General features: G+C 62.4%; 46 protein-coding genes and 1 pseudogene. 26 read left to right on the top strand and 21 right to left on the bottom strand.

The window, feature by feature from the left end:
- Positions 1-169: 169 nt before the first annotated feature.
- On the bottom strand, positions 170-814 hold the full coding sequence (gene ccmA / locus C5L10_RS31950) for a heme ABC exporter ATP-binding protein CcmA (RefSeq protein ID WP_105432980.1): 645 nt from the start codon (positions 812-814) through the stop codon (positions 170-172).
- A gap of 271 nt (positions 815-1,085) precedes the next feature.
- Here ccmA and acnA point away from each other — a divergent pair, with 271 nt between their 5' ends.
- The 4 genes from acnA to C5L10_RS31930 all read left to right on the top strand — a co-directional run bounded on the left by acnA (position 1,086) and on the right by C5L10_RS31930 (position 6,260).
- Positions 1,086-3,779 carry an aconitate hydratase AcnA gene (gene acnA / locus C5L10_RS31945; RefSeq protein WP_105432972.1) on the top strand — a complete coding sequence of 898 codons (2,694 nt, stop codon included), beginning with the start codon at positions 1,086-1,088 and terminating at the stop codon, positions 3,777-3,779.
- 115 nt (positions 3,780-3,894) lie between these two features.
- On the top strand, positions 3,895-4,632 hold the full coding sequence (locus C5L10_RS31940; RefSeq protein WP_205837115.1) for a sulfite exporter TauE/SafE family protein: 738 nt from the start codon (positions 3,895-3,897) through the stop codon (positions 4,630-4,632).
- A gap of 195 nt (positions 4,633-4,827) precedes the next feature.
- Positions 4,828-5,577: a thioredoxin family protein gene (locus C5L10_RS31935; protein WP_046665112.1), complete on the top strand. Its 750-nt coding sequence runs from the start codon at positions 4,828-4,830 to the stop codon at positions 5,575-5,577.
- 293 nt (positions 5,578-5,870) lie between these two features.
- Positions 5,871-6,260, top strand: a complete 390-nt coding sequence (locus tag C5L10_RS31930) for a DUF2794 domain-containing protein (protein ID WP_046631850.1) — start codon at positions 5,871-5,873, stop codon at positions 6,258-6,260.
- A 9-nt stretch (positions 6,261-6,269) separates the two neighbouring features.
- On the opposite strand, the gene C5L10_RS31925 is transcribed toward C5L10_RS31930, so the two are convergent.
- From C5L10_RS31925 to C5L10_RS31910, 4 genes are all read right to left on the bottom strand, one after another.
- Complete coding sequence (locus C5L10_RS31925; protein ID WP_105432971.1) at positions 6,270-6,827, bottom strand: GNAT family N-acetyltransferase; 558 nt, start codon at positions 6,825-6,827, stop codon at positions 6,270-6,272.
- 109 nt (positions 6,828-6,936) lie between these two features.
- Positions 6,937-7,719: a Bax inhibitor-1/YccA family protein gene (locus tag C5L10_RS31920; protein ID WP_046605219.1), complete on the bottom strand. Its 783-nt coding sequence runs from the start codon at positions 7,717-7,719 to the stop codon at positions 6,937-6,939.
- Positions 7,720-7,953: 234 nt separating this feature from the next.
- Positions 7,954-10,497 (bottom strand): ABC transporter permease, encoded by a 2,544-nt coding sequence (locus C5L10_RS31915; RefSeq protein ID WP_105432970.1) that lies wholly within the window; start codon positions 10,495-10,497, stop codon positions 7,954-7,956.
- Positions 10,494-11,207 carry an ABC transporter ATP-binding protein gene (locus C5L10_RS31910; RefSeq protein ID WP_105432969.1) on the bottom strand — a complete coding sequence of 238 codons (714 nt, stop codon included), beginning with the start codon at positions 11,205-11,207 and terminating at the stop codon, positions 10,494-10,496. Before C5L10_RS31910 ends, C5L10_RS31915 begins: the two co-directional genes overlap by 4 nt.
- A gap of 77 nt (positions 11,208-11,284) precedes the next feature.
- On the opposite strand from C5L10_RS31910, the gene C5L10_RS31905 reads away from it, so the two are divergent.
- From C5L10_RS31905 to C5L10_RS31890, 4 genes are all read left to right on the top strand, one after another.
- Positions 11,285-11,935 (top strand): arylesterase, encoded by a 651-nt coding sequence (locus C5L10_RS31905; RefSeq protein WP_105432968.1) that lies wholly within the window; start codon positions 11,285-11,287, stop codon positions 11,933-11,935.
- Positions 11,936-12,001: 66 nt separating this feature from the next.
- Complete coding sequence (thpR, locus tag C5L10_RS31900; RefSeq protein ID WP_046637415.1) at positions 12,002-12,592, top strand: RNA 2',3'-cyclic phosphodiesterase; 591 nt, start codon at positions 12,002-12,004, stop codon at positions 12,590-12,592.
- Between the two features lie 36 nt (positions 12,593-12,628).
- Positions 12,629-12,931, top strand: coding sequence for a 4a-hydroxytetrahydrobiopterin dehydratase (locus tag C5L10_RS31895; RefSeq protein WP_105432967.1), 303 nt, complete (start codon positions 12,629-12,631; stop codon positions 12,929-12,931).
- 57 nt (positions 12,932-12,988) lie between these two features.
- Complete coding sequence (locus C5L10_RS31890; protein ID WP_105432966.1) at positions 12,989-13,387, top strand: YkvA family protein; 399 nt, start codon at positions 12,989-12,991, stop codon at positions 13,385-13,387.
- A gap of 12 nt (positions 13,388-13,399) precedes the next feature.
- Here the strand turns inward: C5L10_RS31890 and C5L10_RS31885 are convergent, their stop codons facing one another.
- Positions 13,400-13,963: a sigma-70 family RNA polymerase sigma factor gene (locus C5L10_RS31885; protein WP_105432965.1), complete on the bottom strand. Its 564-nt coding sequence runs from the start codon at positions 13,961-13,963 to the stop codon at positions 13,400-13,402.
- 254 nt (positions 13,964-14,217) lie between these two features.
- Between C5L10_RS31885 and C5L10_RS31880 the strand changes: the two genes are divergently transcribed.
- From C5L10_RS31880 to C5L10_RS31865, 4 genes are all read left to right on the top strand, one after another.
- The gene (locus C5L10_RS31880) at positions 14,218-14,856 is read left to right on the top strand and encodes an invasion associated locus B family protein (protein WP_371412016.1); all 639 of its coding nucleotides are present in this window, start codon (positions 14,218-14,220) and stop codon (positions 14,854-14,856) included.
- A 221-nt stretch (positions 14,857-15,077) separates the two neighbouring features.
- Positions 15,078-16,316, top strand: a complete 1,239-nt coding sequence (gene rlmN, locus C5L10_RS31875) for a 23S rRNA (adenine(2503)-C(2))-methyltransferase RlmN (protein ID WP_046637419.1) — start codon at positions 15,078-15,080, stop codon at positions 16,314-16,316.
- A 102-nt stretch (positions 16,317-16,418) separates the two neighbouring features.
- A complete protein-coding gene (locus C5L10_RS31870) occupies positions 16,419-16,772 on the top strand; it encodes a YciI family protein (protein WP_105432964.1) in 354 nt (117 codons plus the stop codon).
- A complete protein-coding gene (locus C5L10_RS31865; RefSeq protein ID WP_105432963.1) occupies positions 16,772-18,031 on the top strand; it encodes an RNA polymerase sigma factor in 1,260 nt (419 codons plus the stop codon). The genes C5L10_RS31870 and C5L10_RS31865 overlap by 1 nt, the downstream gene beginning before the upstream one ends.
- Here the strand turns inward: C5L10_RS31865 and C5L10_RS31860 are convergent.
- Together C5L10_RS31860 and C5L10_RS31855 are read right to left on the bottom strand one after the other, a co-directional pair.
- Positions 18,015-18,656: a LysE family translocator gene (locus C5L10_RS31860; protein WP_046665101.1), complete on the bottom strand. Its 642-nt coding sequence runs from the start codon at positions 18,654-18,656 to the stop codon at positions 18,015-18,017. The two genes, C5L10_RS31865 and C5L10_RS31860, sit on opposite strands and share 17 nt — an antisense overlap.
- Positions 18,657-18,726: 70 nt before the next feature.
- Positions 18,727-19,587, bottom strand: a complete 861-nt coding sequence (locus C5L10_RS31855) for an SDR family NAD(P)-dependent oxidoreductase (RefSeq protein WP_105432962.1) — start codon at positions 19,585-19,587, stop codon at positions 18,727-18,729.
- A gap of 117 nt (positions 19,588-19,704) precedes the next feature.
- Between C5L10_RS31855 and C5L10_RS31850 the strand changes: the two genes are divergently transcribed.
- Together C5L10_RS31850 and C5L10_RS31845 are read left to right on the top strand one after the other, a co-directional pair.
- Positions 19,705-19,953: a type II toxin-antitoxin system ParD family antitoxin gene (locus C5L10_RS31850; RefSeq protein ID WP_105432961.1), complete on the top strand. Its 249-nt coding sequence runs from the start codon at positions 19,705-19,707 to the stop codon at positions 19,951-19,953.
- The gene (locus tag C5L10_RS31845) at positions 19,950-20,240 is read left to right on the top strand and encodes a type II toxin-antitoxin system RelE/ParE family toxin (protein WP_105432960.1); all 291 of its coding nucleotides are present in this window, start codon (positions 19,950-19,952) and stop codon (positions 20,238-20,240) included. The genes C5L10_RS31850 and C5L10_RS31845 overlap by 4 nt, the downstream gene beginning before the upstream one ends.
- Here C5L10_RS31845 and C5L10_RS34040 read toward each other — a convergent pair.
- Positions 20,136-20,354: a hypothetical protein gene (locus tag C5L10_RS34040; RefSeq protein WP_172717286.1), complete on the bottom strand. Its 219-nt coding sequence runs from the start codon at positions 20,352-20,354 to the stop codon at positions 20,136-20,138. The genes C5L10_RS31845 and C5L10_RS34040 overlap by 105 nt on opposite strands.
- On the opposite strand from C5L10_RS34040, the gene C5L10_RS31840 reads away from it, so the two are divergent.
- Entirely contained in the window at positions 20,353-21,576 is a 1,224-nt protein-coding gene (locus C5L10_RS31840) for an argininosuccinate synthase (RefSeq protein WP_105432959.1), read from the top strand. The two genes, C5L10_RS34040 and C5L10_RS31840, sit on opposite strands and share 2 nt — an antisense overlap.
- A gap of 55 nt (positions 21,577-21,631) precedes the next feature.
- Here C5L10_RS31840 and C5L10_RS31835 read toward each other — a convergent pair whose 3' ends face one another.
- The gene (locus C5L10_RS31835; RefSeq protein ID WP_245448330.1) at positions 21,632-22,828 is read right to left on the bottom strand and encodes a multidrug effflux MFS transporter; all 1,197 of its coding nucleotides are present in this window, start codon (positions 22,826-22,828) and stop codon (positions 21,632-21,634) included.
- A 1-nt stretch (position 22,829) separates the two neighbouring features.
- Positions 22,830-23,333, bottom strand: a complete 504-nt coding sequence (locus tag C5L10_RS31830) for a MarR family winged helix-turn-helix transcriptional regulator (protein WP_371412015.1) — start codon at positions 23,331-23,333, stop codon at positions 22,830-22,832.
- Positions 23,334-23,447: 114 nt separating this feature from the next.
- On the opposite strand from C5L10_RS31830, the gene C5L10_RS31825 reads away from it, so the two are divergent.
- Positions 23,448-24,089 (top strand): LysE family translocator, encoded by a 642-nt coding sequence (locus tag C5L10_RS31825; RefSeq protein ID WP_105432957.1) that lies wholly within the window; start codon positions 23,448-23,450, stop codon positions 24,087-24,089.
- Positions 24,090-24,117: 28 nt separating this feature from the next.
- Here the strand turns inward: C5L10_RS31825 and C5L10_RS31820 are convergent, their stop codons facing one another.
- Entirely contained in the window at positions 24,118-24,540 is a 423-nt protein-coding gene (locus tag C5L10_RS31820) for a hypothetical protein (protein ID WP_105404564.1), read from the bottom strand.
- Between the two features lie 189 nt (positions 24,541-24,729).
- Here C5L10_RS31820 and C5L10_RS31815 point away from each other — a divergent pair, with 189 nt between their 5' ends.
- The gene (locus tag C5L10_RS31815) at positions 24,730-26,820 is read left to right on the top strand and encodes a M3 family metallopeptidase (RefSeq protein WP_105432956.1); all 2,091 of its coding nucleotides are present in this window, start codon (positions 24,730-24,732) and stop codon (positions 26,818-26,820) included.
- Positions 26,821-26,884: 64 nt separating this feature from the next.
- Here C5L10_RS31815 and C5L10_RS31810 read toward each other — a convergent pair whose 3' ends face one another.
- Complete coding sequence (locus C5L10_RS31810) at positions 26,885-27,073, bottom strand: hypothetical protein (protein ID WP_172717287.1); 189 nt, start codon at positions 27,071-27,073, stop codon at positions 26,885-26,887.
- Between the two features lie 102 nt (positions 27,074-27,175).
- Here C5L10_RS31810 and typA point away from each other — a divergent pair, with 102 nt between their 5' ends.
- The 3 genes from typA (at position 27,176) to ppa (ending at position 30,389) form a co-directional block, all read left to right on the top strand.
- Positions 27,176-28,999, top strand: coding sequence for a translational GTPase TypA (typA, locus tag C5L10_RS31805; protein ID WP_105432976.1), 1,824 nt, complete (start codon positions 27,176-27,178; stop codon positions 28,997-28,999).
- 202 nt (positions 29,000-29,201) lie between these two features.
- Positions 29,202-29,708: a GNAT family N-acetyltransferase gene (locus C5L10_RS31800; protein WP_037081530.1), complete on the top strand. Its 507-nt coding sequence runs from the start codon at positions 29,202-29,204 to the stop codon at positions 29,706-29,708.
- A 147-nt stretch (positions 29,709-29,855) separates the two neighbouring features.
- Positions 29,856-30,389, top strand: coding sequence for an inorganic diphosphatase (ppa, locus tag C5L10_RS31795; protein WP_046605240.1), 534 nt, complete (start codon positions 29,856-29,858; stop codon positions 30,387-30,389).
- Between the two features lie 4 nt (positions 30,390-30,393).
- On the opposite strand, the gene C5L10_RS31790 is transcribed toward ppa, so the two are convergent.
- Positions 30,394-30,708: a DUF167 domain-containing protein gene (locus C5L10_RS31790; RefSeq protein WP_046665092.1), complete on the bottom strand. Its 315-nt coding sequence runs from the start codon at positions 30,706-30,708 to the stop codon at positions 30,394-30,396.
- Positions 30,705-30,995 carry a YggT family protein gene (locus C5L10_RS31785; protein WP_245446871.1) on the bottom strand — a complete coding sequence of 97 codons (291 nt, stop codon included), beginning with the start codon at positions 30,993-30,995 and terminating at the stop codon, positions 30,705-30,707. Before C5L10_RS31785 ends, C5L10_RS31790 begins: the two co-directional genes overlap by 4 nt.
- Positions 30,996-31,136: 141 nt before the next feature.
- Between C5L10_RS31785 and C5L10_RS31780 the strand changes: the two genes are divergently transcribed.
- Positions 31,137-32,396, top strand: coding sequence for an MFS transporter (locus C5L10_RS31780; protein WP_105432954.1), 1,260 nt, complete (start codon positions 31,137-31,139; stop codon positions 32,394-32,396).
- On the opposite strand, the gene C5L10_RS31775 is transcribed toward C5L10_RS31780, so the two are convergent.
- From C5L10_RS31775 to hemC, 6 genes are all read right to left on the bottom strand, one after another.
- A complete protein-coding gene (locus C5L10_RS31775) occupies positions 32,384-33,151 on the bottom strand; it encodes a glutamine amidotransferase (RefSeq protein WP_371412017.1) in 768 nt (255 codons plus the stop codon). The genes C5L10_RS31780 and C5L10_RS31775 overlap by 13 nt on opposite strands.
- A gap of 13 nt (positions 33,152-33,164) precedes the next feature.
- Positions 33,165-33,644, bottom strand: coding sequence for a TerB family tellurite resistance protein (locus tag C5L10_RS31770; protein ID WP_105423404.1), 480 nt, complete (start codon positions 33,642-33,644; stop codon positions 33,165-33,167).
- A gap of 22 nt (positions 33,645-33,666) precedes the next feature.
- Positions 33,667-35,292 (bottom strand): heme biosynthesis protein HemY, encoded by a 1,626-nt coding sequence (locus C5L10_RS31765; RefSeq protein ID WP_105432953.1) that lies wholly within the window; start codon positions 35,290-35,292, stop codon positions 33,667-33,669.
- 15 nt (positions 35,293-35,307) lie between these two features.
- Positions 35,308-36,558, bottom strand: coding sequence for a COG4223 family protein (locus C5L10_RS31760; protein ID WP_105432974.1), 1,251 nt, complete (start codon positions 36,556-36,558; stop codon positions 35,308-35,310).
- 90 nt (positions 36,559-36,648) lie between these two features.
- Positions 36,649-37,359 carry a uroporphyrinogen-III synthase gene (locus C5L10_RS31755; protein WP_105432952.1) on the bottom strand — a complete coding sequence of 237 codons (711 nt, stop codon included), beginning with the start codon at positions 37,357-37,359 and terminating at the stop codon, positions 36,649-36,651.
- A gap of 4 nt (positions 37,360-37,363) precedes the next feature.
- Complete coding sequence (gene hemC, locus C5L10_RS31750; protein ID WP_105432973.1) at positions 37,364-38,293, bottom strand: hydroxymethylbilane synthase; 930 nt, start codon at positions 38,291-38,293, stop codon at positions 37,364-37,366.
- Positions 38,294-38,364: 71 nt separating this feature from the next.
- On the opposite strand from hemC, the gene tsaD reads away from it, so the two are divergent.
- The 5 genes and pseudogenes from tsaD to C5L10_RS34635 all read left to right on the top strand — a co-directional run.
- On the top strand, positions 38,365-39,462 hold the full coding sequence (gene tsaD / locus C5L10_RS31745; protein ID WP_105432951.1) for a tRNA (adenosine(37)-N6)-threonylcarbamoyltransferase complex transferase subunit TsaD: 1,098 nt from the start codon (positions 38,365-38,367) through the stop codon (positions 39,460-39,462).
- The gene (locus C5L10_RS31740; RefSeq protein ID WP_105432950.1) at positions 39,459-40,445 is read left to right on the top strand and encodes an NAD(P)H-dependent glycerol-3-phosphate dehydrogenase; all 987 of its coding nucleotides are present in this window, start codon (positions 39,459-39,461) and stop codon (positions 40,443-40,445) included. Before tsaD ends, C5L10_RS31740 begins: the two co-directional genes overlap by 4 nt.
- A 37-nt stretch (positions 40,446-40,482) precedes the next feature.
- Positions 40,483-40,773 (top strand): YciI-like protein, encoded by a 291-nt coding sequence (locus C5L10_RS31735; protein WP_105432949.1) that lies wholly within the window; start codon positions 40,483-40,485, stop codon positions 40,771-40,773.
- An 8-nt stretch (positions 40,774-40,781) separates the two neighbouring features.
- Positions 40,782-41,222 carry an EVE domain-containing protein gene (locus C5L10_RS31730; RefSeq protein WP_105432948.1) on the top strand — a complete coding sequence of 147 codons (441 nt, stop codon included), beginning with the start codon at positions 40,782-40,784 and terminating at the stop codon, positions 41,220-41,222.
- Between the two features lie 7 nt (positions 41,223-41,229).
- Positions 41,230-41,390, top strand: a pseudogene (locus tag C5L10_RS34635) (methyltransferase); the annotation flags it as partial.

Here is a 41,390-nt window from a genome sequence, read left to right as displayed (position 1 = left end):
GGGTTGGGGAGGGGTTTTCTGTCTCCATAAGACCCCTCCCGCCTGCCGGCCACCCTCCCCACAAGGGGGAGGGTTAAGAGTGCAGCACCGTTCCAGGCCCCATACACCATAGCCATTCCCTTGCGATGGGGGCCGCCAGGGCAGAGGGGGGTATCGCGGGACAGGACGATCACCATCTTCCCTCCCCAACACCCGCAAACCCTGTCATCCGCAATTCTCTTGCATTCTCCAACCCCAGCGGTTGGTGAGTCGCGGCAAGCAAGACGCCACCTTGGCCGAGATGCGCCTCGATCAACTCGGTAAACACGCCCTCCGCGCTCACATCCAGCGCCGCTGTGGGTTCGTCCAGTATCCAGACCGGGCGATGAGCGACGAGCAATTTTGCAAAGGCCATGCGGCGCTGCTGGCCCGCGGAGAGGTAACCGAAGGGCAGGTGCAGGATGCCGTCAAGGCCGACGGTTTCGGCGGCCTCGGCCGGAGAGATACCTTTTCCGCCATCCACGTCGCCAAAAAAGCTCTTCCAGAAGGCGAGGTTCTCGGCGACGGTGAGTTCCGCCTTCATCGCGTTGCGGTGGCCAAGATAATGGCAGGCCTCGGCGGCGCGCATTCCTGATTCGGAACTTTCGGATGTCCAGGTGACGCGGCCGGTTTCCGGATGCAGCAATCCGGCCACGACGCGCAGCAGCGTCGATTTCCCCGATCCGTTGCGGCCGGTCAGGACCAGGCTTTCACCGGCTCCGAGGTCAAAGGAGATATCCGTGAAAATCAGGTCTTCGCCGCGTCTTGCGCTCAGGTTTTCGGCCAAAAGCCGCATGCTGGAGACCTTCATTAAGATTTTAATCATCGCGATCCGAAAATTTATTCGGAATGAGCGCCAAGCGTCTGGAACCCTTCTTAGAAATTATCTATAAGCACTGCAACCACGCCAGCGGCCGGCGTGATTTCAATCTTCCGCCGAACCTGAAGATCCCAAAAAATCTTCTCGTGCGGACAGCGGAAATGGTCGTACCCGCATCCTGATGTGCATGAAGTGCATAGGCGTCCGCACGCGCGTGTTGGCTCTTTAATCAGCGGGGTTATTTTCCGTGGCTAAGTCTCTCGACAGTTTCAATTGTCGCTCCATCCTTACCGTAGGCGGTAAGGATTACGTTTACTACAGCCTTCCGAAGGCTGAGCAAAACGGCCTTGCCGGCGTTTCGAAGCTGCCCTTCTCCATGAAGGTGCTGCTCGAAAACCTGCTCCGCTTCGAGGACGGCCAGTCCGTCACCAAGGAACAGATCCTTACCGTTGCCGAATGGCTGAACAACAAGGGTCTCACGGAAGCGGAAATCGCTTACCGTCCGGCCCGCGTGCTGATGCAGGACTTCACCGGCGTTCCCGCCGTCGTCGACCTTGCCGCGATGCGCGACGCGATGGTCTCGCTCGGTGGCGATCCGGAAAAGATCAACCCGCTGGTTCCCGTCGACCTCGTCATCGACCACTCGGTCATCGTCGACGAATTCGGCACGCCGACCGCGTTCGCCAAGAACGTCGAGCTCGAATACGAACGCAACGGCGAACGCTACCGCTTCCTCAAGTGGGGCCAGCAGGCTTTCAAGAACTTCCGCGTGGTTCCTCCGGGCACCGGCATCTGTCACCAGGTGAACCTGGAATATCTCGGCCAGACCGTCTGGACCAAGGAAGAGGACGGCGAAACGATCGCCTATCCGGATACCTGCGTCGGCACGGACAGCCACACCACGATGATCAACGGCCTCGGCGTTCTCGGCTGGGGTGTGGGCGGTATCGAAGCGGAAGCTTCCATGCTCGGCCAGCCGGTCTCGATGCTGCTGCCTGAAGTCATCGGCTTCAAGCTCACCGGCAAGCTCAAGGAAGGCGTCACCGCGACCGACCTGGTGCTGACCGTCGTTCAGATGCTGCGCAAGAAGGGCGTCGTCTCCAAGTTCGTCGAATTCTTCGGCCCGGGCATGGACAACATGCCGCTCGCCGACCGTGCGACGATCGGCAACATGGGTCCGGAATACGGCGCGACCTGCGGCTTCTTCCCGGTAGACGGCGAAACCATCAACTACCTGACGATGTCCGGCCGCACGCTTGAGCGGATCGCGCTGGTCGAGGCCTATTCCAAGGTCCAGGGCATGTGGCGCGAAGGCGACGGTTCCGACCTCGTCTTCACCGACACGCTCGAACTCGATCTCAACGACGTCGTGCCGTCGATGGCCGGCCCGAAGCGTCCGGAAGGTCGCATCTCGCTCGACAAGATCGCCTCCGGCTTTGCCGGTTCGCTCGATACCGAATACAAGAAGCCCGGCCAGCTCGACAATCGTTACCCGGTCGAAGGCACGGATTTCGATCTCGGCCATGGCGACGTGGCAATTGCCGCAATCACCTCCTGCACCAACACCTCCAACCCGTCGGTGCTGATCGCTGCCGGCCTTCTTGCCCGCAACGCGGTTGCCAAGGGCCTGAAGTCCAAGCCGTGGGTCAAGACTTCGCTTGCACCGGGATCCCAGGTCGTCGGCGAATACCTTGCCAAGTCCGGCCTGCAGGCCGATCTCGACAAGCTCGGCTTCAACCTGGTCGGTTTCGGCTGCACCACCTGCATCGGCAATTCCGGCCCGCTGCCGGCGCCGATCTCGAAGACGATCAACGACAAGGGCCTGATCGCCGCCGGCGTGCTCTCGGGCAACCGTAACTTCGAAGGCCGTATCTCTCCGGACGTCCAGGCGAACTACCTCGCTTCGCCGCCGCTCGTCGTTGCCTATGCGCTCGCCGGTTCGGTCCAGAAGGACCTGACCACGGAACCGCTCGGCGAAGACCAGAACGGCAACCCGGTCTACCTCAAGGACATCTGGCCGACCTCGAAGGAAGTCCAGGAATTCATCCTGAAATACGTCACCCGCGAACTCTACGAAACCAAGTATGCGGACGTGTTCAAGGGCGACGAGAACTGGCAGGCGGTCAAGATTCCTCCGGGCCAGACTTATGCCTGGGACGACGATTCGACCTATGTGCAGAACCCGCCCTATTTCGTCGGCATGGGCAAGAAAGGCTCGGGCCTCAAGAACATCAAGGGCGCCCGCGTCCTCGGTCTCTTCGGCGACAAGATCACCACCGACCACATCTCGCCTGCCGGTTCGATCAAGGCCGCTTCGCCGGCCGGTGCCTACCTGACGGGCCATGGGGTCGGCGTTGCCGACTTCAACCAGTACGGCACGCGCCGCGGCAATCATGAAGTGATGATGCGCGGCACGTTCGCCAACATCCGCATCCGCAACTACATGCTCGGCCCGAACGGCAAGGAAGGTGGCTTCACCTTCCACTATCCGTCCAAGGAAGAGATGTCGATCTACGACGCGGCCATGCAGTACAAGGCCGAGGGCGTTCCGCTGGTCATCTTCGCCGGCGTCGAATACGGCAACGGTTCGTCGCGCGATTGGGCCGCCAAGGGTACCAACCTGCTCGGCGTCAAGGCGGTCATCGCCCAGTCCTTCGAGCGTATCCACCGCTCGAACCTGGTCGGCATGGGCGTCGTTCCCTTCGTCTTCGAAGAGGGCACGACCTGGGCCAGCCTCGACCTCAAGGGCGACGAAACCGTCGAGATTCTCGGTCTCGAAGGCGACATCAAGCCGCGCGAATGGAAGATCGCCAAGATCACCTACGGCGACGGCACGGTGAAGGAAATCAACATCCTCTGCCGCATCGATACGCTCGACGAGGTCATCTACATGAACAATGGCGGCATTCTGCAGACCGTTCTGCGCGATCTCGCCGCCTAAGCGACAACAGCCAATCATCCGCCGGAGCGAAACCTCCGGCGGATTTCCTTGCCCATAGCCGATGTCCGCACAACTGTCCCCGGCGTGACATCGTCCTCCCCAAGGTCCCGTGCCCTTGACCGTCGTCATCCTCATCGGAATGGCCGTCACCGTTTTCCTGACATCGCTGCTTTCGGGAATTTTCGGCATGGCGGGCGGGCTGATCCTGCTCTGGGTGCTGCTTTTCCTCTTTCCCGTCAGTACCGCGATCGCCATCCATGGCGTCATCCAGACAGTCTCGAACGGGTCGCGTGCCTGGTTCTCGCGCGCCTATATCGACTACCGCATTCTCGGCATCCTGGGCCTGGGTCTGGTCATCTCGAGCATCATCCTGCTGATCGTCGACTATCAGCCGGACCTGATCGTCGTGTCGATCGCCATCGGGCTGATGCCGATCCTGGTCTGGATGCCGGTATCGAAGCTGCGGCTCGATGCCTCGAAACCGCTGCATGCACTGGCCTGCGGACTGATCGCCGGTGCGCTGACGGTCGGCGTCGGCGTATCGGGGCCGACGATCGATATCTTCTTCATCCGCACGACGATGGACCGGCGCAAGGTGATCGCCACCAAGGCGGCCGTACAGGTCGCCTCGCATGCCACGAAGGTGGTGTTCTACTGGAACGCGGCCTCGGAACTGCCGACCACCGAATGGATTGCGGTCCTGGTCGCGGCGCCGATCGCGATCCTCGGGGCGCGGGCCGGCAACGACATACTGCAGAAGATGACCGACCAGAATTTCCGCGCCTGGACGCGCTGGATCGTCACCGGCGTGGGTGCCGTTTATTTTACTCAGGGCCTGCTCAAACTGATTTGACCTCGGCGCGTTTTTCGCCAAGTTTGACACCCGACGAAACGCATTCGGAAACCGATCAAATATCCGGTCTTCACCCCTTCGTGACTTTCTCTTGAGGGTGCCCGGTGGTTACTTTCCGCCATCCCGTGCGTTAGGCCCTTGATCGCCGCGAGCAATCGTGGATAACAGCTACCCTGATAAAAAGGTCTGCCACCCATGCCCTTTCGTTTTCGCTCCGTACTCCTTGTTGCGGGCCTGTTTTATGCGGGCACTGCATTTGCAGGAGAGGTCAGGGCGCCGAAGGGCGTGATCGAACTTTTTACCTCCCAAGGCTGCTCCTCCTGCCCGCCGGCCGATGCCGCTCTGGGTGAGTTGGTGGCGCAGGGAGACATGGTCGTACTTTCCTATCACGTCGATTACTGGAACTATCTCGGCTGGACCGACACGCTGAGCTCCAAGGAAAATACCGAGCGGCAATATGGCTATGCCAAGACGCTGGGGCGGAGCGGCGTCTATACCCCGCAGGCCGTCATCAACGGCCGGGATCACGTCAAGGGCAACGACCTCACTATCATCAACGACAAGGTGAAGGCGCTCGGCCAAACCGGCAAGGGGCTCGACGTCCCGGTCACCGCGGCGATGCGCGGCGACGAAATCGAGATCGAGATCGGCGACGGCAAGGGCCAGGCCGACGTGGTCGTCGCCTATTTCACCAAGCGCCAGCTGGTGGATGTCACCAAGGGTGAAAACAGCGGCAAGACGATGGAATATTGGCACGCCGTCTATGACGTGCAGTCGGTCGGCACTTGGAACGGCCAGAGCATGAAGCTGACCCTGCCGGGCAAGCTGATGGGCAAGTCAAAGAAGGATGGTTGCGCGATCCTGCTGCAAACGTCCGGCCCGGGCGGCGAGCCTGCGGCAATTCTCGGCGCGACCGTGCTGATGGCAGGCCGCAAAAAATACTGACCGCGGACGCGGTTTCTGGCTTGCCGGATTGTGCGTGAATTCTTGTTGGCGGCCCGATCCAATAACATTGGGGGGCTGGGGGTAAGGGTCAATGCACCAGACCGGGCCATATGGCGCTGAAAACGGCGCCAACCAACGATGCCAATCTCGCTTCGAAATCGGGCACTCTTTTGTTCGAAATGGGGCAAGAATAAAATCGTGACGGTTCGTTCCCGGCGAATTGCCGGGGTTGATTTTTACGGCCTCTCGGGCACACTGTCACATCTCTGACATTTGACGATTTGGGAGTCTTAATGACAGATCAGCCGGATTTGCCGGGGAGCCAGAGACCCCGGGACGCAGCCGTCGTCGTCGATCTCAGTGAATATCGGCAGAACCGCGATCCCGCGCCGGTCACCTTCCACCGGCGCGAACTCGATGCGATCTTGAGGATTTACGGCCGAATGGTCGGCGAGGGGGAGTGGAAGGACTACGCGATCGACCACCTCAAGGACCGGGCCGTGTTCTCCGTCTTCAAACGCTCAGGCGAAAGCCCGCTCTTCCGGATAGAGAAGAACCCGAAGCTCGCCGGCAAGCAGGGCGCCTACTCCGTGATGAACACCCATGGCATGATCATGAAGCGTGGCCATGAGCTGCCGCAGGTGCTCAAGGTGTTCGACAAGGTGCTGAAACTGATCGACTGAGGCGGCGCGCTACTCGGTAAACAGCGAACCGGGATAGACGCCGGGATCCGGGTCTGTTTCATTGCCTTCGCCGAGCGAGACCTGCATCAGCACCGTATCCTGCCACTTTCCGTGCTTGAAGCCGGTGCCCTTCAGGGTGCCCGTCAGTTCGAAGCCGAGGCCGCGATGGAGCGCCACGGAAGCGGGACTTGCGCCGCCGATGACGGCGACCATCTGGCGGAAACCGAGCGCCTCGCAACGCACCAGCAGCTCCTTGAGCAGCGCCTTTCCGACGCCCTTGCCGCGCGCTTCCGGCGCCAGGTAGATCGAATCCTCGACCAGCCAGCGATAGGCGGGGCGGGTCCTGAAGGCGGATGCATAGGCATAACCGAGCAGGGTGCCGTCTTCCTGTTCCGCTGCGATATAGGGGTAACCCTTGGCTCGGATCGCCTCGAAACGGGCCGTCATCTCCGCCTGGTCGGGGGGCAGGATCTCATAGCTTGCGGTGCCGTTCAGCACGCTGTCGCGATAGATCTCGGTGATGGCGGGAAGATCGGCGGGGGAGGCGTCGCGGAGATGGAATGTCATTGAGATTTCAGGCCGTTGAAAGGGATCGCCAAGCCTATGCCGTGGCGCGAGGCCGGGCAATAAAAAAGGCGGCCCGGAGGCCGCCTTTTCCTATCCGAATTCCTCGAGATCAGTTGTTCCGGTTGCCCAGGAACTGGAGGAGGAACGTGAAGAGGTTGATGAAGTCGAGGTAGAGGGTCAGAGCGCCCATGATGGCCTTGCGGCCAGCAACCGCGACGTCGTCGCCGTCAAAGTACATTTCCTTGATCTTCTGGGTATCGTAGGCGGTGAGGCCTGCGAAGATCAGCACGCCGATCGCGGAGATCGCGAAGCCGAGGGCCGAAGACGCCAGGAAGATGTTGACGATCGAGGCGATGATCAGGCCGAACAGGCCCATGATCAGGAACGAGCCCATGCCCGACAGGCTTCTCTTCGTCGTGTAGCCGTAAAGCGACAGGGCGCCGAAGGAGGCAGCCGTGATGAAGAACGTCTGCACGATGCTTTGCGACGTGTAGACGAGGAAGATCGACGACAGCGAAAGACCCATCAGGGCCGCGTAGCCCCAGAAAGTGGCCTGTGCCGCGCCGACGCTCATCTTATGAACGCGGAAGCTCAGGAAGAACACCACCGCGAGCGGCGCGAGCATGACGACCCAGCGAAGCGGCGAACCGTAGATCGCAGCGCCGAGGCTGGTCAGCAGGATGCCGTTCGGAAGCCGGGCGACAGCTGCAGCCGCATCCGTCGTCGTTGCGAGGGCCGAAATACCATAGGCGGCGATACCGGTGATAGCCAAGCCGACAGCCATCAGGTTGTAGACCTTGAGCATGTAGGCGCGCAGGCCTTCATCGATCATCGCGCCGGACTGGGCGCGACCCTGCGCCGCCCGGGTCTGGTAGTTGTTAAAGTCAGCCATTGTTTCCTCTTTAAGCTCCGGAATTATTCACGGTGTCGGGCCCCCTTTTTTACGGACCCAGGCGCCGCTGCGGAGCTCCAGCAAGCCTGAGCATAAATATGATGCGAGATCGTTTCACATACAAGAGCTGTGACAAGCGAAAAACGCAAGCTATCGGGGCTCTTTAGCAACCTATGGGACGCTCTGACGGGAATTTGATCAGAGAGTTAACGGGAAATACTACCTGTGGTCGAATTAGAGCTCGCGCAGCACCGGCGCGGCCTTCTGCCCTAATATGCGCCATGTGCCGGCGAGGCCAATTCCGACGGTCAAAACCAGAGAAACGGCGAGCGTCAGCACTGCAATGTCGGGCAGGAAGACCGACTGCAGCCGCATGATCCGGCTGACCACGAACCATGCGGAGAGGCCGCCGGCGAGAAGCGCGAAGAGCGCCGTCGCAGTTCCGAGGATCATGTATTCGTAGCTGAAGGCGCGCATCAGCATGCTGCGCGTGCCGCCGAGCGTCTTCAGGATGACGGCGTCATGGGTGCGTGCGCGGTTACCGGCCGCCAGCGCACCGGCAAGCACCAGCACGGAGGCGATCAGCGCAACGGCGGCTGCGGCCCGGATCGCGGCCGCGAGCTGGCCGACGAGCTGGTCGACGATATCGATCGCGTCCTTGACCCGAACGCTGGTGATCGTCGGATAGGCGTTGGTGACGGCACGCAGGATCGAGGCTTCCTGCTGGGCGGTGGCCTTGGGATCGCTGAGCGTCGCGAGCCAGGCATGCGGTGCGCCGCGGAAGGTATTGGGCGAGAAGATCATCACGAAATTGATCGATAGCGATTCCCACTGAACCTTGCGGAAATTGGCGATGCGGGCGGTGATATTGCGGCCGAGCACGTTGACGGTGACGGTATCGCCGATCTTCAGGCCGAGTTCGCCGGCCTCTTCCGCCGAGAAGGAGACCAGCGGTTCGCCGGTATGGTCAGCAGCCCACCATTGTCCCGCCGTCAGCGCGGAGTTGGAAGGAAGTTTCTCCTCGTAGGTGATGCCGCGGTCGCCGCGCAGCACCCAGCGGCCGGCGGGCGGCACGTTCATCTGGGTCACGTCCTGGCCGTTGAAAGCGAGAATTCTTCCGCGCAGCATCGGCACCTGGGTGATCGCACCCTCCGGCGCCTGTTGTTTCAGGATGTTGACGAAACCGTCGCGCTCCGGTCCCTGGATGTCGACGAAGAAGAAATTCGGCGCCTGCTGGGCGATGCTGCCGGTCAGTTGGCGACGCATGTTGCCGTCGATCAGGGCGAGCGTCACGAGGAGGGCAAGGCCGAGGCCGAGCGACAGCACGACCGACGGCGTCAGCGCGCCCGGCCGGTGGATATTGCCGATCGCCAGCCGCAGCGCCGGCGAATTGACCCGCGGGCTTCGTTTGGCAAGTGCGGCGATCAGGGCTGCCACGAGGCGCAAGAGCACGAAGGCACCGGCGACGGCGGCGAGGAAAACGGAGGCGATGAAGCGTTCCTCGGCAGAGAAGATGGCCAGCGCTGCCAGGGCAGCGAGCGCCAGGCCGGCGGCCAGAAGATAGGGCCAGGAGGGAAGGCGGGTATTGTCGAAGCTCTGTTCGCGAAAGAGGGCGGTTGCCGGAACTTCGCGGGCATGGCCGAGCGGCAGAACCGCGAAGGCGAAGGTGATCAGGATGCCGAACAGCGCGGCAAGCGCCAGCGCCGATGGGTTGAAGGTGACTTCTTTCGGAACCGGTAGTACGCCTTCGAGGAATTGCAGCGCCACGAAGGGCGAGACGGCGCCGATGACGAGACCGATCAGGATGCCAATGACTGCAAGCAGCATGATCTGGATGAGATAGATCATCGTCACGACCGAGGCCGGCGCGCCCAGGCATTTGAAGGTGGCGATGGTGGTGCGCTTGGCATCGAGGAAGGCGCGCACCGCATTGGCGACGCCGACGCCGCCGACGATCAGTGCCGTCAGGCCAACCAGCGTCAGGAATTGCGAGAAGCGGTCGACGTTTTCGGTGAGCGAAGGGGCGGCACGGTCGCTGGTGCGGACCGACCAGCCGGCGCTCGGGAATTCGCGATTGGCGCGGGCGGCGAGCGTCGAGCGGACCGCCGGGTCGTCGAGCCGCACCTTGTAGGCATGTTCGACGAGGCTGCCGGTGGTGATCAGGCCGGAGGCCGCGAGTGCCTCACGGCTGACGATCAGGCGCGGGGCAAAGCCGAAACCGTCGGAAAGCGCGTCGGGCTCGGCAGTGATCGTGCCGCGCAATGTCAGCCGGGCATTGCCGAGCAGAAGCTGGTCGCCGTCCTTGAGGCCGAGGCGTTCCAGCAGAAGCGGGGCTGCCAGTGCGCCAAAAGTCTCTCCCTGCTTGCCAAGCAGGTCGGGCAGCGGTGCGGAAGGTTCGGCGCCGAAGCTGCCGTAGAGCGGATAGGCGTCGTCCACCGCCTTGACCTCGACCAGCGCCTGTTCGGAACCGTCAGGCTTGCGGGCCATGGAACGCAGGCTGGTGGAGAGGGAGACCTTGCCGAGGTTGGTGAGGAACGCGCGTTCCTGGTCGGTGGCTTCGCGGTTGTTCAATTCGAAACGGATGTCGCCGGCAAGGATTTCCTGGCCCTGGGAGGCGATGGCGCCGGTGATCGCCCGCGAGACCGAATTGACGGCTGCGATCGCCCCGGTGCCGAGCGCGATACAGGCGAGGAAGATGTAGAAGCCGGCCAGGCCGCCGCGCATTTCGCGTAGCGCCAGGCGGAAGGAAATCGAAAGGCGCGGAAAGGCCGGCCTCATGCGGAGACCGCCTGAACGGTCGCGTGAGCGGTGGCGCTGTCACCAACGATCTCGCCGGAGCGGACGCGGATTTGGCGCGAACAGCGGGCGGCAAGCGCATTGTCATGGGTGACGAGCAGCATGGTCATGCCGCGCTCCGCCTGTTTCGAAAATAAGAGGTCGACGATCTGCCGGCCGGTCTCGGTGTCGAGATTGCCGGTCGGTTCGTCGGCGATCAGCACGGACGGCGAGGGGGCGAGGGCGCGGGCGATCGCCACGCGCTGCTGCTCGCCGCCGGAAAGCTGACCGGGATAGTGGCTCAGCCGCTCGCCGAGGCCGACGGCGGTCAGTTCCTGCCTGGCGATCTCGAAGGCGTCCCTGACATTGGCGAGTTCGAGCGGAACGGCGACGTTTTCGAGCGCCGTCATGTTGGCGATCAGGTGGAAGGACTGGAAGACGATGCCGATATTGCGGCCGCGGAAATCGGCAAGCCTGTCTTCGGAAAGGGCGTGAAGGGGAGCGCCGTTGATGACGATCTCGCCGCTGTCGAGCCGTTCGAGGCCGGCCAGGACCATCAGCAGCGTCGACTTGCCGGAGCCGGAAGGTCCGACGATGCCGACGGCCTCGCCTGCGCGGATTTCGAGGTCGATCTGCTTCAGCACATGCACCGAGGCTGCCGCGCTGCCCAGGGTCAGATCGGCTTTCTTCAGTGTGATGATGGTTTTAGTCAAATCGAACCGTCCTATATTAGGCGTGAAGCGTAACCCGAGTACCGCATTGCGGTCGCGCTCAATCTAGGAGACGGATCGTGAGTTTTAAAGCAAGCCTGCTTCACTTCATCGTCATGTCCGTGCTGGGGCTGGCCGCATTGCCGGCCGCTGCGCAGGACAGGGCGATCCAGATCGTCGGTTTCGGCGACAGCCTGATGGCAGGCTACCAGCTTGCGCCTTCCGAGTCCTATACGGCCCAGCTCGAGGCGGCGTTGAAAGCCGCGGGGCAGAATGTCGTGGTCGCCAATGCCGGCGTTTCCGGAGATACGACGGCCGGCGGACTTTCGCGCATCGACTGGTCGGTGCCCGACGGCACGGACGGCGTGATCCTCGAGCTCGGCGCGAACGATGCGCTGCGCGGCATCTCCCCGGACCAGTCGGAAAAAAATCTCGACGCTATCCTGGCGCGGCTGAAGGAACGGAAGATCCCGGTCTTCCTGATCGGCATCCTGGCGCCGCCGAACATGGGCGGGAATTACGCCGAAAAGTTCAACCCGATCTACAAGCGGCTGGCCGACAAATATGCGGTGCCGCTCTATCCGTTCTTCCTGGATGGGGTCACGACGATTTCCAGCCTGCAGCTCTCGGACGGCATGCATCCGAACGCCAAAGGGGTCGCCGTGATGGTCGAAAAGACCGTCGAACCTGTCAAAAGCTTCCTGGGGGCTATTAAGGATAAGGGAAAATAACAGCTTGCGCGGAACTCCGTTGCATGATTCGCTGTTAGCATCTGCAAAAGATTCGAGGAGGTCCCTATGCCGAGACTTTTCACCGCCCTCGAAGTTCCGCGCAATGTAGCGATGAGCCTGTCTCTCCTGCGCGGCGGGATCCCCGGTGCCCGGTGGATCGACGTGGAGAATTATCACATCACGCTGCGCTTCATCGGCGATGTCGACGGCCGCACCGCCGACGAGATCGTCGACCGGCTGGACCGCATCGACCGGCCGGAATTCCAGGCGACGCTGACCGGGATCGGCTCCTTCGGGTCGAAAAAGCCGCATTCCATCTGGGCCGGCGTTTCGCCCTCCCCGGAAATATATGCGCTGCAGGCGGAGATCGAACGGATCTGCCAACGTTTCGGCCTGCCGCCGGATCCCCGCAAGTTCACCCCGCATGTGACGCTGGCGCGGCTCAAGAACTGCCGGCTGGACGACGTGGTCCACTACCTTTCCGGCCGCGGCAACTTCTATACAGCGCCCTTCACGGTGCCGCGTTTCGTGCTGCTGTCGTCGAAGGAATCGGTCGGCGGCGGGCCCTATCTGACGGAGGAAATCTTCCCGCTGCAGGAGACGAGCTACGGCACGGCCTATGCTGGCGACATGGAGCCGGCTAAAAGCCTCCTTTGACCCGAAGCAGCCCCTTTTCCGAAGGAGCGTTGGACGATGAACTACGAAAAGCTGGATACGGCGGGCGTCGAGCGCGAGTTCGGGACGCTTGACGGCTGGGATCTGAAGCCGGAAGGCGATGCGATCTTCAAGAGCTTCAAGTTCAAGACCTTCATCGAGGCCTTCGGTTTCATGGCCGAATGCGCGCTGTCCGCCGAGAAGCTCAACCACCACCCGGAATGGTCGAACGTCTATTCGCGAGTGGATGTGCTGCTGACGACCCACGCCACCAAGGGGCTGACCGACATCGACTTCAAGCTTGCCCGGGCCATGGACAAGGCATCCTCGCGCCGCAATTGAACTTCATGGTCGAGAGCCTAATATTGGATGGGCACACGTTGAGCGAACGGAGCGACCATGGACGACGTGAAGATCGGCGAAATTCTGCTGCCGGGTGACGAGGATACGCAAGGCCGTCGCGAGCGGCAGGTCCGGACAAAGTTCTGGCCGACCCTGAAGCGGGCCGTGCGGCAGGTGCCGTTCAGCCGCGACCTGATCGCCGCCTATTATTGCGCCATCGACCGCCGGACGCCGACCCGTGTACGGGGCGTGCTGCTTGCGGCGCTCGCCTATTTCGTGATGCCGATCGATTTCCTGCCGGACATGTTCGTTCTTGTCGGCTTCACCGACGATGTCGCGGTGCTCGCGGCAGCCTTCCGGATGATCCAGGGGCACATTGCCGACCGCCATTACGAGGCCGCCGATCTGGCGCTGGCGGACAATCCGGACATCGCCGAGGGCGTCCGCGGCAAATAGTCTCAAGGGGCGTTATCCCTCCGAAGGATCGTCGAGAACCCGCCGCAAACGCTCGAAAGCGAGCCGGATTCGCGACTTCACCGTACCGAGCGGAAGACCCGTGGACGAGGCGATTTCCGAATGGGACTGGCCGAGGAAGAAGGCCGCCCGCACCATTTCCATCTGTTCGCCGGGGATGTCGGCAAGCGCTGCGCGCACCTGCGCGTCTCGTTCCTCGCCTTCGAAGATCGTATCGGCGCCCGGCGCTTCGGTCACGAAGAACAGGGGTTCGTAGACGTCCAGATACTTGTGCCTCGCCCGCCGTTCCGCATCGATGCGACGGTTGCGGGCGATGCGGAAAAGCCAGGTGGACAAGGAGGACCGGGCCGGATCGTAGAGGCCGGCGCGGTGCCAGAGTACGGCCATCACCTCCTGGACGAGTTCCTCCGCATCGTCGGGTCGCATCGACCGTTTCACCAGCCAGGATTTCAGACGCGGCGCATAATAATCGAACAGCACGGTAAAGGCTGCCTGATCGCGCTCATCGGCCACTGCCCTTACCAAGCCGGCGAAGTGGTCTCTTTCGTCTACATCCATTTACGCTGCGCACAGTTTCCGATGAGATTCGCGTCATATTCGGCCATTCTAATGTCATTGTGAGAGTTAGGAAAAGGACAAACTCTTGCCCCAATCCTTGTGTCACTGATTGACGAAACGCATGGAAATTCTGCTGGTTGGGTCTTTGGAGGCATAGCGGCGAGTGCTATTCCTACGCAGCGAGGGGCCAGGGCAGGAGATTCAGCAAATTCTAATGGTCTGGTTGACGGTTTGGTAACCAGGATCAAGTCAAAATGCGCCGAATCAGGATCATGCCTGGCAAGGCTTGCCCGCTCGGGCCGTTGAACGAACAAAACCGGCAGGAGACCATGTCTGTAAGAACAATCGCAACCGCATTGGCAATTTTGGCTGCAAGCGCCGGCCTGGCATCGGCTCAGGCGCCGAAGGCTACCGGTCCGGCCAAGCCGCAGCAGGCCCAGGCACCAGCAGCGGCCGCAGGTCCAACCCGTATCCAGCAGTTCAAGGCATGGGGCGCCTATTCCTACAAGTCGGGCGCCAGCAATGTTTGCTACGTGCTTTCGGTGCCGACCACCAAGGAGCCGGCCAGCGTCGATCACGGCGATATCTTCTTCATCGTCTCGCAGCGGCCCGGACAGAACATTTCCTACGAGCCGCAGGCGATGGTGGGATACGTGCTGCAGCCGAATTCCAAGGTGACCGTGACGATCGACAAGAAGAACTTCACGATGTTCACCAAGGACAAGGCGGCCTGGGTCGAGAACGCCGCCGAGGAGCCGGCGCTCGTCGCGGCGATGAAGACAGGCCAAAACATGAGCGTCAGCGCCGTTTCCGGCCGTGGCACCAAGACCTCCTATGCCTATTCGCTGCAGGGCATTGCGGCAGCGCTGAAGCAGATCGAAACCTGCAAATAAGCGTCCGCACGCAGCAAGAACTGGAAGGCCGGTCCCCTGACCGGCCTTTTGCATTTCTTGAAGAATAGTGACGCGGCGGCTATTTGATGATAAAGCCCGCCTCAACGAAGGTCCGGCACATGTGCCCGATGGGCCGATACAGGTTTCACGCATTCAACATGCCCCGACTTTCCCGCTGATCGAATGTGGGAAAGCTGCATGTGTTCGAACGGGATAAAAGAATGTCAGTCTCAGAGGCTCTGGCGCCGGTCGCCATCAAGAAGCCGCTCGTCGCCAACCCGGATCTCTTCGGCACCAAGCCGTCGCTGATCGGGCTGACGCGCGAGGACATGGCGCAGGCGCTGAAGGAAAAAGGCGTCTCGGAAAAGCAGGTACGCATGCGCGTCAGCCAGCTCTGGCACTGGCTCTATATCCGCGGCGTCTCCGATTTCGACGCGATGACCAATGTCGCCAAGGACATGCGCGAGATGCTGAAGGCGCATTTCACCATCGCGCGTCCGGAGATCGTCGAGGAACAGGTTTCCAACGATGGCACCCGCAAATGGCTGTTGCGCTTTCCGCCGCGCGGCGCCGGCCGTCCGGTGGAAGTCGAGACCGTTTACATTCCGGAAGAAGGCCGCGGCACGCTCTGCATCTCGAGCCAGGTCGGCTGCACGCTGACCTGTTCCTTCTGTCACACCGGCACCCAGAAGCTGGTGCGCAACCTGACCGCCGAAGAAATCCTGTCGCAGTTGCTGCTGGCCCGTGACCGGTTGGGTGACTTTCCGGGCACCGACACGCCGCCCGGCGCCTATGTGCCGACCGGCGACCGTAAGGTCACCAATGTCGTGATGATGGGCATGGGCGAGCCGCTCTACAATTTCGAGAGCGTCAAGACCGCGCTGCTGATCGCGACCGACGGCGACGGGCTGTCGCTGTCGAAGCGCCGCGTCACGCTGTCGACCTCGGGCGTGGTGCCGGAAATCTACCGGACCGGCGACGAGATCGGTGTCATGCTGGCGATCTCGCTGCATGCGGTGCGCGACGACCTGCGCGACATGCTGGTGCCGATCAACAAGAAATATCCGCTGAAGGAGCTGATCGAGGCCTGCCGCAATTATCCGGGGCTTTCGAACGCCCGCCGCATCACCTTCGAATACGTGATGCTGAAGGACGTCAACGACAGCCTGGAAGACGCCAAGGCGCTGATCCAGCTTTTGAAAGGCGTTCCGGCCAAGATCAACCTGATCCCGTTCAACCCCTGGCCGGGCACGAACTATCAGTGTTCGGAATGGGCGCAGATCGAAAAATTCGCCGATTTCATCAACCAGGCCGGTTACGCCTCGCCGATCCGCACCCCGCGCGGCCGCGACATCCTTGCCGCCTGCGGCCAGCTGAAGTCGGAATCGGAGCGGATGCGCAAGACCGACCGTCTCGCTTTCGAGGCGATGATGATCGCCGGCCACGGCGAGGACGATTGAGGCAGCCGGAATTATTTCACGGGGCGCATGTCGATCGGCTTGCATCCCGTTCGTTATCGGTCACCATCGCAATGGAGCGGTGGCTGAACCGAGGATACGGACATGAAATATATGGCGCTGATCTACACGAACCCGGCAACGATGACGCCTCCCGATTCTCCGAATTTCGGCCGAATGATGGAGGGCTACAAGCTCGCCAACGAGACCTATAAGCGCGACGGCGTCTACGTTTGCGGCGATGCGCTGCAGCCCGCGACGACCGCCACGACCGTGCGCGTGCGGGACAGCAGGACCGAAACGATGGATGGTCCTTTCGCTGAAACCAAGGAGCAGCTTGCCGGCTTCTACATCCTTGATTGCTCTTCGCTCGACGATGCGATCCGCTATGCTGCGATGATCCCCGGTGCGGCTCACGGTGCGGTGGAAGTGCGGCCGATCATGGTTTTCGACCGCTGATGGATGGCCCTGCGGCGAGGGCTCCGATTGCCGAGGCGATCGACAGGATCGCCCGGCAGGACGGCGGCCGCCTTCTTTCCAGCCTCGTCGGATCGCTCAGGGATTTCCAGCTGGCTGAAGATGGCCTGCAGGATGCGCTCGAATCCGCATTGATCCATTGGAACCGGAACGGTTTGCCGGCATCGCCGAATGCCTGGTTGATGCAGGTTGCTCGACGCAAGGCCATAGACCGGCTGCGGCGCTCGGCCAATTTCCACGCAAAATCGGCGGAGATTGCGCATCTCATCGAATTGGATAACAGATCTGCCGCAGCAGACGAGCCCGATCCGATCGGCGACGAGCGGCTGAAGCTGATCTTCGCCTGCTGCCATCCAGCGCTCGACAAAAAGACCTGCGTGGCTTTGACCCTGCGTTCGGTCTGCGGGTTGAAGACCGAAGAGATCGCGAATGCCTATCTGGACGGGCACGAGGCCATGGCCCAGCGGCTGGTGCGTGCCCGTCACAAGATTGCCAAGGCCGGCATTGCCTATGAGGTTCCGGGGCCAGACGGCTGGGCCGCAAGGCTCGAAAGCGTGCTCGCGGTCGTCTATCTCATCTTCAACGAAGGTTATGCCTCTGGAAGCGGCCATCATATCCGCGCCGATCTCTGCGAGGAGGCGATCCGCCTCGGCCGGCTGCTGACCAAGCTCAAGCCCGACGAACCCGAGATCGAGGGATTGCTGGCGCTGATGTTGCTGCATCACGCCCGGCGGGCGGCGCGGATCGGCGCCAGCGGCGAGATTTTGACGCTTGAGGCTCAGGATCGACGTTTATGGGACCGGGCCGAGATTTCGGAAGGCCTTGCTCTCATCGAACAGGCGCTGTGCCGCCGGCGACCCGGCCCTTATCAAATACAGGCGGCGATCATCGCCGTGCATGCCGAAGCGCCGAGTTTTCCCAGGACGGACTGGCAGCAGATCGCCTCGCTCTATGCAGAACTCACCCGTACCGCCGACAATCCCGTCTATGAACTCAACCGGATCGTTGCCGTGTCCTACGTGGAAGGTCCGGCTACCGCATTGGCCTGTCTCAAACCCATTGCCATCGCTCTGGTGGAGTACCAGCCTTTTTATGCCGTTCAAGCCGATCTTCTGGCCCGGGACGGGCAGATAGATGAAGCAAGGCTTGCCTACCGCCGGGCGATCGAACTTTCCCAGTCCGAGGCGGAAAGGCGGTTTCTTTCGGAACGGCTGGATGATCTTCCTACCGGGCCTGCGTGAAGAAGATCTTTGCCGCGAAGATCGAGAAGACGCCGGCGAAAGTGTAGTCGATGCCCCGCAGGACCTTCGGGTTGGCCTGCAGCCAGCCCGAAAGCCAGTCTGCGGCCAGAACGACGATCAGGTTTACCGGCATGCCGATGACGATGAAATAGAAGCCGAAAAAGATCAGCTTGCCGGTGACATGCGGATCGCCGGCCGTCACGAACTGCGGCAGGAAGGTCATGAAGAAGATGATGACCTTTGGATTGAGGATATTGACCCAGAAGCCCGTCGAGATGTTGGCGAGCGGACTGCTCGCGGTCTTTTCAACCTGCTCGACGGAAAAGTTCGAGCCGAAGCGGATCGCCTGGATCGCCAGCCACAGGAGATAGGCTGCCCCGCCGGTCTTCAGGATGAAGAAGGCGGTCGGCGATGCGGTGATCAGAGCCGAGATGCCGAAGGCGACGAGCAGCGTATGGCAGACGACGCCGAGGCTGGTGCCGAGCACCACGAACAGAGCCGGGCGCCGGCCTTCGCCGAGCGCGCGGCTGATCGACAGCGTCATGTCAGGCCCGGGCGTCAGGGCCAGAAGCAGGCCCGCGGCGGTGAAGGCAAGCAGGGCGGCAAGGCTCGGCAGGAATTCCATGGGTCACGCTCGAATAGCCGGGTAAAGGAATGCTCCATTTACCCGGCTTTCGAAGCCTTGCCAAATCAATCTATCGACGCCCGTTGATGAATTCCTTTGATGCATCCGCGAAATCCGGATGCCAGCGCGACAGCGGCGGACGGTTCTCGATGATGTCGCCGATTGCCCAGGCCATGCGACGTTCGTCGGTTGCCCGATCCACGTCATTGTCAGGGCACAGGATGTAGAAGTCGCCGCGCGCGAGGCTGGTAAGCATGAACTCGACCGTTTGTTCCGGCGTCCAGGCGCCGGCAGGCTTTTCAACGCGGTCGCCTTTCGTCAGGCCGGTAAACACGAAGCCGGGGATGAGCAGATGGGCCGACACATGGCAGTCGGGCGTGCTGCGCAGCTCGTGCTGGAGCGCTTCGGTGAACGCCTTCACACCGGCCTTGGCGACATTGTAGGCGGGGTTGCCCGGCGGTGTCGTGATCCCCTGTTTCGATCCTGTGTTGACGATCAGCGACGGCTCGCCATGGGCGATCATGGCCGGACCGAACGTCCGCGTGCCGTTGATGACGCCCAAAAGGTTGACGGCGAAAATGCTGTCCCAGTTGACCTGCGGCCCGAATATCGAGCTCCCCGGGCTGATGCCGGCATTGTTCATCAGCACATGCACCCGGCCGAAACGCTGGAGGACGGCGCGTTCCAGCGCCTCGATCTCGTCCGGCTTCGAAACGTCGGTGCCGATGGCGGCGACATCCGCCTCGCCGTCTTCGGCAAGGGCCGCGACCTCGTGGGCTGCTTCCGCGAGCTTGTCGCCCTCCAGATCGGCAAGGACGACCGAAAGACCCATCCTGGCAAACTCCTTCGCGGCGGCAAGGCCGATGCCCGATGCGGCGCCGGTAATCACGGCGACGTTGTCCTTTTTCAGAGCGGGATGAGTGATGGTCATGGCAGATCTCCTCTGGGGCGCTGCTGTTCAAAGGTCGGGCGGGATATGGTACCCTCATCAAAACCTGTCAACATGACAAGGGCGTCACAAGAGAGGGCGTCACACCGGAGCCGCTTCATGGGCAAGATGACATCGATCACAGTGGATGAGGAACTGACTGAGTTCATCGACAGGCAGGTGAGCGGCGGCAACTACAGTTCGCCAAGCGAAGTGGTGGAGGCCGCCTTGCGGCTTCTGCGCGACAGCGAGGGCGGTATCGAGGCCATACGCGCGGCGATCGAAGAAGGCGAGGCCTCGGGCGAGCCGCAGCCTTTCGACTTCGATGAATTTATCGAGAAAAAGCGAGCCGCACGTGCCGAGCGATGAAAACTCTGATCTTCACGCCCAAGGCTGTCGCGGACATTGATCGCATCTACGACTATACGGAAGCAACCTGGGGAGTCACCCAGGCTGAAGAATATACGTTTGGAATACAAAACTTTTGCAGAGCACTTTCGTCAGGCGAGAGAAGCGGTCGGAAGATCGACGAAATCAAGCGCGGGTATCAATCACTCGCGTACCAGTCCCATTTCATCATTTATCGAGAAGCGTCCAAGAAGATTTCCATCGTCCGCGTCCTGCATCAGCGAATGAACCTCGACCGTCATCTCTGATCGGCTTTGCCGGGTTTTTCTTGCGCGCCTCAGGAAACTCGCTAAAAGTGCCGCAATTCCTGACTTGGCAGTTTCAAGAACCGCTTCCACCCGCAGACGGACGTAAATCGACATGGCACTCCCGAAAGACGTAAAGAAGGTCGTTCTCGCCTATTCCGGCGGTCTCGACACCTCGATCATCCTGAAATGGCTGCAGACCGAACTCGGCGCCGAGGTGGTGACCTTCACCGCCGATCTCGGCCAGGGCGAGGAACTGGAGCCGGCCCGCAAGAAGGCCGAGATGCTCGGCATCAAGGAGATCTACATTGAGGACGTGCGCGAGGAGTTCGTGCGCGATTTTGTCTTCCCGATGTTCCGCGCCAATGCCGTCTACGAAGGCGTCTATCTGCTCGGCACCTCGATTGCCCGCCCGCTGATCTCCAAGCACCTGATCGAGATCGCCAAAAAGACCGGTGCCGACGCGATCGCCCACGGCGCCACCGGCAAGGGCAACGACCAGGTCCGTTTCGAACTTTCGGCCTATGCGCTGAACCCGGATATCAAGGTCATTGCGCCATGGCGCGACTGGGCTTTCAAGAGCCGCACCGATCTTTTGAAATTCGCCGAGGAAAACCAGATCCCGGTTGCCAAGGACAAGATGGGCGAGGCGCCGTTCTCCGTCGACGCCAACCTTCTGCATTCGTCGTCCGAAGGCAAGGTTCTCGAAGACCCGGCCATCGAGGCTCCCGAATACGTGCATATGCGCACGATCTCGCCGGAAGCTGCTCCGGACAAGGCGACCGTCATCAAGGTCGGCTTCAGACAAGGCGACGCGGTTTCCATCAACGGTGTTGCCATGTCGCCGGCGACCCTGCTTGCCGCGCTCAACAATTACGGCCGCGACAACGGCATCGGCCGTCTCGACCTCGTCGAGAACCGTTATGTCGGCATGAAGTCGCGCGGCGTCTACGAGACCCCCGGCGGCACGATCCTGCTTGCGGCCCACCGCGCGATCGAGAGCATCACGCTCGATCGTGGTGCCGCCCATCTCAAGGATGACATCATGCCGCGTTACGCGGAGCTCATCTATTACGGCTTCTGGTTCTCGCCGGAGCGCGAAATGCTGCAGGCGCTGATTGACAAGAGCCAGGAGCATGTGGAAGGCGAAGTGACGCTGAAGCTCTACAAGGGCAATGTCATGGTCATCGGCCGCGAGAGCGAAAAGTCGCTCTATTCCGACAAGCTGGTCACCTTCGAGGACGACCAGGGCGCCTACGACCAGAAGGATGCGGCGGGCTTCATCAAGCTCAATGCGCTGCGCCTGCGCACCCTCGCCAAGCGCAATCTGGGCAAGTAATTCCCCAAAACCCGATCAGCGAAGCCCGCCTGCCCGAAAGGGGAGGCGGGTTTTTTCATGCCCTGCGGCTGGCGATCCGGAAACCGATGTAACCGAGCACGGCGACCAAGTGCATGGCGGGAATGACGATGCCGAAGGCCGGCAGCGGCGAGCCGATCGAGGCGGCGGCGACGCCGCCCACGAAGCCGGCGCCCATCTGGATGAAGCCCATCATTGCCGATGCGGACCCGGCAATATGCGGGAAGGGGATGAGGCCCGCCGCGGTCATGTAGGGCGACACGAAGGCGATCCCGAAGGCGCACATGGCAACCGGCACCATGACCGACAGGAAGGATGGCGGCAGGTAGTGGACCGAAAGGGCCATGACGACGCCGCCGCTGCCGCTGAAGATCAGCCCGACCAGGGGAGCGCGTTCGGCGGGCAACCACCTCGATATGACCCTCAGGCAGACCGAGCCCATCAGGAAGAAGCCGGATTGCATCAGCATGCTCAGGCCGAACTGGGTCGGCGTCAGCCCGACCTTCTCGATCAGGATGAACGGCAGCACCGCCGCCTGGGCATACATGGAGCCCACCGCGCCGGCGAGAACGACCGCGGTGAACAGGAAGCGCGGCAAGGCGACGATTTCCGCATAGGCCTGGACGAGCCGCAGCGGCTTCAGCCGGCTGCGATCCGGCACGGTCGTCTCCTTGAGGCAGACGGTGGAGAGAAAAACGAGCAGGGCACCGAAGCCGACCATCAGCAGGAATACCGATCGCCAGCCGAAGGCGGCGAGTGCAAGGCCGCCGATCGTCGGGCCGAGGGACGGCCCGATCGCCAGGATGATGCCCATCGTGTTGATGATCCGCGCCGCGTCGCCGCCGTTGAACTGGTCCCGCACGATGGCGCGCGACACGGTGATGCCGACCGAAGCGCCTATACCCTGGATCAGGCGGCCGGCGAGCACCCACTCGACCGTCGGAGCAAAGGCCGCAAGCAGAGAACCGGCAAGATAGATGAGCAGGAAGCTCAGCGAGGCGGTCTTGCGGCCGAAGGCATCGGAGACGGGACCGGCGACCAGCTGCGCCAGCGCAAAGCCCGCGAAATAGAGCGACAGCGACATCTTGATCGCCGCTTCCGTGGTGTCGAAGGCGCGCACCAGTTCCGGCATCGCCGGCGTGTAGATCGCCATGGAAATCGGCCCGATCGCCGTCAGGAGGGCGCCGATGATCGTGGTTCGGCGCTCGCTCATCCGAGCGGGTATAGGCGGCATGTTATCGGCTTTCATGAGGTGCAGTCTGCAGTGCGGCGGAGGGGACGGCGGCTTGCAGGTTGGCGTTGAACAGGGCCAGCGCCTCGCGCAGGACCCGGTTGTCTTCCTCGCTGAGGCCTTCGGTTGCCTGGCCAAGAATGGCGTTCAATTCGTTGCGGATCGAACCGATCATCTCGCTGGAAGTCTCCGTGAGATTGATCCGCTTGGCGCGCCGGTCGGCGGAGCATTGCTGCCTTTCCACCAGTCCGAGTGCCTCCAGCTTGTCGAGATAGGCGCAGAGCGTCATCGGCTCGACGCCCATGCGGGCGGCGATGTCGAGCTGGCGGCTGCCGTCGAGAGCTGCGATGTTGATCAGGGCGCGGGCTTCCCCGGGTGTCAACCCCAGGCCTGCCTGGGCGATGCGGCGCTCGAAGGCGGCACGCAGCAGTCGGGCACTGTCGACGATCAGGAACCCCAGAATGTCCATATGCTTTTCGGCACCCTTTGCCTCGTCGTCGAATTTCATAAGGCACCCTTACTATCTTTCGGATGCGAGGCAAACGGAAAAGGGGGGCTCTGGTTGCATTGACACCGGTAAAACCGGAGGCGAGATTGTCGCAGCCTTCCGACGGAGACCATCATGTCATCATCGCTGCTTGCCGGCGCCTTTTTCGCGGCGCTTGCCTATACGCTCATTCCAGGGCCGGCATTCCTGGCGCTGCTCGGCATCGGTGCCGGACAGGGTAGGCAGGCCGGGGCCTTCTTCATGGGCGGCCATCTGGCGGGGGACATCCTGTGGTCCGGACTGGCGCTGGTGGCGATCATCGGTGCCAAGACGGTCGGCACCACGCTCTTCGACATACTCGGGGTTTTCTGCGGGCTCTATCTCGGCTGGATCGGCTGGAGCGCATTGCGGGCGAAGCCGAAGGTGAATGGAGGCGCTCTGGTGACGGTCGAAAAACCGCTGCGGCGCGGGCTTATCTTCGGCCTGACGAACCCCAAGGGGTATCCGGTGGCGCTGGCGACGTTCACCGCGCTGCTTGCAAGTTCTGCCGATGCACTGGATTTCAGCGCGCTGCCGCTTCTTCTCGCCGTGTCGCTGATCGGGTTCCTGACGGCCGATCTGGTGTTGATCGGGATTATCGGCGCCGGCGTGGTGCGGCGGTTCTATCGGAAACATGAGAGGGTGATCGTCCGGCTTTCCGGACTGCTGTTCATCGGTTTTGCAGTGCAGGCGCTCTGGCACTCGGCACCGGGCCTGTTCGGCTACCGACGGGCCTGAAGGTGATACGCGGCTAAAGCTTGGCCGATCAGACTTCGATGAAAGCCATGACCGCGCGAAGGACGTTGGCGCGGGACGTGTCGCCGAGCGACATGGCGATTTCAAGCTGGTTACGGTAATAGTCGTGGAAGTTGAAGCCGGTTTCGTCGGTGACCTGCGACAGGTCCATCAACTGTCCCTGAGCATCGACGGCGTGTGTCGGAAGTTCTTCGGACAGCGTTATGTATGTGTCCTGGTCGATCTTGCCGGCCTGATAGTTCTCAAGCGCGAGCGCGCGCAGATCGCGCGGGGTGATCGCCGAAAAATCAATCGGCGATTCATCCGCGTCGGGCACCTGAAAGGTGATCTGGCTCTGCCGACTTCCATGCTCGGAAGATTTCTCGACCTTGTTGTTTCGAGAATGGTCTCTTTGCAGTAAGTTGGTAGACCAGCGCAAGGAACTGATTTCCATGGCTATATCCTGTTTCATCGGATACTGGGTCAAAACTACCTTTGATTACTGCACTGCGTCAAATGGTTAATAACCGTTAATTGTTGTGTATGATTTCTTGCTGAAAAACGAAAATGGACGGGCGCATACCCATTCCCGCCGCCTTCTCCTATATGAATGGCGAAGCATCGTTATGAAGGATATATATTCATGTCGTCTAATCTTCTGGTGAACCCTGCCCTGGTGGACTGGAACGGTCATCACGGCCTGCCGCGCTTCGATCAGGTGAAGGACGAGGACTTCGCCCCCGGCTTCGACGCAGCGCTTGCCGCCCACGAAGCGGAGATCGATGCGATCGCCAACAATCCGGAAGAGTCGACCTTTACCAACACGGTGGTTGCCCTGGAGACCGCAGGTGATGCCCTGTCGCGCGTTTCGGCGCTGTTCTGGGGCAAGGCCGGTGCCCATACCAACGAGAATATCCAGGCACTTGAGCGCGAGATCGCGCCAAAAATGTCCCGCCATTATTCGAAGATCGGCATGAACGCGGCGTTGTTTGCCCGCATCGACACGCTCTGGGACAATCGCAAGGAACTGGGCCTGACGCTCGAGGAAGAGCGGGTGCTGGAACGTCACTGGAAGGGTTTCGTCAAGGCCGGCGCCAAGCTTGCCAAGGCCGAGCAGGAGCGGCTTGCCGATATCAACGAGAAACTTGCCGGGCTCGGCGCCAAGTTCGGCCAGAACGTTCTGGGCGACGAGAAGAGCTGGTCGCTGAAATTGTCCGACGAGGCCGAGCTCGGTGGCCTGCCGGCGTTCCTGCGCGATGCCATGGCATCCGCGGCCCGCGAACGCGGCGAGGCGGACGGGTATATGGTGACGCTGTCGCGCTCGATCATCGAGCCGTTCCTCACCTTCTCGACCCGCCGGGACCTGCGCGAACAGGCTTTCAGGGCTTGGGCGGCGCGCGGACAAAACGGCGGCGAGACCGACAATCTTGGCATCGTGCGCGAAACGCTGGCGATGCGGGCGGAAAAAGCAAAACTGCTCGGATACGAAAATTTCGCGGCCTACAAGCTCGACAACACGATGGCGAAGACGTCCGATGCGGTGAATACGCTGCTCCGTCAGGTCTGGGACAAGGCACGCTCCAAGGCGCTGGAGGAAGAGGCGAGCCTCGGCGGCCTGATCGCCGAGGAGGGCAAGAACCACGAGGTCATGCCGTGGGACTGGCGTTATTATGCCGAGAAGTTGCGGCAGCGGACCTTCGATTTCTCCGAAACGGAGCTGAAGCCCTATCTGCAGCTCGAAAAGATCATCGAGGCCTGTTTCGATGTCGCCGAGCGCCTGTTCGGCATCAAGGCGGTCGAGGTTAAGGGTGTTTCGGCCTACCATCCGGATGTGCGGGTGTTCGAGATCCGCGACCGGGACGGTTCTCTGAAGGCGCTGTTCCTCGGTGATTATTTCGCCCGGTCCTCGAAGCGCTCCGGCGCCTGGATGAACTCCCTGCAGTCGCAGCATAAGCTGCCCCTGAAGAACGGCGCGACTGGCGAACTGCCGATCATCTACAACGTCTGCAATTTCGCCAAGCCCGCCGAAGGCAAGCCGGCCCTGCTGTCGATCGACGACGCCCGCACCCTGTTCCACGAATTTGGCCACGCGCTGCACGGCATGCTGTCGGATGTCACCTATCCGTCGGTCTCCGGCACCGGCGTGTCGCGCGATTTCGTCGAGCTGCCGTCGCAGCTTTACGAGCACTGGCTGACCGTGCCGGAAATCCTCGAGAAATATGCCGTGCATTACGAAACCGGCAAGCCGATGCCGAAGGCGCTGCTCGACAAGGTGCTGGCGGCCCGCACCTTCAACGCCGGTTTCGCGACGGTGGAATTCACCTCCTCCGCGCTGGTGGACATGGCGTTTCATACCCGCGGAGCGATCGAAGATCCGATGGCGGTGCAGAAGGAAGTGCTCGACGAGATCGGCATGCCGGCCTCGATCGTCATGCGCCACGCGACGCCGCATTTCCAGCACGTGTTTTCGGGCGACGGTTATTCGGCGGGCTACTATTCCTACATGTGGTCGGAAGTGCTCGACGCGGACGCCTTCTCCGCCTTCGAGGAAACCGGCAACGCCTTCGATCCGGTCATGGCGCGCAAGCTCAAGAACAACATCTACTCCGTCGGCGGCTCGATCGATCCGGAAGAGACCTACAAGGCGTTCCGCGGAAAGTTACCGGACCCGAAGGCGATGCTGAAGAAAAAGGGCCTCGCGATGGTCGAGGAGCTCTCCGGCAGCGACGCCTGAGCGCGTTGCGATTCCGGGTCTTCCGGGATAGAATAGGGCCGAAGATTTGCCGATCATCGGCCTGTCATGCGGCGGTCGTAATACCGTAGCGCCGGATCGCAACATCGACCTGGCGGCAGTCGCGCGAGGGGTCAATCTGGCTCGGCGTGGCCATGGCCTTCATTGCAATCGTGGCGACCGCCTTCCTGCCGCTCCTCTTGGCCCCCCTCTTGAGGCGCAGCGGGCTGGTGGCGAAACAGCCATCAACCATCATCGCGCTCACCCCTTTCGCAAATGCGAAAAACAGGGTATGAGGCCGCAAAACGAATTGGGTGCCGCCTCCCGTTGCCGCGCCAAGAGCTCAGAGATTCAAAACATGAAAATGCGAAATATCGCGATCATCGCACACGTCGACCATGGGAAGACCACTCTTGTCGACGAACTCCTGAAGCAGTCCGGCTCGTTCCGTGACAACCAGCGCACCACCGAGCGCATGATGGACAGCAACGATCTCGAAAAAGAACGCGGCATCACCATCCTTGCCAAGGCGACCTCGATCGAGTGGAAGGGCGTTCGCGTCAACATCGTCGACACCCCCGGCCACGCCGACTTCGGCGGCGAAGTCGAGCGCATTCTGTCGATGGTGGACGGCGCGATCGTTCTCGTCGACTCCTCCGAAGGCCCGATGCCGCAGACCAAGTTCGTGGTCGGCAAGGCGCTGAAGGTCGGCCTTCGCCCGATCGTCGCGATCAACAAGATCGACCGTCCCGACGGCCGCCACGAGGAAGTCATCAACGAAGTCTTCGACCTCTTCGCAAACCTCGACGCGACCGACGAACAGCTCGATTTCCCGATCCTCTACGGTTCCGGCCGTGACGGCTGGATGAACGTCAATCCGGAAGGTCCGAAGGATCAGGGTCTCGCCCCGCTTCTCGACCTGGTCCTGAAGCACGTTCCTGAGCCGAGCGTCGGTGAAGAAGACGGCGCGTTCCGCATGATCGGCACGCTGCTCGAAGCCAACCCCTTCCTCGGCCGCATCATCACCGGCCGTATCCATTCCGGCTCGATCAAGCCGAACCAGCCCGTCAAGGTGCTCTCCCAGGACGGCAAGACGGTCGAAACCGGCCGTATCTCCAAGATCCTCGCCTTCCGCGGCATCGAGCGGACGCCGATCGAGGAAGCGCATGCGGGCGATATCGTCGCCATTGCCGGCCTCTCAAAGGGCACTGTCGCCGACACGTTCTGCGATCCCTCGGTTACCGAGGCGTTGCATGCGCAGCCGATCGACCCGCCGACCGTCACCATGTCCTTCCTCGTCAACGACAGCCCGCTTGCCGGCACCGAAGGCGACAAGGTGACGAGCCGCGTCATCCGCGACCGCCTGTTCAAGGAAGCCGAAGGCAATGTCGCGCTGAAGATCGAGGAAGCCGAGGGCAAGGATTCGTTCTACGTTTCCGGCCGTGGCGAATTGCAGCTCGCCGTCCTGATCGAAACCATGCGCCGCGAAGGTTTTGAGCTTGCCGTGTCGCGTCCGCGCGTCGTGATGCACAAGGCCGAGGACGGCACGCTGATGGAGCCGATCGAGGAAGTCGTCATCGACGTCGATGAGGAGCATTCCGGCGTGGTCGTGCAGAAGATGTCCGAGCGCAAGGCCGAAATGGCCGAGCTGCGTCCGTCCGGCGGCAGCCGCGTTCGCCTGGTATTCTTCGCGCCGACCCGCGGCCTGATCGGCTACCAGTCGGAACTTCTGACCGATACCCGCGGCACGGCGATCATGAACCGCCTGTTCCACGACTACCAGCCCTACAAGGGCGAGATCGGCGGCCGCACCAACGGCGTGCTTCTGTCCAACCAGGCCGGCGAGGCCGTTGCCTATGCGATGTTCAACCTGGAAGACCGTGGCCCGATGATCATCGAGCCGGGCGAAAAGGTCTATATGGGCATGATCATCGGCATTCACAGCAGAGACAACGACCTTGAGGTCAATGTCCTCAAGGGCAAGCAGCTGACCAACATCCGTTCTGCCGGCAAGGACGAAGCCGTCAGGCTGACCCCGCCGATCCGCATGACGCTCGATCGTGCGCTGTCCTGGATCCAGGACGACGAGCTGATGGAAGTGACGCCGAAGAACATCCGGCTGCGCAAGACCTATCTCGACGCCAACGACCGCAAGCGCTTCGGCAAGGCGAAAATCGCCTGATTTCGACAGCAGCTCCGAGCCTTTCAAAACCCGGCAGAAATGCCGGGTTTTTTTCTGTGCCTGAGACCCGGCAACCCTTGTCGCAAAGGTTAAAAACACGTTAACGTTGCCGCGTCGTCCACATGAGAAGTCTGTGGGCAATCCGCTCTACACACATTGGTGGAATGGCGGATTGCCAGCATCAGGGCCTAGAGTAAACGTTATGAAAACGTTATCGATCGATGTCCGGCGGGCCGAACCGCAAGACGCTCGCGCCATTTCCGAGGCGCACCGCCAGGCATGGACCCAGGCCTATGCAGGCCTCATTCCCCACAAGCCGCTGACCCAGATGCTGGAGCGCCGGGGCGAGGCATGGTGGCGCAAGGCGACCCGCGGTCCAGCGACCCTGCTGGTGCTCGATGTCGCCGACCAGGTCGCCGGTTACGCCACGATTGGCCTCAACCGGGCCCGTGCCCTGCCTTATGACGGCGAGGTCTACGAGATCTATCTGCGTCCGGAATTTCAGGGCATCGGCCTTGGTCGCCGCCTTTTCGGCGAAAGCCGCCGGCTCCTGAAGTCGCTCGGCTGCGAAGGCCTCGTCGTCTGGTGCCTGGAGGACAGCGAGCACGCGGCGCGTTTCTTCCGCCGGCACGGCGGCGTGGACCTTGCCGAAGGCATGGAGGATTTTGGCGGCACTCAGCTCCGCAAGATCGGTTTCGTCTGGTCCTGAACGGTCAGCCTTCAACCTCCTGAATTTGAACGCTTTCTAGTGTTGCGGCGCGTAGTGCGGTTCAACATTGGCGTCAAAGCCTTGTTGCCTTGCAGCATGATTCCCGCTATCGACGCTTAACTTTGTCGAACCTCACCGGGGACCAGAATGCGTATCGATGCAATTTCCGTTGGCAAGAATCCGCCTGAAGACGTCAACGTCATCGTTGAAGTGCCGGTCGGCGGCCAGCCGATCAAGTACGAAATGGACAAGGAAGCCGGCGCTCTCGTCGTCGACCGCTTCCTCTACACGCCGATGACCTATCCGGGCAATTACGGCTTCGTACCGCACACGCTCTCGGAAGACGGCGATCCGATCGACGTCCTCATCTGCAACACCCGTCCGCTGGTTCCGGGCTGCGTCATCAACGTGCGCCCGATCGGCGTAATGATCATGGAAGACGACGGCGGCAAGGACGAGAAGATCATCGCCGTGCCGGTTCCGAAGCTGACCCAGCGCTACGACAAGATCAAGAACTACACGGACATGCCCGAGATCACGCTGAAGCAGATCGAGCACTTCTTCGAGCATTACAAGGATCTGGAGCCCGGCAAATGGGTGAAGATCGGCGGCTGGCAGAATGTCGACGTGGCAAAGACGCTGATCGTCGAAGCCATCGAGCGCTACAAGGCAAGCAAGTAACCCGTCAGGCCTTCAGCACCTTTTTGAATTTCTCTTCCAGATCCTCCGGATCGCCATCGATCCGGAGGATTTTTTTGCGCGCGGTTTCGCCCGAGAGGATCGAAATGGAGGATTTGGGAAGGCGGAACGTATCGGCCAGCAGCAGGATCAGCGCCTTGTTGGCCTTGCCGTCCTCCGGCACGGCGGTGACGCGTGCCTTCAGGAACACCTCGCCATCGGCGGCGGTCTCCATGCCCTCGACAGCATTGCGGCCCGAATTCGGCGTAAGCCGGATTGCGAGCCGCAGATGGTCGGAATGCTTGCTATAGGCGCCGCTCACGCAACCAGCGGATAGATCGACGTCCACATCAGCGAGCGAATGAAGAAGATGATCAGGAGCAGGATGACGGGCGAGATATCGATGCCGCCGAGGTCCGGCATGATGCGACGGATGGGACGCAGCGCCGGTTCGGTGACGGCGAAGAGGAAACGACCGACCGCATCGACGAACTGGTTTCGCGAATTGATGACGTTGAAGGCAAAGAGCCAGGAAAAGATGGCGCTGGCAATCAGCACCCAGGTATAGAGGTTCAAGGCCAAATCGATGGTCTGAAACAGGGCGAGCATTAACGTCTCCATTTCTTTGTTGACAGACATGTAGACATTGGCGAACTAACGGGCAAGTGCCGCGCCCGCGCCTCATCCGATTCATGTTTAACGGGCGGCGGGCACGCTGCCGGCTTCCGGCTCCGCTGAAAGTGTTGCCTCATGTCCATTTCTGCCTCGGGCGATCGTTTCGCCGCCTTCCGGCACTCATCTTATACTCGCTTCTTCTTTTCCCGACTTTTCTCGGCTTTTGCGATCCAGATCATCAGCGTCGCGGTCGGCTGGCAGATGTACGACGAGACGAGCAATCCGCTCTATCTCGGCCTGATCGGCCTTTTCCAGTTCCTGCCATCGCTGCTCCTGATCCTCGTCACCGGTTCGGTCGCCGACCGCTATAACCGACGCGTGATCATGGCGATCTGCATGGTGGTCGGGGCGCTCTGCGCCGGCGCCCTTCTGGCACTCACCGTCACCCATTCGTTTTCGCCCTGGCCGGTGTTCGGCATCCTGATCGTGTTCGGGATCGAACGGGCCTTCATGGGACCGGCGGTCCAGTCGCTCGGTCCCAATCTGGTGCCGGAACAGGACCTGCCGAACGCAGTTGCCTGGAATTCCTCGTCCTGGCAGACGGCGGCGATCCTCGGCCCGGTTGCCGGCGGCCTGCTTTACGGCATCAGCGCGGTTTCCGCCTATTCGGTCGCACTGGTCTTCCTCATCCTCGCCGCCGCCCTGGTGTTCATGATCCCGAAACCTCCGCAGCGCAACGCTGCGGAAAAGGTGAGCTGGGGCCAGATCCTGGCCGGTTTCCATTTCATCTCGCGGGAAAAGATCGTGCTCGGAGCGATCTCGCTGGACCTCTTCGCGGTCCTTCTCGGCGGCGCGGTGGCGCTGATGCCGATCTTTGCGCGTGACATTCTCGAACTCGGCCCCTGGGGCCTCGGCATGCTGCGGGCAGCACCGGGCGTCGGGGCGATCGTCGTCGCGATCTACCTCGCCTTTTATCCGATCCGCCACCATGCCGGTCTGGCGATGTTCATCGGCGTCGGGCTGTTCGGCATCGGCACGCTGGTCTTCGGTCTCTCAGTGACGCCCTGGCTGTCGATCTCGGCGCTGATGCTGATGGGAGCGTCCGACATGATCTCTGTCTATGTGCGCGAGACTCTGATCGCGCTCTGGACGCCGGACGAGGTGCGCGGCCGGGTCAACGCGGTCAACATGGTGTTCGTCGGCGCGTCCAACGAGCTCGGGGAGTTCCGCGCGGGGACGATGGCCTCGATCTTCGGCGCCGTACCGGCCGTGGTGATCGGCGGTATCGGCACGCTGGCCGTCGCGGTCATCTGGTCGATGAGCTTCCCGAAGCTGCGCAGGATCGACAGTCTCGAGGCGCCGGACCGGGAAGAGAGATCGGTTCAGCCGGCCTGAAGCGCCGGCTGTCGGCCGTGTCCGATCTGTTCGCCGTGGGCCTGCGGCTCGAAGACGAGGTCGAGGAAATTCCAGAGCCATTCCTTGAGCGGCGCATCGAAGATCATCCGGCCCTCCAGATGATCGCGACCGGCCTGTGCATTCGGCATGGTGAAACGCTCGGCGCCGTGCACGACCCAGCGCTGCATCATGGCCCGTGTCAGTTCCGCATGGAACTGCAGGCCCCAGGCATTGTCGCCGTAGCGGATCGCCTGATTTGGGTAAGCGTCGCCTTCGGCAAGCAGCTGCACGCCGCGCGGGGTGTCGAAGCCTTCGCGGTGGAAGTGATAGACCATTTTCGGCCATTTCATCAGCAGCCGTCCGTGCTCGGTGGCGCGTAGCGGATACCAGCCGATTTCGGTGAGGCCGTTTTTCTCCGCGGCGACCGTGCCGTCGAGATGGCGCACCATCATCTGCGCCCCGAGGCAGATGCCGAGATAGGGCTTGTTCTCCTTGAGCGGAACACCGATCCAGTCGATCTCCGTCCGGACGAACGGATCCGGGTCGCTGGCGCTCATCGGCCCGCCGAAGATCACCGCGCCGGAGTGATCCGCCATGGTGTCCGGCAGTGGATCGCCGAGCACGGGGCGGCGGATATCGAGAGGGAAACCCTTGTCGGAAAGCATCTGGCCGACGCGTCCGGGCGACGAGCGCTCCTGGTGCAGCACGATCAGCACGGGAAGTTTTCGGGTGTGACGGGAGGGAAACATCAGCATTTCAACAACGTCCTCAGTCTCCTCCCTCATCTCCTCCGGTTGCACGGGCGGCGGCCTGCTGGCGCTCCAGAACCCTGTCGCGCGCCGAGACGCCCAGAAGATCGGCGATCCTCCAGATCACGTGATCTTCGATCTCGCTGCGCTGGCCGTCGGCATAAACGATATCCCAGAGGATGCCGAGAAGCTCGACGCGGTCCTCTTCGTCGACGAGATGTTTTCTAAGATCGGAAGTGAAGCGGTAATAGTCAACCGCCTCGCTGCCGGCCTGATGGCCGATCTCGATCAACGCCTTCAGGCGATCCTCGCTCAAGTCGTAACGTTCGCGCAGCAGGTCGCGAAACTTCTGCTGTTCCCGGGGCGAGACGTTGCCATCCGCCTCCATGACCTGGAAACAGAGCGCGACAAACGCCACCCGGGGGTCATCGGAGGCGAATTCCTGCGTATGGTGGGACCCTGTCAGAGTTTGGAGGAAGGCCTGAATGCGATCTAACATCTATCTCCAGGCCCTCGCCATTCTAGAACAGCCGGAGCCTCGTTGCGGGCTGCGCGGCATCGGGATCTTTCACACCCGGATCATCCGGCGGGCGGCCGAAAAAGGGAACGGGCTCCTCCTCATTTTCAGGGGATTTTCCGTCCTTCGGCGTCACATTCGCCGGGGCTGGTGTTTTTGCTGCAACAGCTAACTCCTTCTGAGGAGGCTTTGCCTCCTGCGGGGCCGGCTTGACCTCGACGAGAATGGGCTTGGGGGGCTCTTCTGTCGCCGTGTCGGTCTTCGCCTCGCTGACCGTCACAGGCGGCAGGCTGGCGATCGCGGTGTCGGCCGCGAGCGAACCTTCCTCGACCGGGCCTTCGAGCTGGTCGAACGGCGCCTTCCACTCGAAGGCATCGAGCCGGCCGGTCACCGGAGAGAGCGGCAGCCATTTTTCCGAGACGAAACCATCGGCGACCCAGGCGGGGCCCCGCGGTGCGCGCAACGCCTGCGCCATCCAGTGGCGAACGCGGCCCTGGTCGCCGGTTTCGGCTTCCTCGATATCGGCGAGCAACAGGTAGACGGCCTCCCGCGGCTGCATGCGGGCGGCGGCTTCCGCCTTGGCACGTGCCTTCTTGAACTGCTGGGCATCGAGTGCGGCCTGGGCCACGGCCAGCAGCGATTCGACATTGTTGGGGCGCATCGCTTCAAGCTTTTCGGCGCGTTTCAGCCGGTCGACGGTGCTGTCGCCGCTACGGGCGCGGATATAGGCGCCGGCGATTTCCGGATGCGGCCCGAGCTTCCAGACACCTTCGAGCGTGGATGCCGCCTTGCGGACGTTGTCCTCGCGCAGCCAGGCCTTGGCGGCGATGACGGCAGCGGGCACCAGATCCTTGGCGAGCTTCAAGGCCGCCATGGCATCGTCGCGGGCGCCCTTCGGATCACCCTCCAGCCGATCGTTTGCCTTGGCGGTCAGAAGCACGGCCTTCCAGCGTTCGGCCTGCGGTTTTTCAAGAATATTGGCCATGCGCTGCTGGTCGAGCAGGCGGATCGCATCATCCCAGCGGCCGGCCTGGCTGCGGGATTCGAGCGTCGCCTGGGCGGCCCAGGGCAGGTAGGGCGCATGCTCGACGGCCTTTTCCGCATATTGGCGGGCGGCCTCGTTGGCACCGAGCCGGCGGGCTTCCATGTAGAGGCCGCGCAGGCCCAGTTCGCGGGTTTCCGGATCCTCGGCCATCTGCTCGAACTTTTTGCGCGCTTCGTCGTGCTTGCCTTCGATCAGGGCTGCCTGGGCTTCGAGGAGATGGATCAGCGGCTCCTGGTCGGCGCTGATCAGTCCGCGGGTGCGCAGGCTCATCTTGCGGGCGAGCAGCGCATTGCCGGCGCCGGCGGCGATGAGGCCGGTCGACAGCGCCTGGTAACCCCGGTCGCGCTTGCGGGCGCGAAAATAGCGGCGGACGGAATAGGGCGAGGTCCAGATCACGCCGACGATCCACCAGAGGAGCATCGCAAGGCCGATCAGCGCGACCATGGCGGTCGCGGCCACCATCAGGCTAGTTTCGATCAGGTGGTCCTGCCAGGTGATGGAAATCAGGCCGGGGCGATCCGCAAGCCAGGAGAAACCCCAGCCGAGAGCCAGCACCACAACGAGAAAAATGAAAAGTCTGACCATCCGGTTCTTCCGTCCTCAGCCTTGGGTGCCGGCGACGGCGCGCGTCAGCGTTCCGCCCACGAGATTTTCCACCTGAATGCGGGCATCGAGCTTCTGCTTGAAATCGCGGGAAACCGCCTTTGCCGGTTCCGGCAGCGCATCCCACTCACGGGCGGAGGCCTGGAGATCGCCGTTGCGCAGCGCATTTTCGATGCGGGCGACGACCGCATCCGGCGTCTCGCCCTGGACGTCGCCGACCCGGCGGACCTTGACCACCGACATGGCGGAGGAAAGCAGCCGGCTGGCAACGCCCTCGTTCGGGTCCGACTGGACGGTCGCCTCCAGCATGGCATCGGCAATGCGGGGGAAATCGCGCTGCAGTTCGGCGCGGGCGGGCACGCCGGCGGAGGCGAATTTCTGCAGGTCGGCGACGGCGGGATCGTCACCGGCGACGGTCACGAAGGTCTGCAGTTCGGTTTCGAACGGGCCGCCGCGATCGATACCGGCCTTGAGGGCGGCGGCTGCGACGGCTCGGGCGACCTGCTGTTCCGGGCCGCGGTCGTTCAGCTTGGCCTCGGCCTGGTCCAGGCGCTGGGCGAGACCGGAATCAGCGGTCGCCGCCGACTGGACGGTGGCGCGAATCCGGTCGAGATCGGCCTTTAGCGTGGCAAGCGCCTGTTCGCTGGCGCCGCCCGTTGCCTTGGGCGCGGTTTCAAGGGCTGCGACCCGGTTGGCGAGCGCGGCATCGGGGGCCGCTGCTGCGGCAGGCCGATTTTTGAGCGCTGCGATTTCTTGGCGCAGTGCGGCGATCTCGGAGGAGAGGCCGGCCGTGTTGGAGGCCGTCGGGGCTGGCGTGGCACCGGGCAGGTAACCGGCATATTGCATGCTTCCGGCCAGCAACAGCGCGACGATGCCGCCGAAAATGCCGGCCGCGATCAGCGTCGACGTGGCAGGGCTCGGGCGATGGTGCGGGGCGGGTGTCGACTCTGGTTCGGGCGCCACGGTTGCGGGTTGCGGTTCGCTCTGGGCGGCGGCAGACCAGGGATCGTCATAACGCGGCTCGTCTGCGGCCGAGGAGCCGGGTTCCGGTTCTTCCGTGGGCTCGGGTTTGGTCGGCTCTTCGGCTGTTGCGGAAACGTCTTCGGCGGGCTCAGTCGTGCTCATCGCTTCGTCGGTGTCGTTGCTGCGGACGGGTTCGGCGACGACATCAGACTGCTCGGCGGTCAAGTCGATCGTGACCGGCTCCTTGTCCGTCTTGGATCGGCGGGGTGGTTGTTCCGGTACCATCTCGACCTCTTTTTGCATGCGCTCACAGGAAACTAGTGGGTGGGTCTTCGGAAAGAAAGGGGCGGGCGGGATTTTGGCGCCACACCTCGACTAAAGGAGTGCCAATACCCCATCCTCGTCAGGGTGGCTGGCGATCTTGATATTTCTATGAAATTCCCGCGGAATGATTTCGGCGACATTGTCGCTGAGGCACAGCAACTGCAGGGACGCGAGTTCCTGAAGGTGCGGCGCAGCGAAATCGCAGAAAAGCCGGGCATTTTCCCGCGAGTAGAGAAGCACGGCATCCGCCGGCGGATCGAGGAGAGTGCCGCGAATAAGAGCTTCATCGTAGGCTATGGGTTTCATTTCGTAGATTTCGGCGGCGACGAACGGCACCCCCGCCGCATGCAGGCCATCTTCGAATTTTGGCGACCGCGGCCTGCCGGCAAGGTAGAGCAGCGGAGCGTCGAGCGAAGGTGCATCGCTTGCGATGATCTTTGCGAGTTCGGCGCCTGTGCCAGGCCCGCGGCGAATATTCCGGAAGCCGGCAGCTTCGGCAGCCTTTGCCGTTGTTTCGCCGACGGCGTAGAGGGTTTGGCCGAGAGATGGGATGAGACGCTCGCCCAACGCGGACAGCACGCGGAGGGCTTCGGCGCTGGTGACGGCCAGCGCCGAATGGGGGCTGGCGAGCGCGGCCTCGGCAATTTTCGGATGATGGATCGCCCTGGTCAGCGGCAGCAGGACCGGCTGATGGCCGAGGTCTTGCAGGCGCTCGGCAGTGCGCCGGGCCGAGCTTTCGGGGCGGGTAACGACGACCCGCATCGCTTTACGCCCAGCCTTCGAAGAAATCGGGGCCGGCTGCCGCGCGGACGGCTTCGCCGGCCTGTCGGCCGAGTTTTTCCGCGTTGGCGCGTTTGCCTTCGGTCTCGATCGAATGTTCCTTTCGGCCATCCGGCGTCAGGATCAGCCCTGAGAATTTCAGATGGTCGCCCTCGCAGATGGCGTAACCGCCGATCGGGGTGCGGCAGGAGCCGTCGAGGGCTGCCAGGAAGGCGCGTTCGCAGGAGACCGCGTCATAGGTCGGGCGGTCGTTGATCGGGTCGAGAAGCGCATCGATGCGCGCGTCACTGACACGGCTTTCGACGCAGATTGCGCCCTGCGCCGGTGCCGGAGGGAAGTCCTGCGGGTCGAGCAGTTCGGTGACCACATCCTGCTTGGCAAGGCGCTTGAGGCCGGCATAGGCGAGCAGGGTCGCATCCACCTGGCCCTCGCTCAGCTTGCGCAGCCGCGTTTCGACCAAGCCGCGGAAGGTGATGACCTCGATGTCCGGACGGATGCGGCGGATCAGCGCCTGGCGGCGCAGCGACGAGGAGCCGACAGTGGCGCCATCGGGAAGGGCGGCAAGCGTATGGGCGGTGCGGCCGATAAACGCATCGCGAAAATCCTCGCGGGGCAGGTAGGCGGCGAGACGCAGCCCCTCGGGCAGCTTGGTCGGCATGTCTTTCGACGAATGCACGGCGAAATCGAGATCGCCGGAGATCAGTCCTTCCTCCAGCTCCTGGGTGAACAGGCCCTTGCCGCCGAGCTCCGAAAGCGACCGGTCGGTGATCCGGTCGCCTGTCGTCGACAACACGACGATCTCGAACATGTCCTCCGGCAGGCCGTGCGCCGTCATCAGCCGTGCACGCGTCTCGGAAGCCTGGGCGAGCGCCAGCGGACTGCCGCGCGTGCCGATCCGGAAAGGTTTTGTTTGCATCCGCGTCATTCCATTGTTACCGGAGGCTTTCGTAGACCGGTTTATCCGGCATCGCAATTATCGATAGGCGTATGGCGACCTTTCTTCGCATCCTCGGCATTGAAACTAGCTGCGACGAGACGGCGGCTTCCGTCGTCGCGCGCCATGAAGACGGCCGCGGTGAAATCCTCTCCGACATCGTGCTGTCGCAGCTCGACGAACACAGCGCCTATGGCGGCGTCGTGCCGGAGATCGCCGCGCGCGCGCATGTCGAGGCGCTGGACGGCCTGATCGAGGAAGCACTCACCCGCGCCAATGTGTCGCTCGACGAGATCGATGCGGTCGCCGCGACATCCGGACCGGGCCTGATCGGCGGGCTTATCGTCGGGCTGATGACCGCCAAGGCGATCGCGCGGGCCGCCGGCAAGCCGCTGATGGCGATCAATCACCTCGAAGGCCACGCGCTGACGGCGCGGCTAACCGACGGGCTTTCCTTTCCCTACCTGATGCTGCTCGTCTCCGGCGGCCACACCCAGCTCGTGCTGGTGCGCGGGGTCGGGGAATACGAGCGCTGGGGCACGACGATCGACGATGCGCTGGGCGAGGCGTTCGACAAGACGGCAAAGCTGCTCGGCCTGCCCTATCCCGGTGGGCCGGCTGTCGAGAAGGCGGCCCTGAAGGGCAATCCGGACCGGTTCTCGCTGCCGCGGCCGCTGGTCGGCGAAGCGCGGCTCGATTTTTCCTTCTCCGGCCTCAAGACGGCGGTGCGCCAGGCGGCGACCGAGATCGCGCCCTTGAGCGATCAGGATGTCGCCGATATCTGCGCCTCGTTCCAGAAGGCGATTTCCCGCACGCTGCGCGACCGCATCGGCCGCGGGCTGGCCCGCTTTAAACAGGAATTCGCGCATCTCGATGTCGACCGGGCGCTGGTCGTCGCCGGCGGGGTTGCCGCCAACCAGGAAATCCGCCGGACGCTGCAGGCGCTCTGCATCGAGAACGGCTTCCGCTTCATCGCGCCGCCGCTGAGGCTCTGCACTGACAATGCGGCGATGATCGCCTGGGCGGGGCTCGAGCGGATGGCGGAGGAACTGCCAACGGACGGTTTCGACGTGGCGCCGCGCTCGCGCTGGCCGCTCGACAAGGACGCCAAGACCCTGCTCGGGTCCGGCAAGCGAGGAGCCAAGGCATGAGCGGTGCGGAGAAAATCGTCGTCATCGGCGCCGGTGCCTTCGGGACCGCGCTTGCCACCGTGATTTCGCTGGAAGGCCGGCATCCGGTGACCCTGATCGGCCGCGATCCTTCGCTGATGAGCGATCTGCGCGACGACCGGGTGCATGATGCCGCCCTTCCCGGCGTGCCCCTGCCGGATGCGCTGGAGTTTTCCGCCGAGCCAGATGCCATCGGCGAGGCGAGCCTCGTGCTCTTTGCCATGCCCTCGCAGGCGCAGGCGGATGCGGCGCGGCATTATGGTCCCTATCTTGCCGACGGCGCGGTGGTCGTCACCTGCGCCAAGGGCATCGACAAGTCTTCAGGCCGGTTGCTGACCGAACTGCTGGAGGCGGAATTGCCGCATCATCCGGTCGCGGTGCTTTCGGGCCCCGGCTTTGCGGCCGATATCGCCCGCGGCCTGCCGACGGCGATGGCGATTGCGGCGGGGGATGAGGCATTAGCGGAACGACTCGCCAACGCGCTCTCCAGTCGCACCTTCCGCCTTTATGCTTCCAGCGACCGGATCGGGGTGCAGCTCGGCGGCGCGCTGAAGAACGTGCTGGCGATAGCCTGCGGCATCATCGAAGGCGCCGGGCTCGGCGAATCGGCGCGCGCCGCACTGATTTCGCGGGGCCTTGCGGAAATGTCGCGGCTGGTCGAGGCGATGGGCGGCAATGCGGATACGGTGCGGGGCTTGTCGGGCCTCGGCGACCTGGTGCTGACCGGCACCAGCCATCAATCGCGCAACCTGCGTTTCGGCATCGCGCTCGGCAGAGGCGAGGGCACTCAAGCCGGCGGACCCCTGGTCGAAGGGGCGTTTGCGGCATCCGTCGCGGCGCGTCTGGGCAAGAAATTTTCGGTCGAACTGCCGGTCACCAACGCGGTGGCCGATATCATCGACGGCAAGCTCGATATCATGACGGCCATGGAACAGCTGATGACCCGGCCGATCACCACGGAATAAGACCGTTTTCCCAATAGGATCATGCAAGGAGAGACTGATGCTGTTTGCGTTTCTGTGCACCGACAAGCCCGGCCATCTGAACGTCCGGATGGAAACCCGCCCCACCCATCTGGAGCATCTGAACAAGCTCAATGCCGAGGGTGTGCTGAAGTTCGCGGGCCCGTTCCTCGATGACGACGGCAAGCCGAACGGCAGCCTCGTGGTCGTCGAAGCCGCCGACATGGCCGCCGCCCGCGTGATCGCCGAAGCCGATCCCTATTACCTGGCCGGCCTTTTCGAGAAGGTCGAAGTGAAGGCCTGGAACTGGGTCTTCAACAAGCCGGAGTGAGGCGACGGATGGCATATTGGCTTTACAAATCCGAACCGTCGTCCTGGTCCTGGGAACAGCAGAAGGCGGCGGGCGAAAAGGGCACCGAATGGACCGGCGTGCGAAACTACCTGGCGCGCAACAACATGCGAGCCATGAAGATCGGCGACAAGGGTTTCTTCTACCATTCGAATGACGGGCTGGAGATCGTCGGCATCGTCGAGGTCTGTGCGCTGTCGCATCCCGATTCGACGGCACAAGGCGATCCGAAGTGGGATTGCGTCGATATCCGCGCGGTGACCGACATGCCGACGCCGGTGACGCTGAAGGATATCAAGGCGAACCCGAAGTTCGAGAGGATGTCGCTGGTGACCTCGATGCGGCTTTCGGTGCAGCCGGTGACCGACGAGGAATATTTCGAGATCTGCAAACTCGGCGGTCTCGACAATCCGCCGAAATCGCCGGCCTGAAGCGACCTTGAAGACCGATCCCCGGACCTTCATCCTCGAGAACACGGTTCTCATGAGCCCGCCGCATGTGCCGGAAATCCGACTGCACCTGGCCAGCGAGGCGCATGACCTCTGGCTGAAGACGGAAGAGGACCTGGAGGAAATCGGCCTGCCGCCCCCGTTCTGGGC

Source organism: Neorhizobium sp. T6_25, from assembly GCF_002968555.1.
Lineage (GTDB): Bacteria > Pseudomonadota > Alphaproteobacteria > Rhizobiales > Rhizobiaceae > Neorhizobium.
This window is presented reverse-complemented; position numbering and strand designations above follow the sequence as displayed.

Bases quoted from the DNA above. Each gene is read 5' to 3' on its own strand.
- C5L10_RS31830 (WP_371412015.1), bottom strand. From the start codon at position 23,333: ATGAAATTCGACGACGAGGCAAAGGGTGCCGAAAAGCATATGGACATT.
- C5L10_RS31895 (WP_105432967.1), top strand. From the start codon at position 12,629: ATGAACTACGAAAAGCTGGATACGGCGGGCGTCGAGCGCGAGTTCGGG.
- rlmN (WP_046637419.1), top strand. From the start codon at position 15,078: ATGTCAGTCTCAGAGGCTCTGGCGCCGGTCGCCATCAAGAAGCCGCTC.
- C5L10_RS31840 (WP_105432959.1), top strand. From the start codon at position 20,353: ATGGCACTCCCGAAAGACGTAAAGAAGGTCGTTCTCGCCTATTCCGGC.
- C5L10_RS31885 (WP_105432965.1), bottom strand. From the start codon at position 13,963: ATGGATGTAGACGAAAGAGACCACTTCGCCGGCTTGGTAAGGGCAGTG.
- C5L10_RS31810 (WP_172717287.1), bottom strand. From the start codon at position 27,073: ATGATGGTTGATGGCTGTTTCGCCACCAGCCCGCTGCGCCTCAAGAGG.
- C5L10_RS31835 (WP_245448330.1), bottom strand. From the start codon at position 22,828: ATGCCGCCTATACCCGCTCGGATGAGCGAGCGCCGAACCACGATCATC.
- C5L10_RS31775 (WP_371412017.1), bottom strand. From the start codon at position 33,151: ATGCTGATGTTTCCCTCCCGTCACACCCGAAAACTTCCCGTGCTGATC.
- C5L10_RS31755 (WP_105432952.1), bottom strand. From the start codon at position 37,359: ATGCGGGTCGTCGTTACCCGCCCCGAAAGCTCGGCCCGGCGCACTGCC.
- C5L10_RS34040 (WP_172717286.1), bottom strand. From the start codon at position 20,354: ATGTCGATTTACGTCCGTCTGCGGGTGGAAGCGGTTCTTGAAACTGCC.
- C5L10_RS31740 (WP_105432950.1), top strand. From the start codon at position 39,459: ATGAGCGGTGCGGAGAAAATCGTCGTCATCGGCGCCGGTGCCTTCGGG.
- typA (WP_105432976.1), top strand. From the start codon at position 27,176: ATGAAAATGCGAAATATCGCGATCATCGCACACGTCGACCATGGGAAG.
- C5L10_RS31730 (WP_105432948.1), top strand. From the start codon at position 40,782: ATGGCATATTGGCTTTACAAATCCGAACCGTCGTCCTGGTCCTGGGAA.
- C5L10_RS31735 (WP_105432949.1), top strand. From the start codon at position 40,483: ATGCTGTTTGCGTTTCTGTGCACCGACAAGCCCGGCCATCTGAACGTC.
- C5L10_RS31785 (WP_245446871.1), bottom strand. From the start codon at position 30,995: ATGCTCGCCCTGTTTCAGACCATCGATTTGGCCTTGAACCTCTATACC.
- C5L10_RS31870 (WP_105432964.1), top strand. From the start codon at position 16,419: ATGAAATATATGGCGCTGATCTACACGAACCCGGCAACGATGACGCCT.
- C5L10_RS31845 (WP_105432960.1), top strand. From the start codon at position 19,950: ATGAAAACTCTGATCTTCACGCCCAAGGCTGTCGCGGACATTGATCGC.
- C5L10_RS31880 (WP_371412016.1), top strand. From the start codon at position 14,218: ATGCGCCGAATCAGGATCATGCCTGGCAAGGCTTGCCCGCTCGGGCCG.
- C5L10_RS31860 (WP_046665101.1), bottom strand. From the start codon at position 18,656: ATGGAATTCCTGCCGAGCCTTGCCGCCCTGCTTGCCTTCACCGCCGCG.
- C5L10_RS31930 (WP_046631850.1), top strand. From the start codon at position 5,871: ATGACAGATCAGCCGGATTTGCCGGGGAGCCAGAGACCCCGGGACGCA.
- ppa (WP_046605240.1), top strand. From the start codon at position 29,856: ATGCGTATCGATGCAATTTCCGTTGGCAAGAATCCGCCTGAAGACGTC.
- C5L10_RS31890 (WP_105432966.1), top strand. From the start codon at position 12,989: ATGGACGACGTGAAGATCGGCGAAATTCTGCTGCCGGGTGACGAGGAT.
- C5L10_RS31935 (WP_046665112.1), top strand. From the start codon at position 4,828: ATGCCCTTTCGTTTTCGCTCCGTACTCCTTGTTGCGGGCCTGTTTTAT.
- C5L10_RS31920 (WP_046605219.1), bottom strand. From the start codon at position 7,719: ATGGCTGACTTTAACAACTACCAGACCCGGGCGGCGCAGGGTCGCGCC.
- C5L10_RS31925 (WP_105432971.1), bottom strand. From the start codon at position 6,827: ATGACATTCCATCTCCGCGACGCCTCCCCCGCCGATCTTCCCGCCATC.
- C5L10_RS31855 (WP_105432962.1), bottom strand. From the start codon at position 19,587: ATGACCATCACTCATCCCGCTCTGAAAAAGGACAACGTCGCCGTGATT.
- hemC (WP_105432973.1), bottom strand. From the start codon at position 38,293: ATGCAAACAAAACCTTTCCGGATCGGCACGCGCGGCAGTCCGCTGGCG.
- C5L10_RS31780 (WP_105432954.1), top strand. From the start codon at position 31,137: ATGTCCATTTCTGCCTCGGGCGATCGTTTCGCCGCCTTCCGGCACTCA.
- C5L10_RS31765 (WP_105432953.1), bottom strand. From the start codon at position 35,292: ATGGTCAGACTTTTCATTTTTCTCGTTGTGGTGCTGGCTCTCGGCTGG.
- C5L10_RS31915 (WP_105432970.1), bottom strand. From the start codon at position 10,497: ATGAGGCCGGCCTTTCCGCGCCTTTCGATTTCCTTCCGCCTGGCGCTA.
- C5L10_RS31800 (WP_037081530.1), top strand. From the start codon at position 29,202: ATGAAAACGTTATCGATCGATGTCCGGCGGGCCGAACCGCAAGACGCT.
- C5L10_RS31865 (WP_105432963.1), top strand. From the start codon at position 16,772: ATGGATGGCCCTGCGGCGAGGGCTCCGATTGCCGAGGCGATCGACAGG.
- thpR (WP_046637415.1), top strand. From the start codon at position 12,002: ATGCCGAGACTTTTCACCGCCCTCGAAGTTCCGCGCAATGTAGCGATG.
- C5L10_RS31850 (WP_105432961.1), top strand. From the start codon at position 19,705: ATGGGCAAGATGACATCGATCACAGTGGATGAGGAACTGACTGAGTTC.
- C5L10_RS31815 (WP_105432956.1), top strand. From the start codon at position 24,730: ATGTCGTCTAATCTTCTGGTGAACCCTGCCCTGGTGGACTGGAACGGT.
- C5L10_RS31820 (WP_105404564.1), bottom strand. From the start codon at position 24,540: ATGGAAATCAGTTCCTTGCGCTGGTCTACCAACTTACTGCAAAGAGAC.
- C5L10_RS31770 (WP_105423404.1), bottom strand. From the start codon at position 33,644: ATGTTAGATCGCATTCAGGCCTTCCTCCAAACTCTGACAGGGTCCCAC.
- C5L10_RS31825 (WP_105432957.1), top strand. From the start codon at position 23,448: ATGTCATCATCGCTGCTTGCCGGCGCCTTTTTCGCGGCGCTTGCCTAT.
- ccmA (WP_105432980.1), bottom strand. From the start codon at position 814: ATGCGGCTTTTGGCCGAAAACCTGAGCGCAAGACGCGGCGAAGACCTG.
- tsaD (WP_105432951.1), top strand. From the start codon at position 38,365: ATGGCGACCTTTCTTCGCATCCTCGGCATTGAAACTAGCTGCGACGAG.
- C5L10_RS31760 (WP_105432974.1), bottom strand. From the start codon at position 36,558: ATGGTACCGGAACAACCACCCCGCCGATCCAAGACGGACAAGGAGCCG.